56 protein-coding genes and 2 other RNA genes (1 of these 58 cut by a window edge) are annotated in these 56,572 nt (G+C 54.1%); 30 read left to right on the forward strand and 28 right to left on the reverse strand.

From position 1 onward, the window contains the following. Positions 1-97: 97 nt before the first annotated feature. The 5 genes from NR114_RS09735 to NR114_RS09755 all read left to right on the forward strand — a co-directional run bounded on the left by NR114_RS09735 (position 98) and on the right by NR114_RS09755 (position 2,475). A non-coding RNA gene (locus tag NR114_RS09735) (RtT sRNA) lies at positions 98-224 on the forward strand. 44 nt (positions 225-268) lie between these two features. Next, a non-coding RNA gene (locus NR114_RS09740) (RtT sRNA) lies at positions 269-395 on the forward strand. 151 nt (positions 396-546) lie between these two features. Beyond that, the gene (locus NR114_RS09745) at positions 547-1,119 is read left to right on the forward strand and encodes a TIGR00730 family Rossman fold protein (RefSeq protein ID WP_020827198.1); all 573 of its coding nucleotides are present in this window, start codon (positions 547-549) and stop codon (positions 1,117-1,119) included. A gap of 102 nt (positions 1,120-1,221) precedes the next feature. Continuing rightward, positions 1,222-2,028, forward strand: a complete 807-nt coding sequence (gene xthA / locus NR114_RS09750; RefSeq protein ID WP_020827199.1) for an exodeoxyribonuclease III — start codon at positions 1,222-1,224, stop codon at positions 2,026-2,028. Between the two features lie 45 nt (positions 2,029-2,073). Next, positions 2,074-2,475, forward strand: coding sequence for a pyrimidine (deoxy)nucleoside triphosphate diphosphatase (locus NR114_RS09755; protein WP_234529721.1), 402 nt, complete (start codon positions 2,074-2,076; stop codon positions 2,473-2,475). 18 nt (positions 2,476-2,493) lie between these two features. Here the strand turns inward: NR114_RS09755 and NR114_RS09760 are convergent, their stop codons facing one another. From NR114_RS09760 to NR114_RS09780, 5 genes are all read right to left on the reverse strand, one after another. Then, a complete protein-coding gene (locus NR114_RS09760) occupies positions 2,494-2,787 on the reverse strand; it encodes a DUF1496 domain-containing protein (RefSeq protein ID WP_020827201.1) in 294 nt (97 codons plus the stop codon). Further along, a complete protein-coding gene (locus NR114_RS09765) occupies positions 2,784-4,709 on the reverse strand; it encodes a DNA topoisomerase III (RefSeq protein WP_020827202.1) in 1,926 nt (641 codons plus the stop codon). Before NR114_RS09765 ends, NR114_RS09760 begins: the two co-directional genes overlap by 4 nt. Further along, the gene (mnmH, locus tag NR114_RS09770) at positions 4,709-5,827 is read right to left on the reverse strand and encodes a tRNA 2-selenouridine(34) synthase MnmH (protein ID WP_129982749.1); all 1,119 of its coding nucleotides are present in this window, start codon (positions 5,825-5,827) and stop codon (positions 4,709-4,711) included. The genes NR114_RS09765 and mnmH overlap by 1 nt, the downstream gene beginning before the upstream one ends. Then, the gene (gene selD / locus NR114_RS09775) at positions 5,827-6,870 is read right to left on the reverse strand and encodes a selenide, water dikinase SelD (protein ID WP_234530936.1); all 1,044 of its coding nucleotides are present in this window, start codon (positions 6,868-6,870) and stop codon (positions 5,827-5,829) included. Before selD ends, mnmH begins: the two co-directional genes overlap by 1 nt. Before the next feature lie 160 nt (positions 6,871-7,030). Then, positions 7,031-7,582: an NAD(P)H nitroreductase gene (locus tag NR114_RS09780; RefSeq protein WP_020827205.1), complete on the reverse strand. Its 552-nt coding sequence runs from the start codon at positions 7,580-7,582 to the stop codon at positions 7,031-7,033. A gap of 160 nt (positions 7,583-7,742) precedes the next feature. Here NR114_RS09780 and sppA point away from each other — a divergent pair, with 160 nt between their 5' ends. The 4 genes from sppA (at position 7,743) to NR114_RS09800 (ending at position 12,878) form a co-directional block, all read left to right on the forward strand. Beyond that, positions 7,743-9,599 (forward strand): signal peptide peptidase SppA, encoded by a 1,857-nt coding sequence (gene sppA / locus NR114_RS09785; RefSeq protein WP_046373369.1) that lies wholly within the window; start codon positions 7,743-7,745, stop codon positions 9,597-9,599. Between the two features lie 93 nt (positions 9,600-9,692). Continuing rightward, complete coding sequence (gene ansA / locus NR114_RS09790; protein WP_041415430.1) at positions 9,693-10,709, forward strand: asparaginase; 1,017 nt, start codon at positions 9,693-9,695, stop codon at positions 10,707-10,709. 24 nt (positions 10,710-10,733) lie between these two features. Next, positions 10,734-11,366: a bifunctional nicotinamidase/pyrazinamidase gene (pncA, locus tag NR114_RS09795; RefSeq protein WP_020827208.1), complete on the forward strand. Its 633-nt coding sequence runs from the start codon at positions 10,734-10,736 to the stop codon at positions 11,364-11,366. 231 nt (positions 11,367-11,597) lie between these two features. Further along, entirely contained in the window at positions 11,598-12,878 is a 1,281-nt protein-coding gene (locus NR114_RS09800; protein WP_234530935.1) for a glycoside hydrolase family 18 protein, read from the forward strand. A gap of 38 nt (positions 12,879-12,916) precedes the next feature. Here NR114_RS09800 and NR114_RS09805 read toward each other — a convergent pair whose 3' ends face one another. Next, positions 12,917-13,189, reverse strand: a complete 273-nt coding sequence (locus tag NR114_RS09805; RefSeq protein ID WP_020827210.1) for a YeaC family protein — start codon at positions 13,187-13,189, stop codon at positions 12,917-12,919. A 65-nt stretch (positions 13,190-13,254) separates the two neighbouring features. Next, positions 13,255-13,668, reverse strand: a complete 414-nt coding sequence (gene msrB, locus NR114_RS09810) for a peptide-methionine (R)-S-oxide reductase MsrB (protein ID WP_020827211.1) — start codon at positions 13,666-13,668, stop codon at positions 13,255-13,257. 348 nt (positions 13,669-14,016) lie between these two features. Here msrB and gapA point away from each other — a divergent pair, with 348 nt between their 5' ends. After that, complete coding sequence (gene gapA / locus NR114_RS09815; protein ID WP_012145453.1) at positions 14,017-15,012, forward strand: glyceraldehyde-3-phosphate dehydrogenase; 996 nt, start codon at positions 14,017-14,019, stop codon at positions 15,010-15,012. Positions 15,013-15,092: 80 nt separating this feature from the next. Then, positions 15,093-15,968, forward strand: a complete 876-nt coding sequence (locus tag NR114_RS09820) for a D-hexose-6-phosphate mutarotase (RefSeq protein ID WP_234530934.1) — start codon at positions 15,093-15,095, stop codon at positions 15,966-15,968. A 115-nt stretch (positions 15,969-16,083) separates the two neighbouring features. Here NR114_RS09820 and NR114_RS09825 read toward each other — a convergent pair whose 3' ends face one another. Then, positions 16,084-16,848 carry a MipA/OmpV family protein gene (locus tag NR114_RS09825; RefSeq protein ID WP_020827213.1) on the reverse strand — a complete coding sequence of 255 codons (765 nt, stop codon included), beginning with the start codon at positions 16,846-16,848 and terminating at the stop codon, positions 16,084-16,086. A gap of 430 nt (positions 16,849-17,278) precedes the next feature. On the opposite strand from NR114_RS09825, the gene yeaG reads away from it, so the two are divergent. Both yeaG and NR114_RS09835 read left to right on the forward strand, forming a co-directional pair. Then, complete coding sequence (gene yeaG, locus NR114_RS09830) at positions 17,279-19,213, forward strand: protein kinase YeaG (RefSeq protein WP_020827214.1); 1,935 nt, start codon at positions 17,279-17,281, stop codon at positions 19,211-19,213. A gap of 189 nt (positions 19,214-19,402) precedes the next feature. Further along, positions 19,403-20,671 (forward strand): YeaH/YhbH family protein, encoded by a 1,269-nt coding sequence (locus tag NR114_RS09835; RefSeq protein ID WP_020827215.1) that lies wholly within the window; start codon positions 19,403-19,405, stop codon positions 20,669-20,671. 30 nt (positions 20,672-20,701) lie between these two features. On the opposite strand, the gene NR114_RS09840 is transcribed toward NR114_RS09835, so the two are convergent. Then, the gene (locus NR114_RS09840; RefSeq protein ID WP_256813624.1) at positions 20,702-21,181 is read right to left on the reverse strand and encodes a GNAT family N-acetyltransferase; all 480 of its coding nucleotides are present in this window, start codon (positions 21,179-21,181) and stop codon (positions 20,702-20,704) included. Positions 21,182-21,813: 632 nt separating this feature from the next. On the opposite strand from NR114_RS09840, the gene NR114_RS09845 reads away from it, so the two are divergent. Further along, a complete protein-coding gene (locus tag NR114_RS09845) occupies positions 21,814-22,386 on the forward strand; it encodes a type 1 glutamine amidotransferase family protein (protein ID WP_048760082.1) in 573 nt (190 codons plus the stop codon). Between the two features lie 98 nt (positions 22,387-22,484). Here NR114_RS09845 and NR114_RS09850 read toward each other — a convergent pair whose 3' ends face one another. From NR114_RS09850 to NR114_RS09860, 3 genes are all read right to left on the reverse strand, one after another. Then, entirely contained in the window at positions 22,485-23,174 is a 690-nt protein-coding gene (locus tag NR114_RS09850; RefSeq protein ID WP_020827219.1) for an alpha/beta hydrolase, read from the reverse strand. A 152-nt stretch (positions 23,175-23,326) separates the two neighbouring features. Beyond that, the gene (locus NR114_RS09855; protein ID WP_048760084.1) at positions 23,327-23,884 is read right to left on the reverse strand and encodes a GNAT family N-acetyltransferase; all 558 of its coding nucleotides are present in this window, start codon (positions 23,882-23,884) and stop codon (positions 23,327-23,329) included. 328 nt (positions 23,885-24,212) lie between these two features. After that, positions 24,213-24,371, reverse strand: a complete 159-nt coding sequence (locus tag NR114_RS09860; RefSeq protein ID WP_020827220.1) for a YqaE/Pmp3 family membrane protein — start codon at positions 24,369-24,371, stop codon at positions 24,213-24,215. 223 nt (positions 24,372-24,594) lie between these two features. Here NR114_RS09860 and NR114_RS09865 point away from each other — a divergent pair, with 223 nt between their 5' ends. Beyond that, positions 24,595-24,771 carry a GhoT/OrtT family toxin gene (locus NR114_RS09865; RefSeq protein ID WP_020827221.1) on the forward strand — a complete coding sequence of 59 codons (177 nt, stop codon included), beginning with the start codon at positions 24,595-24,597 and terminating at the stop codon, positions 24,769-24,771. A gap of 55 nt (positions 24,772-24,826) precedes the next feature. Here the strand turns inward: NR114_RS09865 and NR114_RS09870 are convergent, their stop codons facing one another. Together NR114_RS09870 and NR114_RS09875 are read right to left on the reverse strand one after the other, a co-directional pair. Then, positions 24,827-26,944 carry a TonB-dependent siderophore receptor gene (locus NR114_RS09870; RefSeq protein ID WP_234530092.1) on the reverse strand — a complete coding sequence of 706 codons (2,118 nt, stop codon included), beginning with the start codon at positions 26,942-26,944 and terminating at the stop codon, positions 24,827-24,829. 436 nt (positions 26,945-27,380) lie between these two features. Next, positions 27,381-27,674: a hypothetical protein gene (locus NR114_RS09875; protein ID WP_046373362.1), complete on the reverse strand. Its 294-nt coding sequence runs from the start codon at positions 27,672-27,674 to the stop codon at positions 27,381-27,383. A 171-nt stretch (positions 27,675-27,845) separates the two neighbouring features. Here NR114_RS09875 and NR114_RS09880 point away from each other — a divergent pair, with 171 nt between their 5' ends. The 7 genes from NR114_RS09880 (at position 27,846) to NR114_RS09910 (ending at position 35,423) form a co-directional block, all read left to right on the forward strand. Next, the gene (locus tag NR114_RS09880) at positions 27,846-28,328 is read left to right on the forward strand and encodes a hypothetical protein (RefSeq protein ID WP_020827224.1); all 483 of its coding nucleotides are present in this window, start codon (positions 27,846-27,848) and stop codon (positions 28,326-28,328) included. Between the two features lie 318 nt (positions 28,329-28,646). Beyond that, positions 28,647-29,456, forward strand: a complete 810-nt coding sequence (locus tag NR114_RS09885) for an ABC transporter ATP-binding protein (protein ID WP_256824831.1) — start codon at positions 28,647-28,649, stop codon at positions 29,454-29,456. Between the two features lie 4 nt (positions 29,457-29,460). Then, a complete protein-coding gene (locus NR114_RS09890; RefSeq protein ID WP_234530088.1) occupies positions 29,461-30,252 on the forward strand; it encodes an ABC transporter ATP-binding protein in 792 nt (263 codons plus the stop codon). An 18-nt stretch (positions 30,253-30,270) separates the two neighbouring features. Further along, complete coding sequence (locus NR114_RS09895; RefSeq protein ID WP_234530087.1) at positions 30,271-31,779, forward strand: ABC transporter substrate-binding protein; 1,509 nt, start codon at positions 30,271-30,273, stop codon at positions 31,777-31,779. Further along, on the forward strand, positions 31,779-33,497 hold the full coding sequence (locus NR114_RS09900; protein WP_234530085.1) for an ABC transporter permease subunit: 1,719 nt from the start codon (positions 31,779-31,781) through the stop codon (positions 33,495-33,497). Before NR114_RS09895 ends, NR114_RS09900 begins: the two co-directional genes overlap by 1 nt. Before the next feature lie 62 nt (positions 33,498-33,559). Then, the gene (locus tag NR114_RS09905) at positions 33,560-34,120 is read left to right on the forward strand and encodes a 3'-5' exonuclease (RefSeq protein WP_046373357.1); all 561 of its coding nucleotides are present in this window, start codon (positions 33,560-33,562) and stop codon (positions 34,118-34,120) included. 109 nt (positions 34,121-34,229) lie between these two features. Beyond that, positions 34,230-35,423 carry a multidrug effflux MFS transporter gene (locus NR114_RS09910; RefSeq protein WP_234530083.1) on the forward strand — a complete coding sequence of 398 codons (1,194 nt, stop codon included), beginning with the start codon at positions 34,230-34,232 and terminating at the stop codon, positions 35,421-35,423. 3 nt (positions 35,424-35,426) lie between these two features. Here the strand turns inward: NR114_RS09910 and dadX are convergent, their stop codons facing one another. Next, positions 35,427-36,500 carry a catabolic alanine racemase DadX gene (dadX, locus tag NR114_RS09915; RefSeq protein WP_234530081.1) on the reverse strand — a complete coding sequence of 358 codons (1,074 nt, stop codon included), beginning with the start codon at positions 36,498-36,500 and terminating at the stop codon, positions 35,427-35,429. Positions 36,501-36,573: 73 nt separating this feature from the next. Further along, a complete protein-coding gene (locus tag NR114_RS09920; RefSeq protein WP_234530080.1) occupies positions 36,574-37,878 on the reverse strand; it encodes a D-amino acid dehydrogenase in 1,305 nt (434 codons plus the stop codon). A gap of 538 nt (positions 37,879-38,416) precedes the next feature. On the opposite strand from NR114_RS09920, the gene NR114_RS09925 reads away from it, so the two are divergent. After that, on the forward strand, positions 38,417-39,952 hold the full coding sequence (locus NR114_RS09925; RefSeq protein ID WP_020827233.1) for a SpoVR family protein: 1,536 nt from the start codon (positions 38,417-38,419) through the stop codon (positions 39,950-39,952). A 62-nt stretch (positions 39,953-40,014) separates the two neighbouring features. Here NR114_RS09925 and fadR read toward each other — a convergent pair whose 3' ends face one another. Further along, positions 40,015-40,734 carry a fatty acid metabolism transcriptional regulator FadR gene (gene fadR / locus NR114_RS09930; RefSeq protein WP_020827234.1) on the reverse strand — a complete coding sequence of 240 codons (720 nt, stop codon included), beginning with the start codon at positions 40,732-40,734 and terminating at the stop codon, positions 40,015-40,017. Between the two features lie 243 nt (positions 40,735-40,977). Between fadR and nhaB the strand changes: the two genes are divergently transcribed. Both nhaB and dsbB read left to right on the forward strand, forming a co-directional pair. Continuing rightward, complete coding sequence (nhaB, locus tag NR114_RS09935; RefSeq protein ID WP_234530078.1) at positions 40,978-42,549, forward strand: sodium/proton antiporter NhaB; 1,572 nt, start codon at positions 40,978-40,980, stop codon at positions 42,547-42,549. 124 nt (positions 42,550-42,673) lie between these two features. After that, the gene (dsbB, locus tag NR114_RS09940) at positions 42,674-43,204 is read left to right on the forward strand and encodes a disulfide bond formation protein DsbB (RefSeq protein ID WP_234530076.1); all 531 of its coding nucleotides are present in this window, start codon (positions 42,674-42,676) and stop codon (positions 43,202-43,204) included. Positions 43,205-43,712: 508 nt separating this feature from the next. On the opposite strand, the gene NR114_RS09945 is transcribed toward dsbB, so the two are convergent. Beyond that, positions 43,713-44,159, reverse strand: coding sequence for a YcgN family cysteine cluster protein (locus tag NR114_RS09945; protein WP_020827237.1), 447 nt, complete (start codon positions 44,157-44,159; stop codon positions 43,713-43,715). A 410-nt stretch (positions 44,160-44,569) separates the two neighbouring features. On the opposite strand from NR114_RS09945, the gene NR114_RS09950 reads away from it, so the two are divergent. After that, a complete protein-coding gene (locus NR114_RS09950; RefSeq protein WP_012145476.1) occupies positions 44,570-44,818 on the forward strand; it encodes a CsbD family protein in 249 nt (82 codons plus the stop codon). Positions 44,819-44,887: 69 nt separating this feature from the next. Here NR114_RS09950 and NR114_RS09955 read toward each other — a convergent pair whose 3' ends face one another. From NR114_RS09955 to NR114_RS09965, 3 genes are all read right to left on the reverse strand, one after another. After that, positions 44,888-45,544: a fumarylacetoacetate hydrolase family protein gene (locus tag NR114_RS09955; protein WP_044551811.1), complete on the reverse strand. Its 657-nt coding sequence runs from the start codon at positions 45,542-45,544 to the stop codon at positions 44,888-44,890. A gap of 83 nt (positions 45,545-45,627) precedes the next feature. Further along, positions 45,628-46,692 (reverse strand): lytic transglycosylase domain-containing protein, encoded by a 1,065-nt coding sequence (locus NR114_RS09960; RefSeq protein WP_234530074.1) that lies wholly within the window; start codon positions 46,690-46,692, stop codon positions 45,628-45,630. A 56-nt stretch (positions 46,693-46,748) separates the two neighbouring features. Further along, complete coding sequence (locus NR114_RS09965) at positions 46,749-47,021, reverse strand: YcgL domain-containing protein (protein ID WP_020827240.1); 273 nt, start codon at positions 47,019-47,021, stop codon at positions 46,749-46,751. Between the two features lie 136 nt (positions 47,022-47,157). Here NR114_RS09965 and minC point away from each other — a divergent pair, with 136 nt between their 5' ends. Genes minC through minE form a run of 3 tightly spaced genes read left to right on the forward strand, consistent with a single transcriptional unit; the run spans position 47,158 to position 48,970 of the window. Beyond that, the gene (minC, locus tag NR114_RS09970; protein WP_020827241.1) at positions 47,158-47,859 is read left to right on the forward strand and encodes a septum site-determining protein MinC; all 702 of its coding nucleotides are present in this window, start codon (positions 47,158-47,160) and stop codon (positions 47,857-47,859) included. Positions 47,860-47,884: 25 nt separating this feature from the next. Next, positions 47,885-48,697, forward strand: coding sequence for a septum site-determining protein MinD (gene minD / locus NR114_RS09975; protein WP_020827242.1), 813 nt, complete (start codon positions 47,885-47,887; stop codon positions 48,695-48,697). Between the two features lie 3 nt (positions 48,698-48,700). Next, positions 48,701-48,970: a cell division topological specificity factor MinE gene (gene minE, locus NR114_RS09980; protein WP_012145482.1), complete on the forward strand. Its 270-nt coding sequence runs from the start codon at positions 48,701-48,703 to the stop codon at positions 48,968-48,970. Between the two features lie 233 nt (positions 48,971-49,203). Here the strand turns inward: minE and rnd are convergent, their stop codons facing one another. The 5 genes from rnd to NR114_RS10005 form a co-directional block, all read right to left on the reverse strand. Beyond that, positions 49,204-50,325 carry a ribonuclease D gene (rnd, locus tag NR114_RS09985; RefSeq protein WP_041415435.1) on the reverse strand — a complete coding sequence of 374 codons (1,122 nt, stop codon included), beginning with the start codon at positions 50,323-50,325 and terminating at the stop codon, positions 49,204-49,206. A gap of 89 nt (positions 50,326-50,414) precedes the next feature. After that, on the reverse strand, positions 50,415-52,103 hold the full coding sequence (gene fadD / locus NR114_RS09990) for a long-chain-fatty-acid--CoA ligase FadD (protein WP_046373352.1): 1,689 nt from the start codon (positions 52,101-52,103) through the stop codon (positions 50,415-50,417). 208 nt (positions 52,104-52,311) lie between these two features. Beyond that, a complete protein-coding gene (locus NR114_RS09995; RefSeq protein ID WP_041415437.1) occupies positions 52,312-52,902 on the reverse strand; it encodes a Slp family lipoprotein in 591 nt (196 codons plus the stop codon). A gap of 101 nt (positions 52,903-53,003) precedes the next feature. Continuing rightward, positions 53,004-53,705, reverse strand: coding sequence for a tRNA (adenosine(37)-N6)-threonylcarbamoyltransferase complex dimerization subunit type 1 TsaB (tsaB, locus tag NR114_RS10000; protein WP_234530072.1), 702 nt, complete (start codon positions 53,703-53,705; stop codon positions 53,004-53,006). Between the two features lie 80 nt (positions 53,706-53,785). After that, a complete protein-coding gene (locus tag NR114_RS10005; protein ID WP_234530070.1) occupies positions 53,786-55,690 on the reverse strand; it encodes an ATP-dependent DNA helicase in 1,905 nt (634 codons plus the stop codon). Positions 55,691-55,823: 133 nt separating this feature from the next. Here NR114_RS10005 and NR114_RS10010 point away from each other — a divergent pair, with 133 nt between their 5' ends. Further along, complete coding sequence (locus NR114_RS10010) at positions 55,824-56,168, forward strand: RidA family protein (protein WP_020827248.1); 345 nt, start codon at positions 55,824-55,826, stop codon at positions 56,166-56,168. A 50-nt stretch (positions 56,169-56,218) separates the two neighbouring features. Here the strand turns inward: NR114_RS10010 and mdtI are convergent, their stop codons facing one another. Continuing rightward, positions 56,219-56,548: a multidrug/spermidine efflux SMR transporter subunit MdtI gene (mdtI, locus tag NR114_RS10015; RefSeq protein ID WP_020827249.1), complete on the reverse strand. Its 330-nt coding sequence runs from the start codon at positions 56,546-56,548 to the stop codon at positions 56,219-56,221. Next, on the reverse strand, positions 56,535-56,572 hold the 3' portion of the coding sequence (gene mdtJ / locus NR114_RS10020) for a multidrug/spermidine efflux SMR transporter subunit MdtJ (RefSeq protein WP_020827250.1). 331 nt of this gene lie beyond the right edge of the window; only the last 38 of its 369 coding nucleotides appear in the window; the start codon falls outside the window, past its right edge — the gene reads right to left on this strand; it ends in the stop codon at positions 56,535-56,537. Before mdtJ ends, mdtI begins: the two co-directional genes overlap by 14 nt.

A 56,572-nucleotide genomic window follows, 5' to 3' on the forward strand; every position in this document is an offset into this window, starting at 1 on the left:
CTGTAAATCTGCCGTCACAGACTTCGAAGGTTCGAATCCTTCCCCCACCACCATCCTTGTATATTCCCCACAATAAAATCAAACCTGTAAATCCCAATATCACTCCTTTACGGGAAGGATGAGAAGCTTCGACAAGGTTCGAGTCTCACGCAGTGAGACAACGCGCTTTAGCGCGGCCCGCAGGGTGAGTCGCTCAGCGACGAATAATCCTTCCCCCACCACCATCCTTATATGCTCCCCTGAATCAAATCAAACCTGTAAATCCCAATATCACTCCTTTGCGGGAAGGATAAGAAGCTTCGACAAGGTTCGAGTCTCACGCAGTGAGACAACGCGCTTTAGCGCGGCCCGCAGGGTGAGTCGCTCAGCGACGAATAATCCTTCCCCCACCACCATCCTTATATGCTCCCCTGAATCAAATCAATCCTTGGCACTCCGATATCTCATTTATCAATTCCCTTAACCCTTCAGCACATCCTCAACTTGAGCTCCGGCCAACAATTCGCTATACCACTGGCTTCTTTAATGCAGTAAGGAAAAAAGTGCATGCGTAACAATATCTGCGTTTTTTGCGGAGCAAGCGAAGGTGTTAACCCTGCATATGCCGAAAATGCACGGCAACTGGGCCAAACTCTCGCGGCCCAGGGTCGACGTTTAATCTACGGTGGCGGTAAAAAAGGGCTAATGGGCATTGTCGCGGATGCCGTGTTAGCCGCCGGTGGCGAAGCCGTTGGCATCATTCCTGAGCGATTGGTCGAAGCAGAAACCGCGCATCGTGGCCTGACCGAGCTGGAAGTGGTCCCTGACATGCATACCCGCAAGGCGCGTATGGCGGCGCTGGCAGACGGTTTTATCGCCCTGCCCGGCGGCATAGGAACGCTGGAGGAACTGTTTGAAATCTGGACCTGGGGCCAGATTGGCTATCACAGCAAACCGGTGGGCCTGCTCGACGTGAACGGTTTCTACCGCCCGCTAAACAATTTCCTGCAGCACGTGGCCGATCAGGGCTTTATGCGCCATGACTACCTCGGCACCATGCACATCAGCGAATCCGCACAAACCTTGCTGCAACAATTCGACGACTATCAGCCCAAAAATTACGACCGCTGGGCGAAATAATCCGGCTTGCCAGCGGCGGCCATTGCCGCTGGCCCGCGTTACATTTCCGGCCAAACTCTGCTACTATCTCAACACATTTTTCTCGCATAAACGGCACCGCTCATGAAGTTTGTCTCTTTTAATATCAATGGACTGCGCGCGCGTCCGCACCAACTGGCCGCAATTATCGAGCAGCACCAACCCGACGTGATCGGTCTGCAAGAAACCAAAGTTCACGATGATATGTTTCCATTGGAAGACGTCAGCCAGTACGGCTATCACGTGTTCTATCACGGGCAAAAAGGCCATTACGGCGTAGCGCTGCTGACCAAAGAAAAGCCGCTGGCCGTGCGTCGCGGTTTCCCTACCGATGAGGAAGACGCACAACGCCGCATCATCATGGCCGACCTGGCTACGCCGCAGGGCACTTTGACGGTGATCAACGGCTACTTCCCACAGGGTGAAAGCCGTGACCACCCGATCAAATTCCCTGCCAAAACACGCTTCTATCAGGATCTGCAAAACTACCTGGAGCAGCAGATGTCGGTAGATTCACCGGTACTGGTGATGGGTGACGTCAATATCAGCCCAAGCGATTACGATATCGGTATCGGTGAAGAGAACCGCAAGCGCTGGTTGCGCACCGGTAAATGCTCTTTCCTGCCGGAAGAACGTGAATGGATGGATCGCCTGCTGAACTGGGGCCTGGTGGATACCTATCGCCACGCCAACCCAGAACGCAACGATCAGTTCTCATGGTTCGATTACCGTTCGCGTGGCTTTGATGAAAACCGCGGCCTGCGCATTGATCTGCTGTTAGCCAGCACGCCACTGGCCGCGCGTTGTATCGCCACCGGCATCGATTATGATATCCGCGGGATGGAAAAACCTTCGGATCACGCGCCGGTTTGGGCGGAGTTCTCGCTGTAATTAACCCAACCCTGGCCCCGGCCGGGGTTTCTCTCTGTGGTAAAGATGAAAATTATCGATGTCGTCGCCGCCATTATCGAAAAGAATGGCAAAATTTTACTGGCGCAACGCGATGCCGACAGCGATCAAGCCGGCCTGTGGGAGTTCCCCGGCGGAAAAGTTGAAGCGGGCGAAAGTCAGCCTCAAGCCCTGGCGCGTGAACTGGACGAAGAGTTGGGGATTGTGGCCAGCGTCGGCAATTACGTCGCCAGTAATACGTGGCAGCAAACTGAGCGGGTGATTAGGTTGCATGCGTGGCGTGTCGAGGCATTCAGTGGCGAATTACAGAACCGCTGCCATGCCGACTTTGTTTGGATCACGCCGGAGCAGGCGTTTGACTATCCGCTGGCTCCGGCCGACGTACCGCTGCTGACGGCGTATATTGCCAGTTTAACCTCAGAAGCCTGAGTCGCTGACGTTACCGCGTCACTTCTTCAGACGGATCCAGATCAGCGGATTGGTTCCCACCACGTTGGGATCGCGCACGCACTGCAGCACTTCCCCTTCCACCTTCAGTACCGCCCCTTCAGAATAGTTTTGGTCCTGATAAATACAGCAGCGGCTGCAAGGTTGCACGACAGGTTGAGCTGCCGCGCTTTTCGCCGCACCCCAAATTTCCGGTGACACCGGCACCACCACGTCTACATCGCCACGGTTGGCCATGACTGCCGACGAAAATAGCAGTGCGCCAGTGGTCAGCATCAGTAAGGCGTAATTCATTCGCTCTTCTCCCGCGCCTTGCCGGCGCTTTTCTTGCGTTTTTTTGCCCCGGAGGAAGGTGGCGGCGGCAACCCGCGAAACGCCATACTCGCCCGGCTCTGCTTGGCCTGATAAATCAGCTCCTGCAAAGTCCCCACCAGAGGTTGCATAAAGTCCTGATAGCGACAGGATTTCTCACTGATTTGCGTCAGCGTAGCCTCCCAGTTCGCCGTCATATCCGGACGGGCTGCAATATCCGGCAGCGAATGGATCAACGCCCGACCGGTTTCGCTGGAATGAATATAACGCCCTTTCTTATACAAAAACGCCCGCTTGAACAGCAACTCAATAATGCCTGCGCGCGTGGCCTCGGTCCCTAAACCATCGGTCGCTCGCAGGATTTTCTTTAGCGCTTTATCCTGAACAAAACGTGCAATACCGGTCATGGCGGAAAGCAGACTGGCATCGGTGAACGGACGCGGCGGCTGCGTCTGACGCTCAACCACTTCACCGCGTTCGCACAGCAGTTCGTCATCCTTCGCCACAACCGGTAACGGTGCGCCTTCGTTTTCTTCATCGCGCTCTTTGCTGCCCAAGAGTGTGCGCCACCCTGCTTCAGCCAGGAAGCGTGCCTTGGCGATAAACTTGCCTCCGGCGATATCCAGCTCAATGACGCATTTGCGGAACATCGCATCCGGGCAAAACTGCATCAGGTACTGTCGGGCAACCAGCCCATAAACGTTCAGTTCGTCCTGACTCAGGCTGACTTTGCTGGCACGGGCAGTCGGAATAATAGCGTGGTGGGCATCCACCTTCTTGTCATCCCAGCAACGGTTACGACGATCGCTGTCGATCACCGGCTGCGGATAAAGATCCGGTTGATGAACACTGATGGCGTTCAACACTGAATGACGCCCGGCGAAATGCTCTTCCGGAAGGTAGCGGCAATCAGAACGCGGGTAAGTGATTAACTTATGGGTTTCGTACAGGCGCTGACAGACATCCAGCACCTGCTGGGCACTCAGGTTAAAACGTTTGGAAGCTTCGATTTGCAAGGTCGACAATGAAAACGGCAGCGGAGCGGTATCTGATTCCCGTTTATCATTATAGGAGGTGACCAGCGCCGGTTGGCCCTCGATGCGCTTAAGCACATGCTCCGCCAAAGGCCGATGCAGCAGACGCCCTTCCTCATCCTGATAGGGTTCGCAGGAGTCGCTGGGTTGCCACAGGGCGACGAATCGCTCCTCTTTCGGCGTCACGATGTGCGCTTTCACTTCGAAAAAGTCTTTCGACACGAAGTTTTCGATATCTTCGTCCCGCCGTACCACCAGCCCCAATACTGGCGTTTGCACCCGTCCAACGGACAACACGCCGTCATAACCGGCATTGCGCCCCAAAATGGTGTAGGCACGGGTCATGTTGATGCCATACAACCAATCAGCGCGGGAACGCGCCAGAGCAGATACGCACAAAGGGATAAAATCGCGGTTATCACGCAGCCGCTCTATGGCACGTTCCACCGCCTGCGGGTTGAGATCGTTGATCAGGCAACGGCGTACGCTGTGCCGTTTTTCCGGCGTCAGCGCCAGATAGTCGAGCACTTCGTCCACCAGCAGTTGGCCTTCGCGATCCGGGTCACCTGCGTGCACCACCTCATCGGCTTCATGCAGCAGTTTTTTGATCGCATTAAGCTGCTTGCTCACCGACGGGCGCGGCTGCAACTGCCACTTCTCTGGGATGATTGGCAAGTCCGCCAGCGACCAGCGCGCATAGCGGCTGTCGTAGGCATCAGGCTGCGCCTGCTCTAATAAGTGGCCCACACACCAGGTCACCACATCATTGTTACCGCAGGCGATAAATCCGTCGCCGCGGCGATGCGGTTTGGGAAGTACGTCGGCAATGGCGCGCGCCAAACTCGGTTTCTCGGCAATAAACAGTCGCATTATTCACCGTTATTCTGGCTGTACGTCATCAGGAATTCTCTTACTTCAGCATAATTCCCGCGGAATACGATCCGCTGGGATTTCTTTTCCAATTGATAGTGATACATCGGATCATAGTAGTGCTGCAACAACGGCACCAGCCACTCCTGATGCGCGTCACTATTACCGCTGACATATTGGCGCTGTAACGCCGATTCCAGGCTCTTCGTCAGCTGCTGAAAACGCTCCAGACCCAAACGACGGCGAATGGCGAACAGCCCATGGTGCAGATACTCATCGTATTTTTGCCACCCCGGCTCCGCCCCCAGAGCCTGTTCAAACTCCAGGCGCATGCGATCGATATATTCATGCTGCAGCCGTGCCAGACGCACCTCGAACGGATCGTCGATAACGGCCACCGGCGCTTGCTGCATGCGGTTGAAGATGGGTAACGGCAGATTGTTGCTGCCGATAATGCGCCCTTCATCCTCCAACACCCAGCGGCGGCAGCCACCATGCTGTTTTTTCAGCAATAACACAGCCAGACGATTCTCAAAATCAACCTGGCCGCTTTGTGCCACCAGCGTTCGGCCAAAAGATGAACCGCGATGCCGGGCCGCGCCCTCCAGATCGATACCTTCGGCCAGCTCATTGACCAACACCGTTTTGCCGCTGCCGGTATTGCCGCCGATCAGCACCATCGGCAGTTCGGCACTTTGTTCCAACGTGGTCAGCAAGAACTGACGCAGCGCCTTGTAGCCGCCAATAATGCGCGGATAGGTCACTCCAGCCTCACGTAGCCATTGCTGCACCAGTTGCGAACGCAAACCGCCGCGAAAACAGTAAAGGTAACCCTCTGGCCATTGCGCGCATTGCGCCAGCCACGCCGCCGTGCGCTGCTCGCGCAGTCGGCCGTTAACCAGGCTGTGGCCCAGGGCAATCGCCGCCTGCTGACCCTGCTGTTTGTAACAGGTGCCAACCGCCTGCCGTTCATCGTCGTTCATCAACGGCAGGTTTACCGCATTGGCAAAAGCGCCCTGCTGAAACTCAACCGGCGCGCGCACGTCAATCAGCGGGATGTCCTGCAAAAAAATACGTCGATAATCCTGGGTATCTACCCGCTCCAGCGTAGTAGACACTACACAACCTCGATCAGCGGCTTGCCCGCAATGGCCGTATGCAGTTCACCGATGGCCTGTAGCTGAATGCCGTGACGTTCGGCAACCGCCTGAACCTGCTGTTCCGCTTCCGGCAACACAGCCAGCAGCAAGCCACCGGAGGTTTGCGGATCGCATAACAATTGCCGCTGCAGGCTGGTCATTTCACCCACCAGATGGCCGTAACTTTCAAAGTTACGCCCGGTGCCGCCCGGCACGCAGCCTTCGGCAATATAACGCTCGATGTCCGGCAATTTTGGCACTTGCTCAAACCAGACCGTCGCCTGCAATCCTGACCCCTGGCAAACCTCACTCAGGTGGCCCAGCAGACCGAAACCGGTCACGTCAGTCATCGCCGTTACGCCTTCGACATCGGCAAAATCCGTGCCCGGTTTGTTCAGTTGGCACATGACCTCGGTCGCCAGACCTTCATGTTCAGGCCGCAGCTTACTTTTCTTCTCGGCGGTGGTCAGCACGCCAATGCCCAGAGGTTTGGTCAGGAATAACCGCGATCCGGCCTGGGCCGCGCTGTTTTTCTTCACCCGCTCGGTGCTGACGATGCCGGTAACCGCCAGGCCAAAAATAGGCTCAGGCGCATCGATAGAATGGCCGCCTGCCAACGCGATCCCCGCCTGTTGGCAGGCATAGCGCCCACCGTCGATCACCTGTTGCGCGACTTCCGGCGGCAGCTTGGCTATCGGCCAACCCAGAATGGCAATCGCCATGATCGGTTTACCGCCCATGGCATAAACGTCGCTGATGGCATTGGTTGCCGCGATGCGGCCGAAGTCGAACGGGTTATCAACGATAGGCATAAAGAAATCGGTAGTGCTGATAATGCCAACGCCGTTGCCGATGTCATACACCGCAGCATCGTCACGGGTTTCATTGCCCACCAGCAAACGCGGATCGACAAACTTCTCCCGCTCGCTGTGCAGAATAGTTTCGAGAACTTTCGGTGAGATTTTACAACCGCAGCCTGCGCCATGGCTGTACTGGGTTAAACGGATCGCTGGCGATGTCATATACCACTCCCTTCGGTTAACGGCATTCAAGATATCATAGGGTAGCGCTTGCCGAGGGGAATGGTAAGAGCGGGCTGTCGATAACCGAACAGCCTGCTCAGAAACAACACAGAATGGCGGGATTTAACGCATTTTTGCGGCAACCCTGCGCCGGAGTTTATTAGAAGTAGCTGACGAACGGCGTGCTGTCCGGTGCGACAACTTTGGTTGCGGCTTTCAACTGAGGAGTCCCCAAATACAGGAAGCCAACAATTTCGTCCTGCTCACGGCAGCCAAAGGCTTCGCGAACCAGAGGATGTTCGGTCCAGGCCCCGGTACGCCAGATGCCGTTGAAGCCTTGCGCCAGTGCGGCCATCTGCATCGCCTGCACCGCACAACCGGCAGAAACTACCTGCTCCCAGCGCGGCACCTTGGTTTCTTCGGTGCAATGCGCCACTACGGTGATGATCAGCGGTGCGCGGAACGGCGCTTTTGTCGCCTTCTCAATAGCCGCTTCGTCCATTTCATCCTGCTTTGCAGCAGCTTGTAACAATTGGCTGAAGCGCTCCAGGCCCTGGTTTTCAATCATCACGAAACGCCATGGCTGCAATGCGCCATGGTCAGGTGCCCGCAGGCCCGCGTTGATGATATTTTGACGAGCCTCATTGGTGGGCGCAGGCTCGGCGAGGCGTGAGGCCGAACGGCGGTTCAGTAAAAGATCCAGTGCATCCATCGTAAACTCCTGATAACAATTTTCATTACGATCACGTTAACATAGCTAAACGGCGAGTGACAGCGTCGGTAATACCCTCTGTGACACACGATTTAAAGCTGACATTTCCTCGGCCGCTCATTAGGATAGCGGAACATTCTCGACTCTTGCTGGAGAGCACATGCGCACATTGTGGCAAATCATTGCCGGCGTTTTCAGGTGGACATGGCGTCTGCTGAACTTTATCAGGGAACTGATCCTTAATCTGTTCCTGGTGTTGCTGATCCTGGTTGGGGTTGGCATCTATCTTTCATTCCAGAGCGCAACCACCCCTGCCGTGCCTACTCGCGGTGCGTTACTGGTGGACTTGAGCGGCGTGGTCGTTGACCAACCCTCGATGAACAACAAAGTGCGCCAATGGGGCCGTGAACTGCTGGGTGCGTCCAGTAACCGTCTGCAGGAAAACTCCCTGTTTGACGTGGTTGACAGCATCCGCAAAGCCAAAGACGACAAAAACATTACCGGCATGGTATTGCAGTTAAATGATTTTGCCGGCGCCGATCAACCTTCGCTGCAATACATGGGCAAGGCGCTGCGGGAATTCCGCGACAGCGGGAAACCGATTTTCGCCATTGGCGACAGCTATAACCAGACGCAATACTATCTGGCCAGCTACGCCAACAAGGTTTATCTGTCGCCACAGGGCGCCGTCGATCTGCACGGTTTCGCCACCAACAATCTTTACTACAAATCCCTGTTGGAGAAACTCAAGGTCACCACCAATATCTTCCGCGTGGGCACCTATAAATCTGCGGTAGAACCGCTGATCCGTGACGATATGTCACCGGCCGCCCGTGAGGCCGATAGCCGCTGGATTGGCGGGCTGTGGCAGAACTACCTGGATACCGTAGCCGCCAACCGTCAAATCACCGCGCAGCAACTGTTCCCCGGTGCGGCGGGCGTATTGACCGGCTTGCAGGCCGCCGGTGGCGATACCGCCAAGTACGCGCTGGACAATAAACTGGTGGATGAGCTGGCTTCCCGCACCGTCATTGAGAACCAACTGATCAAGACTTTCGGTTGGGACAAGCAGGCGAACGATTTCAACGCCACCAGCATCTATGACTATCAGCCAAAAGCGGCGCCAGATCAGGGAGGCAAAATTGCCGTGATCTTCGCCAACGGCGCGATCATGGACGGCCCGCAGACGCCAGGCACCGTTGGGGGTGACACCACCGCCGCGGAACTGCGTCAGGCACGACTGGATCCGGCGATCAAAGCGGTTATCTTCCGGGTTAACAGCCCAGGGGGCAGCGTCAGCGCCTCTGAAGTGATCCGCTCCGAACTGGCCGCAGTACGCGCCGCCGGAAAACCAGTGGTGGTTTCCATGGGTGGTATGGCGGCATCGGGCGGTTATTGGGTCTCTACGCCGGCGGACTACATCATCGCCAGCCCGAGCACCCTTACCGGCTCTATCGGCATCTTCGGGGTGATCAACACCTATGAGCAGACGCTGGACAGTATTGGCGTGCATACCGACGGTGTGGCCACCTCGCCGCTGGCGGATCTGGCGGTGACCAAGGCGCTGCCACCAGAGTTCTCGCAGATGATGCAGTTGAACATCGAGAAAGGTTATCAAAACTTTATCGATCTGGTCGCCAAGGCCCGCAAAATGACGCCGCAGCAGGTTGACCAAATTGCTCAGGGGCACGTGTGGTTGGGCAGCGATGCCAAAACCAACGGTCTGGTCGATCAGTTGGGCGATTTTGACGACGCGGTGAAAAAAGCGGCCGAACTGGCGCAGTTGAAACAATGGCAGCTTAACTGGTTTGTCGATACGCCAAGCCTGACCGACATGGTACTCAGCCAGTTTGGCGTGTCTATTCACGCCATGCTGCCGGCAGCCATTCAGTCAATGCTGCCTGCGCCGCTGGCGTCGGTAGCCATGGCGGTAAAAGAACAGCCGGGTTTGTTCAACAACCTGAACGATCCGCAAAACCGCTATGCCATCTGTTTGACCTGCGGAGAAGTCCGCTAACAAATTAATCCTCAGCCCGGCACCCGCCGGGCTTTTTTTCTGCGCTTATCCCCCTATAATTCAGCCCATCATATTTCTGTTAAAACAATGACCATGCAAAAGAAATCGATTTACGTCGCTTATACCGGCGGTACCATCGGCATGCAACGCTCCGATCACGGCTACATCCCGGTGTCCGGTCACCTGCAGCGCCAACTGGCCTTGATGCCTGAGTTTCACCGGCCGGAGATGCCGGACTTCACTATTCATGAATATGCGCCGCTGATCGATTCCTCCGATATGACGCCGGAAGACTGGCAGCATATCGCCGACGACATCAAAAAGAATTACCACCTCTATGATGGCTTCGTGATCCTGCACGGTACCGACACCATGGCCTTCACCGCTTCGGCCCTGTCGTTCATGCTGGAAAACCTGGCCAAGCCGGTGATCGTCACCGGTTCGCAAATCCCTCTGGCTGAACTGCGTTCCGACGGTCAAACCAACCTGCTGAACGCGCTGTACCTGGCCGCCAACCATCCGGTGAATGAAGTCAGTCTGTTCTTCAACAACAAACTGTTCCGCGGCAACCGTACCACCAAGGCGCACGCTGACGGTTTCGACGCCTTTGCCTCGCCTAACCTGCCGCCGCTGCTGGAAGCAGGGATCCATATCCGTCGCCAGAACGGTATCGACAGCCCTGTCTGCAACGGTGAGCTGAAAGTGCATGACATTACCCCGCAGCCGATCGGTGTGGTGACGATTTATCCAGGGATCTCCGGCGCGGTAGTCCGCAACTTTTTGCTGCAACCGGTGAAAGCCTTGATCCTGCGCTCTTACGGCGTGGGCAACGCACCGCAAAAAGCGGAGCTGGTTGATGAATTGCGCGACGCTTCCGAACGCGGCATTGTGGTCGTGAACCTGACCCAGTGCATATCCGGTCGGGTGAATATGGAAGGCTACGCCACCGGTAACGCGCTGGCCCATGCCGGGGTCATCAGCGGTTTCGACATGACGGTGGAAGCCGCCTTGACCAAGCTGCATTATTTGCTGAGCCAACCGCTGACGCCGGAGCAAATCCGCAGCCAGATGCAGCAAGACTTGCGCGGTGAACTAAGCATCAGTGGTTAACCCTAACCCCAAGACGGAGTCGCGATGAAAACAGCCCTGCTGCTAATCGATTTGCAAAACGATTTTTGCCCCGGCGGCGCACTGGCGGTGACAGACGGCGATGCCGTGATCGCCGTAGCCAATCGGGCAATAGAGGCCTGCAACGCGCGGGGCGAGCCTGTGGTCGCCAGCCAGGACTGGCATCCTGCCAATCACCGTAGCTTTGCGGTCAACGCCAACGCGCAGGTGGGTACGCTGGGCGAACTGGAGGGGTTGCCGCAGGTGTGGTGGCCGGTGCACTGCGTACAGGAAAGCCCAGGTGCCGAGCTTCATCCGCAATTAAACCACCGGGATATCGTCGCCGTATTCCGTAAAGGTCAAAATACGGATATCGACAGCTACAGCGCCTTCTTCGACAACGGGCATCGCTCACGCACCGAGTTGGACCGCTGGTTGAAAGCTCATGACGTGAGCCATTTGGCCGTGATGGGGCTGGCAACCGACTACTGCGTCAAATTCAGCGTCCTGGATGCTCTCGCGCTGGGATACCAGACCTCGATAATTACCGACGGCTGTCGCGGCGTTAATTTGCAACCTGGTGACAGTCAGGAAGCCCTTCAGGCCATGCAGCAGGCTGGTGCAAAACTCGTTACCCTGTCACAATTCATCGAACGATAATGCGTCGGGTGCTGATGGCACCCGCCCATTCCCCCACCGACAAATCTCGACATCGCTCACATTCCGACCATTCTCCTGTGATGACATCTTGTTCGCGTGCAGCACATTTGCTGTTATGACCGCTGATGCCTTGGCATCAATCAGTTATACGCATCCGGGGCCCATTGAGCCCGGCTTTATGTTACCGCCTGAGGCGGTTTCGGGTCGGCCTTGCCGACCAAAGGAGATAACATGGTTTTCACCCGTAAACTGCTGCCTTTGCTGGTGGCGGTTCAGTTTGGTATGGCTGGTGCCGGCATGGCGCATGCCGCCTCTTACCTCTCCGTCGGTTATTTCAACGGCGGGGGTGACGTTACCGCCGGTCCAGGCGGTGACATCAACAAGCTGGACGTCACGCAAATCACCCACCTCAATTACTCCTTCGGCCTGATCTACAACGATGAGAAAGACGAATCCAATCCTGCGCTGAAAGACCCGGCTCGCCTGCACCAGATTTATCTGTCACCTAAAGTGATGGCCGATCTGAAGCTGCTGCCGGTATTGCGTAAACAGAATCCGGAGTTGAAAGTGCTGCTGTCCGTCGGCGGTTGGGGTGCTCGCGGTTTTTCTGGTGCGGCGGCAACGCCAGAGAGCCGGACTGTATTTATCCGTTCGGTGCTGGACGTCATCCAGCAGTACCAACTGGACGGCATCGATCTCGACTGGGAGTACCCGGTTAACGGCGCCTGGGGGCTGGTCGAAAGCCAACCGGCGGACCGGGCCAACTTCACCGTGCTGCTGAAAGAACTGCATAGCGCCCTGAATAAAAATAAATTGCTGACCATCGCCGTGGGTGCCAACGTCAAAAGTCCGCAGGAATGGGTGGACGTCAAAGGTATTGCACCCTATCTCGATTACATCAACCTGATGACCTACGATATGGCGTACGGCACTCAGTATTTCAACTCCAATCTGTATGATTCCAAACAGTGGCCGACCGTCGCGGCAGCCGATCGCTACAGCGCCAATTTTGTCGTGGATAACTATTTGGCCGCTGGACTTAAACCGGCGCAGTTAAATCTGGGCATCGGTTTTTATGGTCGGGTACCCAAACGCGCCACTGAGCCCGGCGTCGACTGGGACAAAGCCGACGCAGAGAAAAACCCTGTCACCCAACCCTATTTCACCGCGCGCGAAACCGCCGTCTTCAAATCACTGGGGTTGGATCTGACCAAGGACAGCTACTTCAAATATAACGATATCGTCAGCAAGCTGTTAAACGATCCACAGCGGCGCTTCAGCGCCCATTGGGACAGCGATGCCCAGGTTCCCTATCTGACGATGAAATCCGCCGAGGGCAAACCTTTATTCGCCATTTCGTACGAGAACCCGCGCTCGGTTGAGCTGAAGGCTGATTACATCAAAAGCAAGGGATTGGGGGGCGCGATGTTCTGGGAATATGGCGCAGACGACAATAACCGGCTCGCGCATCAACTGGCGGAATCGCTGGGGATCAACGGCGGGAAAGGCTAAACCCACGGGGCGATGTCACTATCGCCCCGTTATTCGATTTACTGCGGTTTCAGCTTGGCAAGGGGTTCAGCGATAAACTGCTGTTTCAGCTCTTGCTTGCTCTTCATCACAATCTGACCGTCGGTGCCGATACTCATGTGTTGCGGATCGGCATTGTGCAACGACTGCCACAGCATGACCGCCTGCAGGCTGTTTTCTTTCTGTTCCGGAGTCAGGGCTACGCCATCCGGCCACTTGCCCAGCTCAACGGCCAATACCAGCCGTTGATAGATTTCCGGCGTCATGGCGGCAATCAGGTCTTTCACATCCATCAGGGCCTTTCCTTACTCATGCAAGAATAATTAGCTGAATCGATTTTTCTAACAACGTACTAGCTCTAGCCAGCCGTTTTCTCACCGTTCTCACCGTCGGTAAAACTGAGCGACGCCGAGTTAACGCAAAAACGCTCGCCGGTCGGCTGCGGGCCGTCGGGGAATACGTGGCCCAAATGCGCGTCACAGTGACCACAGCGGATCTCAACGCGATGCATATTATGTGAATTATCATCAAGATAACGAATCGCATCGTCGGATACCGGCTGATAGAAGCTCGGCCAACCGCAGCCGGAGTCGTACTTGCTGTCTGAGTAAAACAGCGGGTGGTTGCAGCACAGGCAATGGTACACGCCCTCGCGTTTGTTGTGCAGCAATTTGCCGGAATACGGCGCCTCGGTACCACGTTCCTGAGTCACATAACGTTGGATTTCATTCAGTTCCGTGGCCGGATGGTCAGGGGTTGTCTCTTTAGCCATTTGTGCGTTTCTCTGAATGTGGATAATGTCAACGAAAACAATGAGTAATAATAACAAAAAATTAACAACACTGCAGCGCTTTTTGGCCTAAACTGTAGCCCATAAAGGTCACGTCGCGGCAATATGTGATACCGATCACATATCTTATATGGACTGACTTTATACTTGGCGGTTTGACCCCATATTACGGATGAGGCCGAACGCAAACGGAACGTGCAATAAGCGCTCAAACCAGGCTGCGAGGTTTGATTTGCAGCAAGTATTGACACGATTCCGCTTGACGCTTGGTAAGGTTTTTGTAATTTTACAGGCAACCTTTTATTCACTAACAAATAGCTGGTGGAATATATGACTATCAAAGTAGGTATCAACGGTTTTGGCCGTATCGGTCGCATTGTTTTTCGTGCTGCTCAAGAACGTTCTGACATCGAAATCGTTGCAATCAACGACCTGTTAGACGCAGAGTACATGGCTTACATGCTGAAATATGACTCTACTCACGGCCGCTTCAACGGCACTGTAGAAGTTAAAGACGGCCACCTGGTTGTTAACGGCAAAACCATCCGTTGTACCTCAGAAAGAGATCCGGCTAACCTGAAGTGGAACGAAGTCAACGTTGACGTCGTTGCAGAAGCAACTGGCCTGTTCCTGACTGACGAAACTGCACGTAAACACATCGCTGCAGGCGCTAAGAAAGTTGTTCTGACTGGCCCATCCAAAGACGACACCCCAATGTTCGTTATGGGTGTGAACCACAAATCTTACGCTGGTCAGGAAATCGTTTCTAACGCTTCTTGTACCACCAACTGCCTGGCACCACTGGCTAAAGTTATCAACGACAAGTTCGGCATCGTTGAAGCGCTGATGACCACCGTGCATGCAACTACCGCAACTCAGAAAACCGTTGATGGCCCGTCTCACAAAGACTGGCGCGGCGGCCGCGGCGCATCTCAGAACATCATCCCTTCTTCTACCGGTGCTGCTAAAGCAGTAGGTAAAGTTATCCCAGAACTGAACGGCAAACTGACCGGTATGGCGTTCCGCGTTCCTACCCCGAACGTTTCTGTGGTTGACCTGACTGCTCGTCTGGCAAAACCAGCTTCTTACAAAGAAATCTGTGCTGCTATCAAAGCTGCATCTGAAGGCGAGCTGAAAGGCGTGCTGGGCTACACCGAAGACGAAGTGGTTTCTACCGATTTCAACGGCGAAACTCTGACTTCCGTATTCGATGCCAAAGCCGGTATCGCTCTGAGCGACACCTTCGTGAAACTGGTTTCTTGGTACGATAACGAAACTGGTTACTCCAACAAGGTTCTGGATCTGATCGCTCACATCTCCAAATAATGGATTGATGCCAAGCTGATGATGAGGGCGACATTTTTGTCGCCCTTTTTTTGTTTCTACGGCGAACAAAAGGCCAACCGATGAACGAAAAAATTTTCACCCTACCCGTTACTCAGCAAATTTCTCCTTATATCAGCCAACGGCAACTCGACGAACTGCCTGTGGTGGTGGTTTCCCACCCGAAAGTGCGTGCGGCTATCACGCTGCAAGGCGCGCATCTGTTGGCCTGGCAACCCAGCGGTGAAAAGCCGGTCATTTGGCTGAGCCACAACACGCCATTTAAAAAAGGCAATGCTATCCGCGGCGGCGTCCCCATTTGCTGGCCCTGGTTTGGTCCGGTGGCAAAACCTTCGCACGGTTTCGCCCGCAATCAGCCCTGGAGTCTGACGGCGCATGATGAAGATGATAACGGCGTCATTCTGACCTTCACGCTGAAAGACAATGAGCAAACCCGTAGCCTGTGGCCACACGCCTTTACGCTGATTGCCCGCTTCAAGCTAGGGGAAGAATGTGAGATAGAGCTGGAGTCTCACGGTGATTATCAGGCCACTGCGGCGCTGCATAGCTACTTCCAGATCGGGGATATTGAACAGGTTAAGGTAGCCGGCCTCGGCGTGCCTTATATCGATAAAGTCGCTGGGGGCGCCGAAACCAAACAGACCGGTGACGTGACCTTCGTCGGCCAGACCGATCGGGTTTATACCCAGCCGGAGGCCTTTAGCCTGATCAAAGATGCGGCGCTCCAACGCACCATTGAGGTTCATCACCATCACATGAGCGATGTGATTGCCTGGAACCCTGGCGTAGAGCTTTCTTGCAGCATGGCGGACATGCCTAACGACGGGTATAAAACCATGGTTTGCGTGGAAACCGGCCGCGTCAGCAAACCGCTGATTGCCGCAGGGGAACAACCGGCACGGCTGGCAGTGACCTTCCGCACCCGCAAGAACGCGTGATCGCAGCAGGGGCGGTGAAAACGCCTGCCCTGCATCATTGCACTACAGATGTGCAAAAGGGGCGCCAGCGCCCCTTTATGATGCCTACATTGCACTTTTTTTGTGCATTCGCTTTTTAGAAGCTGTAGCTCACACCCGTCATTAACACCCCGGTGTAAGATTTATCCACCATCGGGCTGTCTTTCACTTCATCAGACAGTTTGATGTAACGCCCCATAAAGAAGGCATTCCAGTCTTTGTTGATCTTGTAGTTGGCGCTCAGCTCAACGTAAGGTGCCCAGCTGTCGCTTGGCGTATAGCTGTCCAGACCGCTGCGGCGAGATTCGTTATCGCTAACGCCGTAGTAGTATTTGTTCTGGTTTTTGCTGCTCCACGTCACACCCACACCCGGCACCAAGGTGAAGGCGTCCAGCTCAAACTTGTACAGATAGGCGAAGTCACCAATCATGCCGTTGCTGTAATCCAGGGTATCACCGGTAAAGGTGGTACGCAGGATGCCCCAATCAGCATTATGCGTATAAGCCAGACCGGCCATCAACGTGCCGCGACGCTTGTCCAACTTCTTCATGCGATCGTCGTCACTGTCACCCGGACGGTAGCCCAACGGAGAGTAGTAACCCATCAGACTCAGTTGGTTTTCCTGATCTTTCCACAGGTAATAACCGGCGGTCAGGGTACGGAAGTAGAAGTCATCCCCTTCATAGTTGATGACGGGTACCGGATACACGCGGTCCTGATAGCCACGATACGGATCCGGGCTAACCAGCGCGGAAGCACCGAGTGACCAGGTCCCAGCCTGAGCACTTTGCGCACAAACCATTGCGGAAGCGATAATTGCTAGCGTTTTGAGTTGAAAAATCTTCACTGGTTCTTTTTCCATAAATAACAGAGTTAATAGCTGGCTTAGTTTATGTGAAATTGTCGTTACGCGCCTAATCTTTACAATAGAAAACAACCAAGATCGAATAACTTAGAATAGAAATATGAATTAATCATGTCGGAACAGTGACGTTTTTTGCCGCAGGCCGCGCCAGACAAGGCATTTGGCTATCCCTGTCATAACTGAGTCATTGATATGACTTAAAAAAAGCTTTTTACCACGCAGGAAATTTTCTGGTATGCAAACTAAGCTTAAATCAGAAGGTGAATGAATCCTGAGCCCAGTGGCAATACAGCGCAACTCGCGATAATAAGCGCACCAAGTTGGCATACGGGTTGCTGTACTCAAGGATAACTTCTTCTTTCGGGGGCCAAAACACAATCATCAGCTCCCTTTAACCTGTGCTAATAACGAAAGGACGGGCATCGCCATGAACATATTTGACCACTATCGCCAGCGCTACGAAGCTGCCAAGGACGAAGAGTTCACACTGCAGGAATTTCTTACCATCTGCCGGCAAGATCGCAGTGCATATGCCAATGCGGCAGAACGTCTACTCATGGCTATCGGTGAACCAGTTATGGTGGATACCGCGCTTGAGTCGCGTATGTCTCGCCTGTTCTCCAACCGCGTGATCGCACGCTATCCGGCATTCGAAGAGTTCTACGGTATGGAAGAAGCTATCGAACAGATAGTCTCTTACCTGAAACATGCCGCTCAGGGCCTCGAAGAGAAGAAACAAATTCTTTATCTGTTGGGCCCCGTCGGCGGCGGTAAATCATCGCTGGCAGAACGCCTGAAAGCGCTGATGCAACGCGTGCCCATTTATACCCTGAGCGCCAACGGCGAACGCAGCCCGGTAAACGACCACCCGCTGTGCCTGTTCAATCCGCAGGAAGATGCCACTATTCTGGAAAAAGAATATAACATCCCGAATCGTTACCTCGGCACCATCATGTCCCCTTGGGCGGCAAAACGCCTGCATGAATTTGGCGGCGACATCACCAAATTCAAAGTGGTCAAGGTGCGTCCGTCCATCCTGGAACAGATCGCCATCGCCAAAACGGAACCGGGTGACGAGAACAACCAGGATATCTCCGCGCTGGTCGGCAAGGTCGATATTCGCAAGCTGGAAAACCACGCACAAAACGATCCGGATGCCTATGGTTATTCCGGCGCCCTGTGCCGTGCCAACCAGGGGATTATGGAGTTCGTGGAGATGTTCAAAGCGCCGATCAAGGTGCTGCATCCTCTGCTGACCGCCACCCAGGAAGGTAACTACAACGGTACCGAAGGGATCTCTGCCCTGCCGTTCAGCGGCATTATTCTGGCGCACTCCAACGAATCCGAATGGGTGACCTTCCGTAACAACAAAAACAACGAGGCCTTCCTCGACCGCGTTTACATCGTCAAGGTACCTTACTGCCTGCGAGTTTCGGAAGAGATCAAAATCTACGACAAACTGCTGGATCACAGCGAACTGACCCATGCGCCGTGCGCCCCTGGCACGCTGGAAACCTTGGCGCGCTTTACCGTGCTCTCACGCATGAAAGAGCCGGAAAACTCCAGCATCTACTCGAAGATGCGCGTCTATGACGGCGAAAGCCTGAAGGATACCGATCCGAAAGCCAAGTCGTACCAGGAATACCGCGACTACGCCGGGGTCGATGAAGGCATGAACGGCCTGTCCACCCGCTTCGCATTTAAAATTCTGTCGCGGGTGTTCAACTTTGATCACGCAGAGGTCGCCGCGAACCCGGTTCACCTGTTCTATGTGTTGGAACAGCAGATCGAACGTGAGCAATTCCCGCAAGATCTGGCAGAGAAATACCTGGAGCACCTGAAAGGCTATCTGATCCCGAAATACGCCGAATTTATCGGCAAAGAGATCCAGACGGCTTATCTGGAATCTTACTCGGAATACGGTCAGAACATTTTTGACCGCTACGTGACCTATGCAGACTTCTGGATCCAGGATCAAGAGTACCGTGATCCGGACACCGGCCAGCTGTTCGATCGCGAGTCCCTGAACGCTGAACTGGAGAAAATCGAGAAACCGGCCGGCATCAGCAACCCGAAAGATTTCCGCAACGAAATAGTCAACTTCGTGCTGCGCGCCCGTGCTAACAATAGTGGCCGTAACCCTAACTGGACCAGCTATGAGAAGCTGCGTACCGTGATCGAGAAGAAAATGTTCTCGAACACCGAAGAGTTACTGCCGGTGATTTCCTTTAACGCAAAAACCTCAACGGATGAGCAGAAAAAACACGACGACTTCGTCGACCGTATGATGGAGAAAGGCTACACCCGCAAACAGGTTCGTCTGCTGTGTGAATGGTATCTGCGGGTCAGAAAGTCTTCGTAACGTCTAATGAGAATTAGCGTCATGGAGATGGCGTATACCCAAAATAATTGGCGTTGCATCAAGGCGGCAAGAGCGCTTATCCCGATGAGCTTACTCTGGTAAGTGATTCGGGTAAGTGAACGCAACCAACACAGAGGCAACGGCAAGTATAACGAGTATAGAAAGTTGGCAACGTCGTTTGGGGGAAGTATGGCCTATTTCATTGACCGACGGCTTAACGGCAAAAACAAGAGCATGGTTAACCGCCAACGCTTCTTGCGCCGCTACAAGTCGCAAATCAAACAGTCGATTGCCGAAGCCATCAACAAGCGTTCGGTCACCGACGTAGACAGTGGGGAGTCCGTCTCGATCCCCGCTGGCGACATCAACGAACCTATGTTTCATCAGGGTCGCGGTGGCACACGCCACCGCGTTCATCCGGGCAATGACCACTTTGTGCAGAATGACCGCGTCGAACGCCCTCAGGGTGGCGGTGGTGGCGGCGGCGGTCAGGGCAATGCCAGCCAGGATGGTGAAGGCGAAGACGAGTTTGTTTTCCAGATATCCAAGGACGAGTATCTCGACCTGCTGTTTGAAGATCTGGCGCTGCCGAACCTGAAAAAGAATCAGTATAAGCAGCTCACCGAGTACAAAACCCATCGGGCCGGTTACACCGCCAACGGCGTACCGGCCAATATCAGCGTGGTGCGTTCGTTGCAAAACTCGCTGGCGCGCCGCACTGCCATGACCGCAGGAAAACGCCGCGCGTTGCATGAGTTGGAAGACGAACTCACCCAGATGGAAAACACCGAGCCGGTGCAACTGCTGGAAGAGGAACGGCTGCGCAAGGAAATTGCCGAGCTGAGAAAAAAAATCGAAAGCGTGCCATTTATCGACACCTTTGATTTACGCTATAAGAACTATGAGCGCCGACCGGAACCTTCTAGCCAGGCGGTAATGTTCTGCCTGATGGACGTGTCCGGCTCCATGGACCAGGCCACCAAGGACATGGCCAAGCGTTTCTATATTCTGCTCTATCTGTTCCTGAGCCGAACCTATAAAAACGTCGAGGTGGTGTATATACGCCACCATACCCAAGCGAAGGAAGTGGATGAGCAGGAGTTCTTCTACTCGCAGGAGACTGGGGGCACCATTGTATCTAGCGCGCTGAAACTGATGAATGAAGTGGTTGAGGAACGTTACGATCCGGCGCAATGGAACATCTACGCCGCGCAGGCGTCGGATGGCGACAACTGGGCCGATGACTCGCCGCTGTGCCACGAACTGCTGGCGAAAAAGCTGCTGCCGATGGTTCGCTACTACAGCTACATTGAAATCACCCGCCGCGCCCACCAGACGCTGTGGCGCGAATACGAGGACCTGCAGGCAAAATTCGAAAACTTTGCCATGCAGCATATCCGCGAACCGGACGATATTTACCCGGTATTCCGCGAACTTTTCCACAAGCAGACCGTATAATTACAAATAAATTCATTTTAAATCAGCCGGTTAACCCTGTTTTCCGGCTGTTTTTTTTACCGGTAAAAAGAAAACCACTTCAGGATCCTGCTCATCAAGGTTATCAATACGGCCACTCTCAATAAATCCGGCCTTCGACAGTAGCTTTATCATCGGTAAATTCGAGCTATTGGTTGAGGTAAAAAGTTTTGGACGCATGCAGATCGATTTAAAATATTCGATAAATTTTAACCCCACCTTTTTACGCCTCATCAGGTTACCAACCATAAGAATTTCTATAAATCCACTGTCGTAAAAGTGATAGTGCAATACGCCATAGGCCACGATCATGCCCTCAATTTCACCTACGTGGCAGACACCAGCCTCGCACCACTCGCCGATCTGAGCATAGCGACGTGGGTCCTGTGATGCCAAGGTATCAATGTCAATCAATAGGTTAGCATCCGTTACTGTTGCCAGGCGAAAAATCAATTTCGGCTCCCCGTTATTTTTGTGGTTAGTGAGCATCATCCGCTGAGGTAATTCCTAATTACGTTTTTACCCATTGCGCTAATTAGGAATATTCCTATTTAATGAATAGCCAAATTGCCATCTCAGGTGAATGCTATGGAATTACTTCCCTTCGCAATCATCGTCGTTTTGATCGCAGTTGTCGTATTTTCCTTTGTCATGTATTTGCGACAAAGACGAATAAGTACTTTCAACGCCAAGCGGAAACGACGTTAGGACGCCCTCACACAAGGAAGTGGTTCAACAATCCCCTATTAGCCAAAGCCTCACTCACGCCCTATCCTCACCACCCGGCAGGCTTTATCATCGAACCGATACCCAGCGTTTTTTCTGAGGATATTCTGATACCTGTATCATTACAGATTTTCTGCTTGTCGCTGAAATTCAGGTGCGCTACTGTCGCCATCTGGAGACACACACCATCACATAACCAGAACAACATCCAGTTTGTCGCTATCATCCCTTAATCCCGCCGCTGCGCGGGATTTTTTTATGCCGTAAAGAACCGCTCAACGATATGAGGCACCGATATCCCTGCTGCCAGAAACTGACAGTGGCTGCCATTACACTCGCCATACCTGCAGGACGAAACCTTCCTGCCCTTTATCTGCCACACAAGGAAATCGCCGCCAATGACGCGCATTGTGACCATTCTTACCGATAATTTCTCTGATTGGGAAACTGCCCTGATCAACTCTACTTGCCGCGGCTATTACGGTTTCGATACTCGTTTTGCCTCCCCCAATGGCGCCCCTGTCATTTCCTCCGGTGGCATGCACGTGACCCCCAATATGGCGCTCGAGGCTATCCAACTGAGCGAGACAGATCTGTTGATCCTATGCGGAGGCACGGTATGGCGAACCGAACAGGCCCCAGATATCGCTGGGATGGTAGCGGAGGCATTCAGTAGAAGCGTCATCGTCGCCGGCATTTGCGATGGAACCCGCGTTTTGGCGCAGGCGGGTATACTTGATCATCTTCGCCACACCTCCAATTCCGCTGAGAATTTATCGCAGCTTAACTACGGCGGAGCTGAATATTATCAGGATGTGCCCTATGCCGTAGGCGACCAGCGCGTGGTAACCGCCCCCGGTAGCGCACCGGTCAGTTTTATGGCGGAGATCCTGGATATGTTAGGGGTTAGCGATAACAACCTTAAAGCCTACCTGGCCATGCACGCCGCTGAACACAGCAAACCAATTTAGTCCCGTTGGTTTCAGCCGAGTCAAACACGGCCCCCGCCCCCACTTTTCAGCATAAAAAAGCCCCGCAAGTTGGACGGGGCACCATCTCAAAAAATGCCTTATAAGCCGTTGGCAGCTTCATCTATCAAAGCGGCGATTTCTTTCGGATGCGAAGCAAGAGAAGCGTGGCTGGCGTCCAGCGTAATCACCTTTTTGGCCTTCAAACGCGCAGACATTCGCTGCTGGTTTTCGGGGGCTATCATCCGGTCATTGCTGGAGATTTGGTACCAGGACGGTTTGTGTTTCCACGCTGGCTCAGCGATCGTATTGCCGAAGGTGCTGGCCAACGGCGCCTTTTGCGTTACCGCCATCACCAATGCCTCATCAGCAGGCAGATCCTGACAGAAGCTTTCGTGGAACTTGTCTGTCTTAATCCATAAATAGCCGTCGCTGTCCGGCGCCAGGTTCGCCGCCGCAATTGGCGGATGTTGCTGGGTAATGCCTCCGGGGCTTTCGCCGGCGTCCGGTGCGAAGGCGGCGATATACACCAATCCCACCACGTTGGGTTGATTGCCCATTTCACTGAGCACCGCGCCACCATAAGAATGGCCGACCAACAGCACCGGCCCCTGCTGCTGCGCCACCATCTTGCGGGTGCGTTCAGCATCGTCTGCCAGCGATGTCAGCGGCATTTCAACCGCGTGAATCGAGTGATATCCCTTGTGCGATAATTCGGTAATGACTTTGCTCCAGTGCGCTGCACCGCCCCAAAATCCATGGACCAGGACTACGGTAGGTTTTGCCTTCATTACAAGATTCCTTCTTTCGCGTGGAGACGCTACACCAAACTTGAGCGTCCGCACTGTTCACTTCCAGCACCCTCTGGCTCAAGCCCAAACGTCTTTATATACCCCCTTGTATATAGTTCACATCAAGAGTTTCCAGCAATAGCTACGAATAGTTAATCTGTTGCAACATCCTTCCTGGCGAACCATTCTGCCCGGGTTATCTCCCAAATTTCCGTAGTTATGCGGCCTGCTACATAAGCGCTTTCTTGGGTCGCAACCACTCGCATGCCGTTATGCTCGGAAATACGTCGAGACGCCAGGTTGTCTTTTGCCTTGGAAACCCGTAGCACCGGCTGCCCCAGTTGATTGAACCAGTAATCAGTCACTGTTTCGCTGGCTTCACTCATCAATCCCTGACGTTGCCATGCCAGTGATAGCCAAAATCCACGATTACTGTTGCCAATCAAATTCAGGTTAATTACACCAATCAAATGCTGCTCATCCTCTCGTCGCCGGATAGACCAAAACCAACCTGTGCCCGCCTCCATCGCGGGTAGCGCGATATTATTGATAAACTCCAACGCAGCGCCTTCAGGGTATGGCCAAGGAATTTGATCTGTCATATGACGCACAATTTCCCACTGTGGAAACAACAGCTGAATATCTTCGGCATCGCCAAGCGTCAGTGGGCGCAATACCAGCCTCCGACTGACTAAAACAGGAATTTCCAAGGAATAAACCTCCTATGCACGCCCAAAGCCTTGATGGTTTACACGCCTCTGACAAGATTAAAATTAGGATTTATACCTATAACGATCTAAAATCCCATGAAAAAACAAAGAGAAGTATTTTCAACAATATCAATAGGGAATTTTTACGTGAAGGAAATGATCTCCATTCTTTTTATCGTAAGCCTGCTGGCGACGCTTTTTTCGTGGTTATTCGTTTATAGCCTCAATATTCATTAACGCCGTGCGAGAATAAAAAAACCCCGGCATGCGCTGATGCCAGGGTTATCAAAGCCACACTATAGCCGTCCAGGTTTTGCAACCACGGTGACTACTGTTTCGTCTGGATCCAGAATGCGTGGATCAGCCCCGGGAAGTAGCCAAACAAGGTGAGGATAATATTGAGGATAAACGCGCCGCCTATACCTTTATCCAGCAGTACGCCCAGCGGTGGCAGGATGATGGTAAATACGATTCTCCAAAAACTCATAATAGCGCCTCATTTTGTTCCATAAGCCACCAACATATTATATCTGCTTAACATTTTCAAATCTCACCCAGCAAATCGGCCTTCAACGTGGCATGAAAAATGCGTATAGCCACAGTAATTGTGTTGATACCTGCCTAAATTGAAGAAACAATTAATAAGCATTGATTATGTGGGGTTAAGCCCTTAAAATTTGTAACTTAACAATACAACTGGGTAAGGTTTCATGTCGTCGCTGTGGGTTGCAACACAATACTTTTATTTGATTGGCTTGGTAGTTTCTATGATTTTCACCTACCTGGTCAGCCGGGATACCATAAAAATTCGTTTTCTCAGTGCCTTAACGATTGGTTTAACCTGGCCCCTGAGCCTACCGGTAGTGTTGATGTTCTCCTTGTTCTGACGCTGCAGAAACCACCCCGTCAAACGCTGACGGGGCGATAGCACCGCCTACTACATCAAAAATCGTACCCAACCGTCGCCACCACGGAACGTTCTGCGCCCCAGTAGCAATAGCCGGTCCCATAGCAGGCCGCGACATATTTCCGGTCGGTCAAGTTATTCACATTCAGTTGCACATAGGCACCTTTCAACGACGGATTCACCCTGTCCAAATTCATCCGCACCGAGGCATCCAACAGCGTAACGGAAGGGATCCTCAACGTATTTTCGTTATCGGCCCACTGCTTGCCGATGTAACGCGCCCCAGCACCAAGATCCACACCGTATGCGGTGGCATATTTGCCCCACAGTGAAGCCATTTGGTTCGGTGCGAGATACGGTGTGTTGCCGTCGTTGCCATCAATGGCATCTTTGAATTTCACTTTATTGTAGGTATAGCCTGCGATCAGATCGAAGCGTTCGGTGATCTTGCTTCGGGCCTCCAGCTCAAGCCCCTGAGAATGCACCTTGCCGGCCGGCAGGTAATAGCTTTGCTGCACCACGCGGTTAGCCACGTCTTTCTGCGTCAGGTCATACAGCGCCACGCTGTATATCGAGGAACTGCCTGGTGGCTGGTACTTCAGACCCACCTCATACTGCTCGCTGGTGCTGGGTTTCAGCATATGGCCGTTTTGATCGGGCAATGCCTCCGGGGTGACTGCGGTGCTATAACTGACGTAAGGCGAGAAACCGTTATCAAAGCGGTACAACAGTGAGCCACGGCCGCTAAAATTGTCGTCGGTGCGGGCATCGCTGGTGCCGGTGTTGAGCACCGTATTTTTAGATTCGATACGGTCGAAGCGCCCTGACAGATTCAGATACCAATTCTGTAAGCTGATTTCATCCTGCAGATAAACGCCGGTCTGCTCATAACGACGTCGGGAATCGGTATGCGTCAGGTTGGTTAATGCGTCACCGCCGGACACGCCGGTGTAAGGATTAAGCTGCGAAGCTCTCGCCGACTCATCCCACAAATTATTACGCAGGCGCTGGTAATCCAAACCCAGCATCACCTTATGATCCAGCAGCCCGGTCGCAAAATCGGCTTCCAACTGGTTATCAACGGCGAAGGCATCCAGCGAAGTGGCTGAACCGCTGTAATAGCGATTCAATAGGCTGTGATCGTCATTCCAGCCAATCTGGTACACCTGCTGTAATTCAACATTGGAGTGGGTGTAGCTGGCGTTCTGGCGGAATGACCAAACGTCGTTAAAACTGTGCGAGAAAGCATAGCTGTAAATCTGTTCCCAACGTTTGAACACATTGCGGCTGCTCTCGCCATCAAAGAAGCCACGCCCCAGCTTGTCACCGGAACTGGAATAGAGGCTGCCATCTGCCGGTACTGCACTGTGATAACCGCCTGAGGGATCTTTTTGCAGATAAGCTTTCAGCAGCAGCGAAGTATTTTCATCCGGCTGCCACAGTAATGACGGTGAAATGGCATAGCGTTCCTCACGTTGATGGTCATACATGGTTTCGCTGCTGCGCGTCATGCCGGTCAACCGATAAGCCCACTGCTCCGACAGCGCGCCGGTCACATCGAAAGCGCCACCCTGGGTGTTGTTATTGCCTGCCATCAGGTTAACGTGCCCTTCCGTGGCAAACTGGGGGCGCTTGGAGGTCAAAGCGACCAACCCGCCCGGAATGCTTTGCCCGTACATGACCGATGAAGGCCCTTTGATAACGTCGATGCGTTCCAGGAACCAGGGGTCAACCTGCAAGGCATTATAGGTGCCGCCGTCACTCAATAACCGCAGACCATCAAGGAAGGTGTTATTAACGTCGCCACCGTGAAAACCACGTAACGCAATGGTGTCATAGCGCGTTGCACCACCGGCGAAGTTAGTGAAAACACCAGGCGTATATTTCAGGGCATCATTAACCGTTTGAGTATTCTGGTCGGTCATTTGTTGGCGCGTCACCACCGAAACGGACTGTGCAGTCAGAATCAAGGGTTTATCGGTTTTGGTCGCCCCTTGGCTGGTCGTCGCTTGATAGCCGTGGGTCGCTGCTTCCGCCGTATCAGCGGGTTTAGCAGTAACAACCAGAGTATCCTCAGCGAAAGACACCAGCGGCAGGAACATCGCAAACGCACACAAAACCCGTGACCGTTTGACAGGAAAAATCGTCGGCATACCTGTAATCCCCAGTAAAAAACATTAAATGACACCCAAAGGCCCTGTCATCAACGCGGATTAACAACGCTGTGCAGAGGTTATATCGGTGTGTTGTATGTAAATTAAGTGAAATATTAATGATAATTATTATCTTTATTGATAAAAATTTTCAAGCCTCCATGCCTTTTTATAAGCAAGCAAATCAATCTGCACGGCAAATAAACCATGGGCTGAATAGGGAATTAGTCGATTGAAAGATAACAATAAAAAAAGCCAGCACTAGGCTGGCAAGTAAACAGGAATAGATGTAAGCAATGTCGTGCCAGTTCGGAAGAGCGCATAAGGAGACAAACCTTTTCCTCTCGACTGGCACCCATAGATGATAACGACTATCATTATCCTTTAGTGCAGAGTTTCAATCCACCTCTTTTTGCTCATCCAGCGGCAACAACGCTCAGCGTGGTCGTTTAATAAACCATTTATGCAAACGGCTCACCACCAGCAGGATAGCGCCAAGCAAAATATTCGCTGCCCCCCATAAAATGAGTATGTATATAAAGGTTTGATAAAGGGGTATTCCTCGTTCGGCAGAAAAGGGATTAATATGCCAAAACCGAATGACATTAAAGGGATTGAGATTGAACCACTGACAAAATAAAGCGACCACCATAGGTGGCAGAAAGAAATAAAACCCCAGCGTGGCAAACAGCAGATACATGGTGAAACGTTCGTTTTTATACTCTTTCATATCAATAAGTTGCCATTATTTTTCGATGGGAAAACACCCTGAATCTTATGGTTTCAACAGACCTGACAGGCCCTGATTAGTTCCCGACAGAGGGTAAAATAAAGCCTGTTTAGCGTTTAAATTCCATTTAGTTTTTGAATGTTATAACGCTAGTCAGCTCAGGAGGCTCCAATGATACCGGAATATTGCCCAATCTCGCCAACCCCCAAAAAACTGAAGGTTATCTATGGCTGGTATATATATACCGTGTATGCCCTACTGATCTTTAATATCTACCTGGCGGTATACAACGTCTGCGTCAGACACCCTTTCGAAGCTCCACTGATCTCCGCATGCCACAGCCTGTTCATCGGGTTCATGCTTTACCACCTGCTCAAAAAACGCGCTAACTTTGCCTGGATGATGCTGGCCTATTATATTCTGATGCGGATTTATTACGCCAACGTGATGCATAGCGAGTTCAATATCTGGAGCCGAGGGTTGGTTTTTATTCTTCTGACTGTATTGCTCACCGGCCCCATCGTACTGGGTCAACTTGCAACGCCACCTCTTCGTCAAGATTGGTTTGCGCGCTTAGGGTGGCGACAATGGGCTACGTTAGCCGTTCTGTCGGGGGTGCTGACACCGTTAATTACCGCAGATTATTTAGGCTGACGGCCGAGATTTAGCGTGGGATATGGGGTTCCGAGATATCGACAAGACGGCAGACCTTGGTATAGTTTTCTGATTTTTCACATATTTTATCAGTGACAAACACGCCAAGGTAACTCAACACCAGCAGATAACCGGCCATGCACAAAATGAAAATAAGCGTTCTCACCGATAGGACCAACCTGCCAACAAAACCCTGAGTATTATACCTTGGTTAACCCACTTTAGCCTATTTCAAAGTATTTCATTAATCCGCTGGTCATTTCAGAGGTTTAAATGTTATGTTATTACATATCATAATAAACCAGCGCAGATGCATTAATGGAAAGCCAACCCCCGCCGTTACTTACCGTAGAACACCTGACGCTCTCACTGAACGCAGAGGTCAAGATCCACGATCTGAGCTTCACTTTGCATGCAGGTGAACGTTTATGCCTGCTGGGCGCATCGGGTTCCGGCAAATCACTGACCGCCGCCGCCATTCTGGGCACGCTGCCGGTCGGAGCAACGGTTAGCGGTTCGATTCGACTGCAAGGGCGAGAAGTTAATGGTCTGCGTTTGCAACGGCGTAAAAACACTGAATTGGCAGCCATTTTTCAGGATCCTTTTACCAGCCTCAATCCTCTGGCCACCGTGGGCCAGCAATTGACCCTGGCGCTATGCAGCCAAAATCCCCTGACGAAATGCCAGGCCCAGCACTGCGCAGCGGAATTACTAACAGCGTTGGGAATGTCGCCGGACAACGTTATGACGCGTTACCCCAATCAATTATCCGGGGGCCAATGTCAGCGAATATGTGCAGCACTGGCCTTGCTCGGTGAGAAAAGCCTGCTGATCGCAGATGAACCTACCACCGCTCTGGACATGGTCAGCCAGCATCAGCTGATTGATATCCTGAAAAGCTACACCGAACGCCCCAGCGCGCCGGCGTTACTGTTTATTACTCACGATCTCGCCGTTGCCGCCGGTCTTTGTCAACGTGCCATCGTGCTGGTGAACGGGGAAATAGCCGAACAGGGTTCCTTCGCCCGATTGTTACAGCACCCCCAGCATCCCTACACCCAACAGCTGGTCGCCAGTGCTCAACGCCCGGCATTTAACCGGCCCCCATCACTGAGACTGGCAGGGTAACGGCATGAACAATCTGCCCATAAGCGGGGAAATACCCTTTATCAGCCTGCAGCAGGTCTGCCGACAATATTCATCAGGGGCCGGTGGGTTACAACCTACCGATCTGAACCTGTACTCTGCACAACGCGTTGGATTAGTGGGCTGCTCCGGGGCCGGGAAATCAACGCTGCTTAAGCTGTTGCTGGCGCTAGAAGCGGCGGACGCCGGCCATATTCTGTGCCAGGGCGAGGAAATTCGCCCCGCCCCGGTTCATAGATTGCGCTGGTACCGGCGGTTAGTGCAGTACGTACCTCAGGACGCCCATGCTTCGCTCAATCCTCGCCACAGAGTAGTCGAACTAATTACCGCTCCCTTGCGCCAACTTGGTCCACGTCAGGATTGGGGTATCGCTGCCGAACGGGCTTTGCGACAGGTCGAATTGGATGAAAGCCTGCTGTATGTGCGAGCCGGACAACTTTCCGGCGGGCAGGCGCAACGGGTAGCCCTGGCGCGTGCTATTGCGCTGAAACCCCGTTTTTTACTGGCCGATGAACCGGTCAGCGGCCTGGATTTGCCGCTGCGTCAGCAGATCATCGCCCTGCTCGACCAGATTGCTCGTCAGCAAAATATGGGCATGTTGCTTGTTTCCCACGATATTTCGCTGGTTGCCGCCTTATGTCAGCGCACGCTGGTGATGGCATCTGGCGTCATTGTGGAAGACCGCCCCACCCATGAACTGCTTCACGCCCCGAGGCATTCCGCTACCCGCCGTTTGATCGACGCCATTCCGCTGTCGCCGTCCTTTTTCCAGCACTAAAATTTTGAGGAGTTTTGCATGTTCAACCCGCGCTTTATTGGCCCAACCGGCTGCCTGCTCGCCGGCAGTTTGCTGCTCGTCGGCTGCTTTGACCCTGTTGACCCCAAAGAAAGCACCGGCGACGAACGGCGCATTCGACTGGCGATGCTTCAGCCCCCACGCTCTGGGCTCACGCCGTTGAGCGATGACGCGTTTAAACTTTCGCGCTGGAGCACCGCCGAAACGCTGGTGGTGCTGAACGCCGACGGCGACGCTGAACCGGCGCTGGCAACCGAATGGCAACAGCTGGATCAACACCGCTGGCGCTTCATACTACGATCGGGAGTCAATTTCCATGATGGTAGCGCGATGACCCCGGACAGCGTGGTGCGTTCGCTTTCAGCGGCGATGAACGCCGCCCCCAAACCGCGCATTCTTGACGGCGTCGAATTGGCTATCGTCCCAGAAGGTGATCATGCTGTCGTGATCACAACCGCCGTGCCCGATCCGCTCCTCCCGCAGCGGTTGTCCAGCCCACAATTGGCGATCCTCGCCGAACGGGCCTATGGCGCCAACGGGGTGGTTAATCCTTTGCAGGCCGGAACCGGCGCCTTTGTGCTAACAGAGATCAACGGCACCAGTAGCGCACGTTTAAAACGCTTCGACGGCTATTGGGGCGAGAAAGCGGCCGCCCCAGGAATCGACGTCAACTTTGTCCCGGATAGCGCCGCCCGTGCTGCCGCCCTGCGCACCGGCAGCGCCGATTTGGTAGAGGCGCTGCCAGTCTCGCAGTTACCGTTAATTGCGGCAGAATTGATCCACGAAGTACCCATGCCACGCACCAATACGCTGTATCTGAACACCCGGGTCGGTGTTTTCCGCGATCCGGCCATTCGCGCCGCCGCCGCTGCGGCGATCAAACGTCGCCCGTTGGTGGACAACGTTTACGAAGGCCGCGCCGATATTGCCTCCGGGCTGTTGGGGCCCGCGCTGCCTTGGGCCGCGCCGTTGCGCCAGCCGCAACCGACTCTGCCGCCAACCACGGTTGAAGGCAAAACCATCACCCTGGCCACTTTCAGCGATCGCGCCGAGCTACCCGAAGTGGCGGTGTATCTGGCGCAGCAACTCAGCGCCGCCGGTTTTGTGGTAAAGCAGGAAGTGCGGGAATATGCGCACATTGAAGCCGACGCGCTGGCGGGTAAATTCGACGCCTTTATCTTGTCGCGAGCCACGGTGCTGGACTCTGGCGATCCATTGGCCTACATGTACAGTGACTTCGCCTGCCGGGGTTCCTTCAATATTGCTCAACTGTGTGACCCGCAGGTGGACGAAGCATTGACTCAGGCCGCAGCCATTCCTGCCGGGCCACAACGACGTCAGGCCATCATCGCGGCAGAAAGCCGCATTCTGGCAACCCATGCGGCGATACCCTTGCTGCATGAACGCGTGATCCAAGGGGAAGCTGCCGTAATGAGGAGCGCAGAGCGCGATCCGCGTGAACGCCTGCTGGTGACGCCTCGCAGCTTCATCGGCCCAGAGCAACCTTGATGGAAAAAGCGCAACGACTATTGCCACTCGCCTCACGCCTGTTCTCGCTGCTGGGGATGATCGTATTGATTGGCCTGATGCCTTGGCTGTCCGGGCGCGATCCTGCGCTCAGCTTGCTGCGGGCGCGTTCGGGTGAACAAGAGGCTACCCCGGAAGCCCTGAATGCCATTCGTCAGCAATATGGCCTGGACGACGGGCCCTTGCTGCTGCTTGGCCGCTGGTTTCACAGCGTGCTGCGGGGTGATGCCGGCAACTCGTGGATTTCCGGTCGCCCGGTGCTGGAAGGCATGTTGCAGGCCACAGGGGTTTCTCTGACCCTGATGGGTTACGCGCTTGCCGTCGCAGTAGTGGTGGCGATACTGCTGGCGTTGCCAACCCTGTGGCGCGGCCTGCATGGCGAGAACCGCCGTCCCGCAGGCGTGTTGGCGGTGTCCCTGACTGCACTGCCCGAATTTTTGCTGGCGGCGCTGCTGTTGATCGTTGGCGCTGTCTGGCTGCAGTGGTTTCCTCCCTACGGCTGGCAAAGCCTGCAACATGCCATTCTGCCGGCACTGGCTCTGGGCTTACCGGCCGGCGGCCTGCTGGCGCTGTTGCTCAATGACGGCCTGGCCGCAACCTTCTCCGAACGCTGGTTGCTGACCTGGAGCCTTGCCGGTATCGCCCGGCGGCATTGCCTGTTGGCCGTTCTGCGCCGCACGCTGCCTGCACTGCTGCCGCAGGTCGGTTTAGTGCTGATTGGACTGACCGGCGGCGCGATCGCCGTCGAGAAAGTGTTCGCCATTCCGGGACTGGGCCGGGCAACATTGGGGGCCGCCATCGCTCAGGATCTGCCCGCCTTGCAATGCGGGATCCTGATCCTGTTGCTGCTGGCCTTCGGCACCGGTTTCCTGATGCAGGGAGCCCATTACCTGTTGCTGGGCCGAATAGCCGCCGTATTACCCAATTCAACGCCACCACAGCACAGCAGCCGGGCGAGTTATATTTTCGCCGCCGTCGCGGCGCTGTTGCTGTGCCTGTTAGTGCTGAGCGGGATCATCCGCGATCCCTTTTCGTCACTGCATATCCGTCTGCAGCCACCCAGCCTGGATCTGCCCTTTGGTGCAGACGCCACCGGCCGGGACATTCTGGCACGTGTCGCCTACGGGGCACTGAATACCAGCCTGTTGGCGCTGGCAGTCAGCTTCGCTTCGCTGTTCCTGGGGATAGTGTTCGGATTGATGCCTCGCCTGATGTGCGGGGTTATTGAGTTGGCCAACGCCACACCGCCGATAGTCGCAGGGCTGTTGGTCACCGCTGTCACCGGGCCTTCCCCCTTCGGTGCTGCCTGCGCGGTAATGCTGGTCAGTTGGGCGCCGCTGTCCGCTCATTGCGCTTCGCTGTTGGCTGAAGCCCGCACTCAGCCCTATATCCGCATGTTGCCAGTGTTGGGGATCGGCCGCTGGCGTACCCTGACGCACTACCTTTTGCCGGCGCTGTGGGTTCCCCTGCTGCGCCACGCCATGCTGCGCCTGCCGGGTATTGCGCTGGCGCTGGCGGCGCTGGGTTTTCTTGGCCTGGGGCCACAGCCACCCAGCGCAGAATGGGGGCTGGTACTGGCCGAGGGCATGCCCTATATCGAACGGGCACCGTGGGGCGTTTTGGCGCCAGCGGTAGCGCTGGTGCTGTTGGCCGTGCTGGCTGTCACGCTGGCAAATACCGCCGGCAATCGCCGACGCTGACGGCGCATCCTGATCCGGTTTGTAGTAACATTATTTGTATTTCTACCAGCCGGGAGTCCCCCATGCACCATCTGATGTTAGACATAGAAACGCTGGACATAAAACCGAGCGCGGTGATCCTGGTGGTGGCCGCCGTGTTTTTCGATCCCCAAACCGGCCAGCTCGGTGCCGAATTTGAAAATGCCGTCAGCAGCCAAAAAGATCAGCCAGGCAGAACCATCAGCCTGGATACCGTCGCCTGGTGGGCCAAACAGTCGGATGAAGCACGCAAGCTGGCGTTTGGCGGCACGGAGAGCCTCAAGCGCACGCTGACCAATCTGAGTCGCTTTATCCATATGAACAGCACTGACCAGGTTAAAGTCTGGGGCAATGGCAAGGAGTTCGACTGCACTATCCTCGAGCATGCCTTTCAGCAACTGGACATGCCCTGCCCGTGGAAGTTTTGGGACACACAGGACGTGCGTACGGTGATCACTCTGGCCGAATTGCTGGGCTTTAATCCGAAAAAAGAACGGGCATTCGAAGGCACACCGCATCGTGCGCTGGACGACGCCAAACATCAGGCCCGCTACGTGGCGGATACCATCTCCGCACTTTACTATCGCAAAGCCGCGTCGCTATGATTCCAGCAAGTTAGGCATGCCGAAGGTCGGCCGACGTTTTGCCCCTTTCCATTTATCGCCAGAGTCTCTACTCTAGCCCTCTTTGTCACTCGGATGTGCTGTTTTTGTTATGCAAAAATTTCTGTTTCTGCTCCTTAGCCTGGTGCTGCTCGGCCCGCTGGGTATCGATCTTTATCTGCCGACTATCCCGGCCATCGCTCTTGGCCTTAACAGCAGTGAAGCGCTGATCCAGTCCACCATTTCACTGTTCATTTTGGTGCTGGGTCTTGGGCAGATTATCGCCGGGCCGCTGGTGGACAACTACGGCCGCAAACCCGTAGCGCTGGCCGGTATCGTCATCTACATGATTGGTGCCGCCATGGCCGCGCTGGCCACCACACCGACGGTGTTCGTCGCTTCACGTTTGCTGCAGGGCGTAGCGGTCTGCTGTACCGCCGTTGTGGCATTTAGCGGCGTGCGCGATCGGATGAACGGCGACGACGCGGCTCGCGCCTTCGGCTTCCTCAACGGCACGCTTAACATTATTCCCGCACTGGCCCCGCTGCTGGGTGGGTTACTGGCGGAAGCCTTTGGCTGGCGCGCACCTTTCTGGTTCCTGGTGTGTTATGCCCTGGCCGTGCTGGTGTTGATCGCTCTGCGCCTGCCGGAAACCCGCCCGGCAGACACGGTGCGTGTTAAAGGTTTACCGGTACGCCAATATGCTCGCATCCTCAAAGATCGCCGTTTTCTGTCCTTCGCCGTGGTCAACTCCGGCGCGATGGGTATGGCATTGACCTACGTCTCGCTGGCACCCAACGTGCTGATGGGCACCGCCGGCCTCACGCCATTGCAATTCTCTCTGGTGTTTGGTGCCAACGGTTTTTGGATCATGCTGGTGAGTTTCTTCGCCAACCGCATCATTCACAAGGTGGGACGCCCGGTGTGCCTGGCAACCGGGGGAATTCTGATGGGTATCGGGGGCGTAGGCCTGCTGATCGGGGTTACCTGGCTTTCCGGCTCGGCGCAAACTCATTGGCTGGCCTATATGCTGCCCGTCGCCAGCGCCTGCGCGGGCTTAGCCTTCGTGATGGGCCCGGCGACCAGTTATGCGCTCGAGCCCTACTCCAACGAGGCCGGTGTCGCTTCTGCACTGGTAGGTTTTGTGCAGATGGCCGGCGGCGCAGGCCTGGGTCTGTTGGCGATGGCGCTGCCGTTGCAGCCCAAGCTGTCGCTGGCGCTGGTGATGCTGGTAGGTTGCCTGCTGGCGCTGCACGCACGGCAGCGCAGCAAGCAAATCAAGGGGCAACTGAAGAAAATTGCCTGAGGCTTAGGCCTCGGTAACGATAGGCACTCTGGCGGCCAACGCCGTCAGCAATTCATAGCCCAGCGTGCCTGCCGCGGCAGCGACATCGTCAACAGGCAGGCGCCGCCCCCACAATTCCACTTCCGCACCGATATCGGCGTGCGGGCAAGGCGTCAGATCGACCGCCAGCATGTCCATCGACACCGTACCCAGCGTTCGCGTCAGCACGCCATCCACCCAGACCGGCGTGCCCGTTTGCGCATGGCGCGGGTAGCCGTCTGCATAGCCGCAGGCTACCACCCCGATGCGTTGTGCATCTTCGGCGCGATAACGCCAGCCATAGCCAACCTGATCGTTCTGTTTTAGCGTTTGAACACCAATAATTTCGCTGCTCAAGGTCATCGTAGGCTGCAGCCCGCTGTCGGCAATATCCTGCGATTGGCCGCTCGGCGAAGCGCCATAGAGAACTATGCCCGGCCGCACCCAACTGCAGTGGGTTTCCGGGTGCCACAAGGTGGCGGCAGAGTTGGCCAGACAGCGCGGCGCAGTAATGCCCGCCGCCGCTGTCTTAATGGTCGCCATCTGCGCTTCGACGCCCTGTGGACCGTCGGCGGTGGCGAAATGGCTCATTAGCGTCAGGCTGGCAATATTGCTTATCTGCTGAGCTTTCAGCCAAACGGCGTGCAACCGCTCAGGGGCAAAGCCCAGACGGTTCATGCCGCTGTTCACTTTCAGGTAAACATCCAGCGGTGCCGATAGTTTGGCTTCGGCTATCGCCGCCAGTTGCCAATCGCTGTGCACCGACGTCGTTAAACGGTAGCGATCCAGCAGGGCTAAATCCTGCGCTTTGAAAAAACCTTCCAACAGCAAGATCGGTCCTTGCCAACCTGACTCGCGCAGCATAATCGCTTCGGCGAGATCCAACAGGGCAAAACCATCCGTTTGCGCCATGCTACGCCAAACATGTTTAATGCCATGACCATAAGCATTGGCCTTGACCACTGACCAGACTTTGGCACTTGGAGCACAGCGACGGACCACTTGCAGGTTATTTTCAAAGGCGCCAAGGTGCAGCGTGGCGGTAATCGGGCGAGGCATGGGAACTCCTACGGACCTGCGAATGCGGTCACGGACCTACATCCGCGACCGCAACATTGTCTAATTAAGGTTTTTAACGCGCGTGATGCACATCATTCAAGGGCTCAGTGTAAGCGCTGCGAAATCCGGCGCTGTAGCGCGCTACCGCCAGGTCATCTGACGGAATAGCCGGCGTGATGCCGGAAATCAGATCGGAAAGCAGCTGGCCAGAACCACAGGCCATTGTCCACCCCAGCGTGCCATGCCCGGTATTCAGGAACAGGTTTTTCAGCGAAGTCTTACCGACAATCGGCGTACCGTCCGGCGTCATCGGACGCAAACCGGTCCAGAAAGTAGCTTCCTCCACCCGCCCACCGTTAGGGTAAAGATCGCGTACCACCATCTCTAGCGTCTCGCGGCGTTTTTGTTCGAGCTGGGTATTAAAACCGACAATTTCCGCCATGCCACCGACGCGAATACGCTGGTCGAAACGGGTGATGGCGATTTTGTAAGTTTCATCCAAAACGGTCGAGAATGGTGCCGCGGCCTCATCCGTAATGGGAATGGTCAGTGAGTAGCCTTTCAACGGATACACAGGGATCGAGACCAGATCGCGCAGCAGCGCGGTGGAATACGAACCAAAGGCCACCACGTAGCTGTCGGCCTTGAAGATCTCCCCGCCACATTGCACGCCGCTGATTTTATCCCCTTCCACCAGCAGGCGATCGACGCTGCGGTTATACAGGAAAGTCACGCCCGCTTGCTGGGCCAGCTTGGCCAACTGCTGGGTGAAGAGTTGGCAATCGCCGGTTTCATCGTTTGGCAGTTGCAGACCGCCGGTCAGCTTATGCGCCACCTGCGCCAGCGCAGGTTCGACGGTGGCCAGTTGACTGGCTTCCAACAGTTTGTAAGGCACGCCGGCGTCTTCCAGCACCGCGATGTCCTTGGAGGCGCTTTCAAACTGTTGCTGGGTGCGAAACAGCTGCAGCGTGCCGCCCTGACGGCCTTCGTACTGAATGCCGGTTTCCTGGCGCAACGCTTTGATGCAATCGCGGCTGTATTCCGCCAACCGCACCATGCGACCTTTGTTGGTCATATAGTGTTCGGTGTTGCAGTTTTTCAGCATCTGCCACATCCAGCTCAGCTGGAAACGGCTGCCGTCCAAACGAACCGCCAGCGGCGCATGGCGCTGGAACATCCATTTGATTGCCTTCAACGGTACGCCAGGCGCAGCCCACGGCGCCGCATAGCCCGGTGAGATTTGCCCGGCGTTTGCCGCGCTGGTTTCCATGGCCGGACCAGGCTGACGATCGATTACCGTCACCTCATGCCCCGCCTTCGCCAAATACCAGGCACTGGCAACGCCCACCACCCCACTACCTAAAATTACCACTCGCATCGCTGACTCCAGCTCAAGGCTTCACAAAGCATAATCTTCTGCTCACAGGAAATTAACTCAGTGGAAAAATCCGTCCAACATCTTCATCATCAAACGTGACAACATTCACAATTAATTTATCGTTCATGGCCGGTTCTTTTGCAATAGCTACCTATAAATAGCGATAAGATGTTGTCAAAGGCAGATTTAAGAGCGAAACGGCCCCTATTATGCTGTCATTGACAGCATTGAGAGCACTAAGAAAAGCTACGACGCGCAACAAGGTTTTAACAGAACATAAAAATGAAACAGGCCCACTGAAACAGAATAATAAACCACTAAAAAGCCATTTCATCGAGATAACATTTCATACGCATCCGCAGCCGCTTCAGCAGAAAAAACTCGCCCTAAAATGCCCCAGTCGCTTCCTGAGGCGGGAAGGCGACGTCAGAACGTTGAATTTTTAAGCTTTATATCATTATTACCTCTGCCCAGATTGAGCTACGATTGATCTAGGGTCTGCCGTTCGAGCAAGGTCCGTAATAACGAGGGTGCGCTGATGACTACTTCAACACATGAAAAGGTCAAGGAAGATAAACGTCTGAGCGATGGACCGGACTGGACGTTCGAGCTGCTGCAGGTGTATCTGGAGCACATCGATCGCGTAGCCAAACATTACAAGCTCGATACCTACCCGCATCAGATCGAGGTGATTACCTCAGAACAGATGATGGACGCCTATTCGAGCGTCGGCATGCCGATTAACTATACCCATTGGTCATTCGGTAAAAAATTCATTGAGACCGAGCAGCGCTACAAACATGGGCAGCAGGGGCTGGCCTATGAAATCGTCATCAACTCCAACCCTTGCATCGCCTACCTGATGGAAGAAAATACCATCACCATGCAAGCGCTGGTCATGGCGCACGCCTGCTACGGGCACAACTCGTTTTTCAAAAATAATTACCTGTTCCGCAGTTGGACCGACGCCAGTTCGATCGTCGATTATCTGTTGTTCGCCCGCCACTACATCAGTCAGTGCGAAGAACGCTACGGCGTTGAAGAAGTGGAGAAGCTGCTCGATTCCTGCCACGCGCTGATGAACTACGGCGTGGACCGCTATAAACGCCCGCAGAAGATCTCCCTGGTCGAAGAAAAAGCCCGCCAGAAGAGCCGCGAAGAGTACCTGCAGAGTCAGGTCAATACGCTGTGGAAGACCCTGCCGCGGGTAGAACGCGAAGAGGCGCCTGAACAAGCGCGTCGCTACCCAAGCGAGCCGCAGGAGAACATCCTCTACTTTATGGAGAAAAATGCGCCGCTGCTGGAACCCTGGCAGCGTGAGGTGCTGCGCATCGTGCGCAAAGTGAGCCAGTATTTTTATCCGCAAAAACAAACGCAGGTGATGAACGAAGGCTGGGCGACATTCTGGCACTACACCATCCTCAACCATCTTTACGATGAAGGTCGGGTGACCGAACGCTTTATGCTGGAGTTTTTGCACAGCCACACCAACGTGGTGTACCAGCCGCCTTACAATAGTCCTTATTACAACGGGATTAACCCTTACGCGCTGGGCTTTGCCATGTTCCAGGACATCAAGCGCATCTGTCAGTCGCCGACCGAAGAAGATCGCTACTGGTTCCCGGACATTGCCGGTAAAGACTGGCTGGAAACGCTGCACTTCGCCATGCGTGATTTTAAGGACGAAAGTTTTATCAGCCAGTTCCTGTCCCCGAAAATCATGCGTGACTTCCGGCTGTTCACCGTGCTCGATGACGATCGCAATAACTACCTGGAGATTGCGGCGATCCATAATGAGGCGGGCTATCGGGCGATCCGTCAGGAGCTGTCGGCGCAATATAACCTGAGCGACCACGAGCCGAACATTCAGATCTGGAATGTGGATTTGCGCGGCGATCGCTCATTGACGTTGCGTTATATTCCACAAGACCGGGCGCCGCTGGACAAAAGTCGGCGTGAGGTGATGAAACACCTGCACCGCCTGTGGGGCTTCGACATTATTCTGGAACAGCTCAACGAGGATGGCAGCGTCGAGCTGCTGGAACGTTGTCCGCCGCGGCCGACTCCGCTGTAGGATTAGAGACCATGACAAAGGGGCGCCACTGGCGCCCCTTTTGCGTAATGCGAGAGGTGAAACTAACGGCGGGCTTCGGTCAGATCGCTCGGCATGGTGCCTTGCATGCTCTGCCAGATGGCCCCGCTGTCTTTACCGTAGTTACGCACGCAATCCATCACCTGATCGTACGACTTTTCATGGCACAGCGTCGACAGCTTGCTGTAGAAAGTCAGCGCTAGCTTGCGGGACTCCGGATTTGAGAAGTAGTAACGACCGACACGGGTGTACAGGCCTTTGAGGCCGTTGAAGATCAGACCGTAAATCGGGTTGCCGGAAGCGAATGCGAGACCGCGGAAAATTTCGTAGTCCAACAGGTTGAAAGCGTCCGCCTGATCTTCCACTTGAGTCGCTTTCGCCAAGACTTCCTGAGCAGCCTCAGGATGATTACGCACCGCTGCGCGAATAAAGATCGCGGCAATATTGGTACGAACCGACAGCAAGTTGTCGATCAACTGTGGAACACTTTTGTGATCGAGGCGTGCCACCGTCTCAAGAATATTGAGGCCGGATGTTTCCCAGAAATTATTTACTTTGGTCGGTTTGCCATGCTGAATGGTCAGCCAGCCATCACGGGCCAGGCGTTGTAAAACTTCGCGTAACGTGGTGCGCGTAACACCAATCAATTCTGAAAGCTCACGCTCCGCGGGCAAAATAGAGCCAGGAGGGAAGCGATTATTCCAGATACTCTCGATAATGTATTCTTCCGCGAAACCGGCAGGACTCTGCGCCTTTATGACCATGTGTTTGACGTTCCGTAGCGACGATAATCAGTAATAGTAGTCGGCTGATCATACCAGATCGCCTTGGCATGACATAGCGTGAGCGAAAAACATTAAACGAAAGTGTGCATAAAGTGGCAAAAAACGTGCAAAAACACCGCGTCAGAGAAATTTCACGTCGTAAAGCAAGCCCGTATTGCTTCTGCCCCTGCGGCATTGTTAGGGTAATATGTGACAACTTATTTTCAGGACGTGTAACGCATAATGGAAACGACTTTACGCAGTGCCCTGGTGAAAAACTTCCTCGGGCAATCACCTGACTGGTACAAACTGGCCATCCTCATCTTCTTGTTGGTCAATCCGCTGGTTTTCTTCCTGGTCGATCCGTTCATCGCGGGTTGGCTGCTGGTCATCGAATTTATCTTCACGCTGGCGATGGCGCTGAAGTGCTATCCCCTGCTGCCAGGCGGCCTGCTGGCCATTGAGGCGGTATTGATCGGCATGACCAGCCCCGATCGGGTGGGCGAAGAGATTGCCCATAATCTGGAAGTCCTGCTGTTGCTGATCTTTATGGTGGCCGGCATCTACTTTATGAAGCAGCTACTGCTGTTCGTCTTCACCAAGCTGCTGCTCAATATTCGCTCTAAAATACTGCTGTCTTTAGCCTTCTGTTTTGCGGCAGCATTTTTGTCCGCCTTCCTCGATGCGCTGACGGTGGTTGCGGTAGTCATCAGTGTCGCAACCGGTTTTTATTCGATTTACCACAACGTGGTGTCGAACCCTTCCGGCGGCGCTGCCGACGTCAACGACGACAGCAACCTGGTAAGCGACGATAACAAACAGACGCTGGAGCAGTTCCGCGCCTTTTTGCGCAGTCTTCTGATGCACGCGGGCGTCGGTACCGCGCTGGGCGGCGTGATGACCATGGTGGGCGAACCGCAGAACCTGATTATCGCCAAAAGCGCCGACTGGGGCTTTGTCAACTTCTTCCTGCGCATGGCGCCCGTCACTTTACCGGTATTGATCTGTGGTCTGCTGGTCTGCCTGCTGCTTGAGCGCTTTGGCGTCTTCGGCTACGGAGCAAAACTCCCGGAGCGCGTGCGCGAAGTGCTGACAGAGTTTGACCGCCAGGCGACTGCCGGGCGTAGTAAGCAAGAGCAGGTCAAATTAGTGGTTCAGGCACTTATCGGCGTTTGGCTGATTGTCGCCCTGGCCTTCCATCTGGCGGAGGTTGGCCTGATTGGCCTGTCGGTGATTATCCTCGCCACTTCCCTGTGTGGCGTAACCGATGAGCACGCCATCGGCAAAGCCTTCCAGGAGGCCTTGCCCTTCACCGCCCTGCTGACGGTATTTTTCACCGTGGTGGCGGTGATCATTGAGCAACACCTGTTTACCCCGGTGATTCAATTCGTTTTGCAGGCGGAACCCTCTTCCCAACTTTCGCTGTTTTATCTGTTCAATGGCTTGCTGTCTTCAGTATCTGACAATGTGTTCGTCGGTACGGTTTACATTAATGAAGCGCGCGCCGCATTTGAAAATGGCGCCATTTCCCTGAAGCAGTTTGAAATGTTAGCGGTCGCCATTAATACCGGGACCAATTTGCCGTCGGTCGCCACGCCGAATGGCCAGGCCGCCTTCCTGTTCTTGCTGACCTCCGCACTGGCCCCCCTGGTACGTTTATCCTATGGGCGAATGGTATGGATGGCATTGCCTTACACTGTGGTATTAACCCTGGTTGGTCTGTTGTGCGTACAATTTACCCTGGCGCCCGTGACCGACCTGCTGACCCAGTGGCATTGGCTGACGCTGCCGTCGCTCGAAGCCGCTGCACACTAACCCTGTAAACCCACTCCGCTGTCAGCGACTATTTTTGTGCTGAATCCGGCTCAGGTGGCTGGCAGCGGGGTTGAATTGGTTTACACTGCCAGTTCAATTGCTTACTGCATGGAAGAATAAATATATGTTGCAATTCTTTAACCGCTGCTCACAGGGGCGCGGTGCTTGGCTGTTGATGGCCCTGACTGCGCTGGCGCTGGAATTAGTCGCACTCTACTTTCAGCACGTAATGCTGCTGCAACCCTGTGTCATGTGCATTTACGAACGTTGCGCGCTGTTTGGCATTCTCGGTGCCTCGCTGCTGGGTGCCATCGCGCCGAAAACGCCGCTGCGTTATGCCGCTATTCTGCTGTGGATTTACAGTGCCTGGGATGGCCTGCAGCTGGCATGGAAACACACCATGATCCAACTGCACCCTTCGCCGTTTAATACCTGCGATTTCTTCGTCAGCTTCCCGTCCTGGCTGCCGCTGGACAAATGGCTGCCTGCGGTGTTCCACGCATCAGGCGACTGTTCGGTACGCCAATGGGAATTTTTGACGCTGGAAATGCCGCAGTGGCTGGTTGGCATCTTTGCAGCTTATTTGTTGATTGCTATCGTTGTGCTGCTGGCACAATTTGTCCGCCCACGCCGCCGCGATCTGTTTGGCCGCTGAGCATGACAGCATGAAAAACGGCGCCTCAGGGCGCCGTTTTTCATCGAGTGACTGATGATCTTCAGAGGTAATGCGAGATTAGGTATGTGTAAGGTAATAAACGAGCACTATTAGTGCTCCAGCTATGGCAAACAGGCGTATCATTTTCATTATTTTACTCTCGAAACTTAGCGTGAGAGCGCTCAAACTACCTAACATCAGGTTTAAAAAGAAGCATCTGGGCAGGATTTGACGCGTAATTTACATAACATTAAGTTAGAAGAGTAAAATGTCTTATCTACGAAAGCCTCGCTTCACTTTTTCGGTCTTACCTCACAAAAATACTGGCGCAACGATTTTCCTCGCCACTCACTTCATACAAAAAAATTCATCATAGCGATGCATTATTGCATCGATATTTTGATGAAGTTTTATCAGAGAATCCCTATAATATCCGCAAGTTAATATTTAACGATTTCCCTGGTGTTGTTGTGTGTCTTGCCCCTCATCTTTGCAGGGGCTTTTTTCCTTATCTCGCCCAGCTCGGTTTGTTCAAGATGTGATCCTGCCAGTCCACCACTTCACTTTCCCGCACCGCAATATGTCGTACCGTAATACGCTCACCGTGCATCGCAGCTTTAGAACCGCTGACCAGCGGGTGCCACGCAAACAGCGGCTTGCCTTCACCAATCAAACGGTATGCGCAGGTCGGTGGTAGCCAATCGAAGGTGGTAAGGTTTTCACGCGTCAGTTTGATGCAGTCCTCTTCCAGCTCAAAGCGGCGCTCATAGTTGCGGCACTGGCACGACTTAATATTCAGCTGGTTACAGGCTACGTTGGTGAAATAAATCTCGTCGGTATCTTCGTCGATCAGCTTATTCAGACAGCATTGCCCACAACCGTCGCACAGCGATTCCCACTCTTGTTCTGACATTTCCGCCAGCGTTTTTTGTTGCCAAAAAGGGGTTTGTGACATGTTCGCGTCCGGTATAGGTAAATGAATAGATAACCTGCAAGCAGGTTTTGAGGGTGCACTATATAGATATCCCAGCCAAATGGAAAGGCTGAAAACACAATATAATCATAGCGATAACAATATGTTCGCTTAAAAAAAAACGCTATTTAAAACAACGGTATTCAACATTTTCGGCCAGTATTATCAGGCCGTTACCCTTGATACTTAAAGGGATAAAACACACCAGGCATATCGTCTAATTATACGTACAAAACTCAGGTCTATCATCCTTTCGTTTCCCCCTCATCCATATCCCTGTTCATCATTATTCACGGGTAAGATTCATCTCATAAAGCACATTTTGCCGCCAAGAAGCGCATATCCCTGCTATGTTTAATGTTCGCCTTTTGAATGAAGATAAGGAACCAAGTATGTTTGGGAAAGCAGAAGACAAAGTAAATGAAGCTGCCGGCGCCGTTGAAGAAGCTTTTGGTAAAGCAACGGACTCACCGGATCATCAAGTCAAAGGCGCAGCCCGCAAATATGCCTCTCAGGCCAGTTACGCGGCTCGAGATGCTGCCGATACGGTGCGGACTCAGGTTGAATCTAACCCACTGGCCGGCGTAGCTATCGCCGCCGCCGTCGGGATTGTTTTCGGTTTCTTGCTGGGCCGTAAATAAGCGTTTTGACCTATCGTCACCGAAAAAAAAGGCCCTGCGGGGCCTTTTTTATTGCGTTTTACCCAGGTTTCAAATCACGCGTGTGGTCAGTGATTTACCGTTGAGGGTGACTTTCAGCATGTCGCCAGAGCTCATCGGGCCGACGCCCTGCGGCGTGCCGGTAAGGATAATGTCGCCTGCGCGCAACGTGAAAAAGCGGCTCATATAGCTGATCAGCGGCAGGATCGGCGTGATCATGTCGCGAGTATTGCCTTGTTGTCGCACCTGGTCATTGACCGTCAGGGACAGCTCCGCATTTTGCGGATCGCCAAACTCCGCTACCGGTATAAACCCGGATATTGGGCAAGAACCGTCGAAACCCTTGGCTTTTTCCCAAGGCTGTCCCGCCTTCTTGAAGCCCGCCTGCAGTTCCCGCAGCGTCAGATCAAGCGCAACACCGTATCCGGCGATGGCACGCGCCACGCGATCTTCATTAGCCTGCTTTAGCGGCGTACCGATCAGCACAGCCAGCTCCACTTCATGATGTACCGAACCAAACTCTTTGGGGATCGCCACCGGCTGGCGAATATCGCACAGCGCCGTTTCAGGCTTGATAAACACTACCGGCTCTGCCGAGGTTGCACTGCCCATTTCCTTGATGTGATCGGCGTAATTACTGCCGACGCAAACCACTTTATTTACCGGAAAATCAAGTAATGAACCCTGCCAGTCTCTATGTTGATACATACCGCCTCTCCCTACAATCATGTAGGGGCTTAGCATGCTAAGCCCGTTATTCCACGCGCTGGTGGAGGCACCGCAGCCTTTTTCTATTGCCCGATACCGTCAGCCATCATACCCACACCGATCGCAAAATAGTAAGAGCGATTCCAGTGCATAATCGTGCGGAAATTATCATAAACCAGGAATGCCCGGCCCTGCATGTCATCCGGTGTGATCAGCCAACTGCGCAGGCTGGAATGCGGCAGCGCTGAACCATCCGGACGCCGCACCCCGCGTTTTTGCCATTCATTGACGCTGCGCGCCTGGCTATCCTTTAGCCCCACAGCCTCGGTGCTGAATCCGGCAGGCAACCTGACCTCTCTGCCCCAACCCACACCACGCTGCCAGCCTTCGCTCGACAGATAGCGGGCCGTAGAGGCAAAGACATCGTCAACGTTGTTCCAGATATCAATGCGGCCATCACCGTCGCCGTCCGCAGCATAGTTAAGGAACGACGTCGGCATAAATTGGCATTGCCCCATGGCACCGGCCCAGGAGCCTTTCAACTGCTCGCGGCTGACATGACCCTGCTCGAGGATTTGCAGCGCCGCCATCAGCTGTTGACTGAAGAACGCCTCGCGTCGCCCTTCAAAAGCCAAGGTGGCGAGCGCAGATATCACATCTTCACGCCCCTGGATTTTGCCGAAGGCGCTTTCCATGCCCCACAGTGCCACGACATAACGTCCCGGCACGCCGTAGTGCGCGGTGAGCCGCGAAAGCTTAGGATGATACTGCTGATATAGCGCACGGCCTTGTGCGATCTTGGCGGGTGGCAATACGCGTTTGAGGTAGTCGTCCAGCGTGATTTTCTTTTCCGGCTGATTACGGTCAGCCTTGATCACCCGATCGACAAAATGCACGTCGGTGAAAGCACTGTCGACAATCGCCGGGCTGATGCCCTGCGCCAGCGCCTGGCGCTTTAACTGTTCAACGTAGGCCGGGAACTGCGCAGGATCGCGACCCGTTTCAGAGAGTCGGCTCTGAGCCGCAGGAGTAGCTGTGCCCGACGAAGCTTCCGACGCCGATGTGGCCCCTTGCGCCATCGCCTGTTGGCCGACTGTGCATCCTAACGTCAACAGCGTCGATAGCAGGGTTATTGCCGACAATCTCATCACGCGGCTCCTTTATCAGTTTTGAGCGCTTCCAGCCTCTCCTACATCTTCGCAGGTTATTTTTTGTCGCCAGACAAATGCTGGTTTAATAAATTTTCCAACGGCGGGGGGACCTGAAGATAAAACCCTTCTTCTTTCAGGGCTTCTTTCACTTTCTCAATATCCGCCGAGGCTAACTTTTCCCGCCCTTCAAGGGAAAGCACCATTGCCAATTGCGGCGTACCGAAACTTTTCATCAGATCTTCCGGCACACGGGAGAAATCGTCTTTTTTTTCGACATAAAGATAAGTTTGATCGCGTTTAGAACTTCTATAGATCACACAAAGCATGTTTTTAACTCTATTTAATTGGGGCAGCGTCTTGCCTGGATATAACTCTGACTATAACATGCTTATAGTACTTCGGAATATCGCACCCCGATTGGTATTCCGGGGATTTAAAGTTGCTGAGACTGAGTCAGGATAGATGTCACAATCGCCAATTGAGCTAAAAGGCAGCAGTTTTACCCTATCGGTTGTTCATTTGCATAATTCGGAACCCGAGGTAATACGTCAGGCGTTACTGGAAAAAGTAGAGCAAGCGCCCGCTTTTTTGAAAAACGCCCCTGTTGTTATCAACGTTGCAACGCTGAACGGCGACGCAAACTGGAAAGAACTTCAACAGGCTGTCACGGCAGCAGGTCTGCGCGTTGTGGGTATCAGCGGTTGCAGAGATGAGCGGCAGAAACGCGCAATAACCCGTGCCGGGCTGCCGTTGCTGAACGAAGGCAAAGGCCAAAAGATGGCCACTCCGGAACCGGCGCCTGCGCCAGCCCCGGTAGTGGATCCCAACGCCCCCGCCAAGACGCGCATCATCAGTACCCCTGTCCGTTCCGGCCAACAAATTTATGCCCGCAACAGCGATCTGATAGTGACCAGCAGCGTTAGCGCCGGCGCTGAATTAATTGCCGATGGCAACATTCACGTCTACGGCATGATGCGCGGTCGTGCGCTGGCCGGTGCATCAGGTGATACACAGTGCCAGATTTTTTGCACGCACCTGGGTGCTGAGCTAGTCTCTATCGCAGGGCAGTACTGGTTGAGCGACCAAATCCCGTCCGACTATGTCGGGCAGGCAGTACGACTCAGCCTGTTGGATAACGCTTTAACCATACAACCTTTAAATTAAGCCCTTTTGACAAGGAATCCATTTCATGGCACGCATTATTGTTGTTACATCGGGTAAAGGGGGCGTTGGCAAGACCACTTCAAGCGCGGCCATCGCTACCGGTTTAGCCCAAAAAGGAAAGAAAACCGTAGTGATCGATTTCGATATCGGCCTGCGTAATCTTGACCTGATCATGGGCTGCGAACGCCGGGTTGTTTACGATTTCGTTAACGTGATTCAGGGTGATGCCACACTGAATCAGGCGTTGATCAAAGACAAGCGCACCGAAAATCTGTTTATCCTGCCAGCTTCGCAAACGCGTGACAAAGACGCGTTAACCCGCGAAGGCGTTGAGAAGATCCTCAACGACCTGGGCGAAATGGATTTTGATTTTGTGGTTTGTGACTCTCCGGCGGGCATCGAAACCGGCGCACTGATGGCGCTGTATTTTGCTGATGAAGCCATCATCACCACCAACCCGGAAGTCTCCTCAGTACGTGACTCTGACCGTATTCTGGGCATTTTGTCTTCCAAATCTCGCCGTGCCGAGAGAGGCGAATCGCCAATCAAGGAACACCTGCTGCTGACCCGCTACAACCCAGGTCGCGTCAGCCGTGGCGACATGCTGAGCATGGAAGACGTGCTGGAAATTCTGCGCATTCCATTGGTCGGCGTTATCCCGGAAGACCAATCCGTACTGCGCGCATCCAACCAGGGTGAACCGGTGATCCTCGACGCCGAGTCGGATGCCGGCAAAGCCTATGACGATACCGTTAGCCGCCTGTTAGGGGAAGAACGCCCCTTCCGCTTCATTGAAGAAGAGAAGAAGGGTTTCCTGAAACGCCTTTTTGGGGGATAAACCATGGCATTACTAGACTTCTTTCTGTCCCGCAAAAAGCAGACAGCCAATATAGCCAAGGAACGGCTGCAGATTATCGTCGCAGAGCGTCGTCGCGGGGACAGTGAGCCCCCGTATCTGCCTGATTTGAAACGCGATATTCTGGCGGTAATTTGCAAATATATTCAAATCGACCCTGAAATGCTGCACGTGCAGTTTGAGCAGAAAGGGGATGATATTTCGGTACTCGAACTCAACGTGACATTACCGGAATCGGAAGAAGTAACTAAATGAGTGTGACGCACTAATTACCCCCTGTATATTTTCTTGCAGGGGGTAACTGTATGCATAACCAGTTATTGAGATAAAAAACGCCTAATAATCGTTTTTAGCCTTTGGGATTAATCTCAATTAATCTTGCGTCACTGTTGTTTAAAGTAAATGCTGTCGGTAAGTGTTGTTATGGTTATTTCTAATAAATAATCGGAGCAGCGTTTCCTTACCCTGCCCCAAGTTTTACCACTCGATTAATAATCCTTCAAAATAGCCTGCAGTGGCGCCGCCAATAAATCACCGCGCCAACCGCTGATTAATTCTGGCAGGCTGTCAGCACCCTTCAATTTCCAATGCCAATTCAGCAGTTGGTTAATCTGTCGGCGCGATGCCAGTAATTCACTGCTCAACCCGCTTTGCTCACTGACAATGACGATCGCCGCCTTGATATCCTTGAACACTTTCTTGTAGCCCGGCTGATCGATCAGGTTCGACAGCGGTGCTGGCAGTGCAGCCTCATCCAGCTCATTAGCCTCTGCCACCAGCGCCAACAGCGTTTTACCGTGATAACGAATTTCCGGACCGCTCAGGCCCAGAGAGTCCAATTCCCCCAGCGATGTCGGCATATGTCGCGCCACCTGCCAAAGGTTTTCCTCACGTACCACGAAGTTTACCGCCAGATCGCGCTCACGCGCCTGACGCAGGCGCCATTCAGCCAGCTTCTGCAAGCAGCCCAACTGACGCGGACGCAGTTGCCAGGCATTGGTGATTTCACGGTAGGCCAATTCTGGCGCCAGCGTCTCGCTACGGCGTTGGCATAGCAACAGGCATTCATTATTAGCGGCAGCCGTCCAACCGGCCTCTTCAGTTTCCTGAACCAGGCGTTTGGCCATCGGCAGCAGATAGAACACGTCAGCCGCCGCATAGACGCACTGTTTTTCCGTCAGCGGACGCGCCAGCCAGTCGGTGCGGGCTTCGCTTTTATCCAACTCCACCTGCATATACTCCGCCACCAGGGTCGCAAAACCGCAAGACAGCGGTCGACCGGTGAAGGCCGCCAGAATTTGGGTGTCCACCATCGGAGTCGGCAGCGTTTTGAACGCGTTGAGGAACACTTCCAGATCCTCACTGCCGGCGTGCAGGAACTTCACAATCTGAGTATTACTCAGCAGCTCGATAAACGGCTGCCATTGCTTGATTGGCAGGGGGTCAATCAGGGAGAGTTGTTCACCGTCGTATAACTGAATCAGGCCTAACTGCGGATAATAGGTGCGCGTTCTGACAAATTCGGTGTCCAGCGCTATCTGGGCATGCTTTTTCGCCTGCTCGCAGACCTGCTGCAATCCGGCATCGGTAGTGATCAACTGATAGTTCAAAACGTCATTCTCTTGGTCGCTTTTATGATTCAAACACAACAACGCCGGCATTCACCGGCGTTGTTGATCTGTAAGGCGTGGATGATAACCTAGGCGGCATCGGCCGCTGCAGGTTTTTTCTGCTCATCACGCAGTTCTCGCCGCAAAATTTTACCGACGTTAGACTTCGGCAACTCGTCACGGAACTCAACAATTTTAGGCACTTTATACCCGGTAAGCTGCCGACGACAATGGGTCAACAGTTCTTCTTTGGTCAGCGAAGCGTCTTTCTTCACCACGCAAATTTTAACCGTCTCACCGGTTACCTCATTCGGCACGCCAATCGCCGCGCATTCCAATACTTTCGGATGCTGACTGACCACGTCTTCAATCTCGTTCGGGTATACGTTAAACCCGGAAACCAGGATCATGTCCTTCTTCCGGTCGACGACGCGGACAAAGCCCATATCGTCCACTGTAACGATATCGCCGGTCGCGAGCCAGCCATCTTTCAATACTTCATCGGTGGCATCCGGCCGCTGCCAGTAGCCTAACATAACTTGCGGTCCTTTGACCCACAGTTCACCCGGCTCACCAACCGGCACGTCCTGACCGTTATCGTCCACCAGTCGAATATCCGTCGAGGGTACAGGCAAACCGATACTGCCGCTGTAGTGTTTCAGATCGTAAGGGTTACCGGAGACCAGCGGCGCGCATTCCGTCAGGCCGTATCCTTCCAGCAAGTGCTTACCGGTGGTTTTCTCCCACTTGTCCGCCACCGATTTCTGTACTGACATGCCGCCGCCGACGGAAAAACGCAGCGTGGAGAAATCCAGCTTGTGGAAGTCCTCGTTGTTCAATAGCGCATTGAACAGGGTGTTCACCCCACTCATGGCGGTGAACGGATATTTACCCAGCTCTTTCACCAGCCCCGGAATGTCGCGTGGGTTGGTGATCAGCAAATTGCGCCCACCCAAATCGATAAACAGCAGGCAGTTCACCGTCAGCGCGAAAATGTGATACAGCGGCAGCGCCGTTACCACCAACTCCTGCCCTTCACGAAACAGCGGCAAATAGGCAGCTTTAGCCTGCTCCAGGTTAGCCTGCATGTTACGGTGCGTCAGCATAGCGCCTTTGGCCACGCCGGTAGTCCCACCGGTATATTGCAGGAACGCCAGATCGGTGTTGATAATATCGGGTTTAACATACTGTTGGCGACGCCCGCGCTGGAGCGCACTGCGAAAAGAAACGGCCGCCGGCAAATGGTATTTCGGCACCAGCCGCTTGATGTATTTGACGACGAAGTTAACCAGCGTGCCTTTGGCCGCGGAGAGCTGATCGCCCATACGCGTCAGGATCACATGCTTGACCTGGGTGTTAAACACCACTTTTTCCAGCGTGTGAGCAAAGTTGGAGACGATCACAATGGCACTTGCGCCACTGTCGTTCAGTTGATGTTCCAATTCACGTGGCGTATACAGCGGGTTAACGTTCACCACCACCATACCCGCACGTAAGATACCAAACAGCGCGATGGGATACTGCAACAGGTTCGGCATCATCAGAGCAACGCGGTCGCCTTTCTGCAGTCCCAGCTCATTTTGCAGGTAAGCCGCGAAAGCCCGACTACGTTCTTCCAGCTTGCGGTAGGTCATCACCTCACCCATGTTAATGAAAGCCGGTTGATCTGCGTAGCGCTGAACCGCATTTTCAAACATTTCGACCAAAGATGAATAACGATCGGCGTCGATCTCTGCCGGAACATCCGCCGGGTAACGTTTTAACCAGACCTTATCCAAGGTATTACTCCTGAAATTATTATTCATTATCATCATCGCAGCCCCCAAATATGCAGCCAAACCATAACAATATTTTAACTCAGCAGACCAGTTTGAGTTTTAAACAATATTCAGGTTGCGATGTACGTCACTAATTGGCGGTCATTCCCTACGCCAAAAGAATAAGGCGGCCGGAGCCGCCCTATTAAAATTTAACAACAAGCAAGCATTACTCGGTAACGATGGTTTGCACCTGCACTGGGCCAGGGTTGTACCAGCCATACCCCACGCCCCAACCGGGGCCCCAGGTACCGCTACGCCAGCCCCAGGGGCCCATCGGCGCCGGTGGCATCATCACCTGCTGAGACAGATGCCAGCGTTTGTAGCCAGTGGCATTCATGGTAACAAATTTGTACGGTGTCATGCCGATCTTGCCGTCTTTCACGCCGGTGATTGGCCCAACTACCGTCACTAACTGGCCCTTAAAATCAACCGGTTCCAGGAAGCCATTAACCGAGGCTATCAGACGACCCCGTGACGGCTCACCCAATATCGGCCGGGCGCCGGAATCGAGCGGCACGGCCGCAATTTCCAGTAGCGTGCGCCCCTGCTCATTGGCAACGTTCACAACGGTACCGCCAAAGCGAGCTTCAGCCCCGACAAACAGGTTCGGCGCATTCTGTACCGAAGACAGCTGCTGCACCGGCGTTGCCGTGCTGCCTTTAATCGCATCAGGCACGGTTACGCAACCTGACAGCGCCAGCACGCTGCCGGCAATAGCCAGCAGCGACATTTTTTTACAAACAGTGCGGGTTAACATCGTCGCAATCTCCTGAAATGGCTGTAACTTTGACATCAATTCACGGAGCAAGTTGCAGATCATTCCTATCCCTATTGCCGCCAAAGCACAATAGGTTGCGGCTATTCGCGGCCCGGCAATTTTTTCCAGGTGACTTCATTACGCAAATAGGTCGGCTCGGCGTGTTCTACCGCCACCGCCAAACCCTGTTGCCAGGCATGCAGCGCCAACGGCAGCATATCTTCCGCCTGCGGTAACAGCATTTGCCCATCGCTCAGGGTTAACGTGGAACCGGCAACCAAATCCGGGTAGGTTTGCCAGCCGGTGCCGACATGCGCCCAGTGGCCTTGCAGACCTTGCGCGCGCACCAGCGCCTGCGCCGGGGTAAGTACCGCTTCACCTTCACTTTCAAGCCAGTTACCGTCTTGCTGACGTTCAAACTGACCCCAGTAGACTTCGCCCATACGCGCATCTATCGCCGACAGCACACGCTCAGCCCCGGTGAGTCGCCAGGCGCCCTGCGCCATGGTTTGCAGCGTGGAAACGCCCAGCAAGGGCAAGTCGGCGCCCAGCGCCAAGCCCTGAGCAATGCCAATGCCGATACGCACGCCGGTAAAGCTGCCCGGCCCGCGGCCAAAAGCCAGCGCATCGAGCTGGCCAAGGGTGACCCCGGATTCCGCCAGTACCTGCTGCACCATAGGTAAAATACGTTGCGTATGCTCACGTGGGCACAGCTCAAACAGGGCGTGGATTTCGCCTTGATTCCAGATAGCAACGGAACAGGCTTCCGTCGCTGTATCGATCGCTAAAATTCGCGTGGACATGCCAACCTCAGGCGGGAAAAAAACAGGGTTTTTCATACAGGGCGCGCATTGTAGCACAGCCCTGGGGTCACGCCTATCCGCTAGCGATCTGCCTGCAGGAAGGCAATCGCCTGGGCGATATCGCGGGTACGCGGCGTCGGCGGCAGGCTATTGAGGAAAACTTCGCCATAGGGGCGCATCACCAACCGATTGTCGCAAATCACCAGCACGCCGCGATCGTCGGTATCGCGGATCAGGCGTCCAACCCCCTGTTTCAGGGTAATGACCGCGTCCGGAAGTTGCACATCGTTAAACGGATCGCCACCACGTAATCGGCAGTCTTCAATCCGTGCTTTCAACAGCGGATCATCGGGTGAGGTAAACGGCAGTTTGTCGATAATCACGCACGACAATGCATCACCGCGTACATCTACCCCCTCCCAGAAGCTGCTGGTCGCCACCAACAGGGCATTGCCGGCCTCGACAAACTGAGCCAGCAACTGGCCCTTGCTGGTTTCCCCTTGCAACAACACCGGCAACGTCATGGTGGCACGGAACTCTTCCGCCAGTTCGCGCATCATCTGGTGCGAAGTACAAAGGAAGAAGCAGCGGCCGTTATTGGCTTCAATCAGCGGCCGTAGCATGCGTGCCAATTGCCGCGCGCCGCCAGGCTGGTTTGGTGAGGGTAAAAAGCGTGGTACGCACAGCAAGGCCTGTTTGGCGTAATCGAATGGGCTGGCCAGCAGCAGCGTTTTGGCCTTATTCAACCCCAGACGCTCGGTAAAGTGGCCCATCTGCTCGTTAACTGACAGCGTTGCCGAGGTGAAAATCCAGCTGCCCGGTTTTTCATCCAGCAACTCACGGAAACGATCGGCCACCGTCAGCGGCGTCAACGCCAGTACAAAGTGACGCGAGTTGCACTCATACCAATAGCTGAACCCCGGTTCATTGACCTCTTTCAAGCGTTTGAGACGGGCACGATATAACGTAGCGCGTTCAAAAGCCGCGTCCAACAAGGCCGAACGGCCAAGGGAAAGTTTGACCACGTCATAACACAGCTCCAGCGCATCATCGAGCAGCAGCAAGGCGCGTTGTACATTGGGCTGGCTCAGCACCTCGCGCAGGTTGCCGCGAAACCCCGGTTCTCCCAGCATCAAACGAAAATCCTGCGTGCTTTGGCTGAGGCGGTCGGCGCTTTTTTGCAGCTGTGCGGCATCGCGCACTTCGGTGCGATAGGCAATGGAAATGTCTTTGGCCAGGTCCAGCAGTTGACGGCTGGTCAGTTGCTTACCGAAATACTGGCTGGCGATATCGGGGATCTGATGCGCTTCATCGAAGATCATCACATCGGCCTCAGGGATCAGTTCGGCAAAGCCGCCCTCCTTCACCACCATATCGGCCAGGAACAGATGGTGGTTCACCACCACCACATCGGCATCCATCGCACGACGACGCGCTTTGACCACAAAGCAATCTTTATACAAAGGGCAATCGCTGCCCAGGCAGTTGTCGTTAGTGCTGGTCACCAGCGGCCAAACGAAGCTGTCTTCCGCCACGTCGCTGCAACTGCTGATGTCGCCCTCTTTGGTCATGGACGACCATTTGCGCAGATGGACCAGATCGATCAGCGTTTGCCCGGCCAACTCGCCGCCAGCCATCGACTGTTGCTCCAGACGTTCCAGACACAGGTAATTGGAGCGCCCTTTCAGCAGCGCCATCTTGCCTTTGTACTTCAGTGCCTTGGCCACGGTGGGCAAATCGCGTACATAAAGCTGATCCTGCAACGCTTTTGAGCCGGTGGAAATAATCACTTTGCGATCGGCCCGCAGTGCCGGCACCAGATAGGCGTAGGTTTTGCCGGTACCGGTGCCCGCTTCGACCACCAGTTCCTGCTTGAAATTAATGGCTTCGGTGACCGCTTCCGCCATCTGCCGCTGTGCTTCACGCGGTTTGAAACCCTTGATTGCCTGCGCCAGGGCGCCGTCTGTTGCGAAATCGTCTGCCACGCTATCTCTCTGCCGATGTAATTCAGCGTTAATTATGCCTATCCTGCCGCACGGCTACCACCGACTTTATCGTCACACATTTCTGCCGATGGCTGTGTTACCCTTAACGCGATGATGATATGGAGATAATTGAATGAATATTGAACGAATTGATCCAGACAAACGTTGGTCCGAAGCCGTCGTTCACAACGACACCGTCTATTACACCAGCGTGCCGGAAAACCTGGATGATGACGCTACTGCCCAGACCGCGAACGCCCTGGCAGCAATTGACGTGATCCTGGCGCGCGTTGGGTCAGATAAAAGCCGGGTGCTGGACGCCACCATTTTTCTGGCCGACGATGCCGATTTTGCTGCCATGAACGCCGCCTGGGATGCCTGGGTAGTTGCGGGTAGCGCGCCGGTGCGCTGCACCGTGCAAGCCAAATTGATGAATCCGAAGTACAAGGTCGAAATCAAAATTATTGCTGCGGTATAAACGAAAAAACCGCAGACGATAACGCCTGCGGTTTTATTTTTATCTGCTGCTTAAGCCAGCTTGATGATCACCATACCTGCCAGCAACAACACCAAACCAATCCAGCCTTTGGCATTCAGGCGCTGACCGAACAGGATCCAGCCGGCGGCGATTGTCGCGGCAATACCGAAACCACCCCACAATGCATAAGCCACCGACAGGTCTATCCCCTTCACCGCCTGTGCCAGAGCACTGAACGCCCCCAGCACCGACAGCAATGACAGCAGGCCTAACCAGATTTTACGGAAACCGTCTGACATCTTCAGGAAGATGTTGGCGACAATTTCCAACACAATCGCCAGTCCCAAGAACCCAATGTGGTACAACTCAAGCTGTTGCATGGTTGTCACCTCGCGGGCTGGCCT

The sequence above is a fragment of the Serratia sp. Ser99 genome (assembly GCF_024519545.1).
Lineage (GTDB): Bacteria > Pseudomonadota > Gammaproteobacteria > Enterobacterales > Enterobacteriaceae > Serratia > Serratia liquefaciens.

Excerpts from the sequence above, each read along its gene's own strand:
- NR114_RS09890 (WP_234530088.1), top strand. The coding sequence starts at position 29,461 with ATGAACAATCTGCCCATAAGCGGGGAAATACCCTTTATCAGCCTGCAG.
- minD (WP_020827242.1), top strand. The coding sequence starts at position 47,885 with ATGGCACGCATTATTGTTGTTACATCGGGTAAAGGGGGCGTTGGCAAG.
- selD (WP_234530936.1), bottom strand. The coding sequence starts at position 6,870 with ATGACATCGCCAGCGATCCGTTTAACCCAGTACAGCCATGGCGCAGGC.
- NR114_RS09745 (WP_020827198.1), top strand. The coding sequence starts at position 547 with ATGCGTAACAATATCTGCGTTTTTTGCGGAGCAAGCGAAGGTGTTAAC.
- NR114_RS09920 (WP_234530080.1), bottom strand. The coding sequence starts at position 37,878 with ATGCGAGTGGTAATTTTAGGTAGTGGGGTGGTGGGCGTTGCCAGTGCC.
- NR114_RS09875 (WP_046373362.1), bottom strand. The coding sequence starts at position 27,674 with ATGAAAGAGTATAAAAACGAACGTTTCACCATGTATCTGCTGTTTGCC.
- dsbB (WP_234530076.1), top strand. The coding sequence starts at position 42,674 with ATGTTGCAATTCTTTAACCGCTGCTCACAGGGGCGCGGTGCTTGGCTG.
- NR114_RS09780 (WP_020827205.1), bottom strand. The coding sequence starts at position 7,582 with ATGGATGCACTGGATCTTTTACTGAACCGCCGTTCGGCCTCACGCCTC.
- msrB (WP_020827211.1), bottom strand. The coding sequence starts at position 13,668 with ATGGCTAAAGAGACAACCCCTGACCATCCGGCCACGGAACTGAATGAA.
- NR114_RS09870 (WP_234530092.1), bottom strand. The coding sequence starts at position 26,944 with ATGCCGACGATTTTTCCTGTCAAACGGTCACGGGTTTTGTGTGCGTTT.
- NR114_RS09865 (WP_020827221.1), top strand. The coding sequence starts at position 24,595 with ATGTCGTCGCTGTGGGTTGCAACACAATACTTTTATTTGATTGGCTTG.
- yeaG (WP_020827214.1), top strand. The coding sequence starts at position 17,279 with ATGAACATATTTGACCACTATCGCCAGCGCTACGAAGCTGCCAAGGAC.
- gapA (WP_012145453.1), top strand. The coding sequence starts at position 14,017 with ATGACTATCAAAGTAGGTATCAACGGTTTTGGCCGTATCGGTCGCATT.
- NR114_RS09910 (WP_234530083.1), top strand. The coding sequence starts at position 34,230 with ATGCAAAAATTTCTGTTTCTGCTCCTTAGCCTGGTGCTGCTCGGCCCG.
- ansA (WP_041415430.1), top strand. The coding sequence starts at position 9,693 with ATGCAAAAGAAATCGATTTACGTCGCTTATACCGGCGGTACCATCGGC.
- NR114_RS09820 (WP_234530934.1), top strand. The coding sequence starts at position 15,093 with ATGAACGAAAAAATTTTCACCCTACCCGTTACTCAGCAAATTTCTCCT.
- NR114_RS09825 (WP_020827213.1), bottom strand. The coding sequence starts at position 16,848 with ATGGAAAAAGAACCAGTGAAGATTTTTCAACTCAAAACGCTAGCAATT.
- nhaB (WP_234530078.1), top strand. The coding sequence starts at position 40,978 with ATGGAAACGACTTTACGCAGTGCCCTGGTGAAAAACTTCCTCGGGCAA.
- NR114_RS09765 (WP_020827202.1), bottom strand. The coding sequence starts at position 4,709 with ATGCGACTGTTTATTGCCGAGAAACCGAGTTTGGCGCGCGCCATTGCC.
- NR114_RS09755 (WP_234529721.1), top strand. The coding sequence starts at position 2,074 with ATGAAAATTATCGATGTCGTCGCCGCCATTATCGAAAAGAATGGCAAA.
- NR114_RS09945 (WP_020827237.1), bottom strand. The coding sequence starts at position 44,159 with ATGTCACAAACCCCTTTTTGGCAACAAAAAACGCTGGCGGAAATGTCA.
- NR114_RS09800 (WP_234530935.1), top strand. The coding sequence starts at position 11,598 with ATGGTTTTCACCCGTAAACTGCTGCCTTTGCTGGTGGCGGTTCAGTTT.
- NR114_RS09905 (WP_046373357.1), top strand. The coding sequence starts at position 33,560 with ATGCACCATCTGATGTTAGACATAGAAACGCTGGACATAAAACCGAGC.
- sppA (WP_046373369.1), top strand. The coding sequence starts at position 7,743 with ATGCGCACATTGTGGCAAATCATTGCCGGCGTTTTCAGGTGGACATGG.
- NR114_RS09880 (WP_020827224.1), top strand. The coding sequence starts at position 27,846 with ATGATACCGGAATATTGCCCAATCTCGCCAACCCCCAAAAAACTGAAG.
- NR114_RS09995 (WP_041415437.1), bottom strand. The coding sequence starts at position 52,902 with ATGTTAACCCGCACTGTTTGTAAAAAAATGTCGCTGCTGGCTATTGCC.
- minC (WP_020827241.1), top strand. The coding sequence starts at position 47,158 with ATGTCACAATCGCCAATTGAGCTAAAAGGCAGCAGTTTTACCCTATCG.
- fadR (WP_020827234.1), bottom strand. The coding sequence starts at position 40,734 with ATGGTCATAAAGGCGCAGAGTCCTGCCGGTTTCGCGGAAGAATACATT.
- NR114_RS09845 (WP_048760082.1), top strand. The coding sequence starts at position 21,814 with ATGACGCGCATTGTGACCATTCTTACCGATAATTTCTCTGATTGGGAA.
- NR114_RS10010 (WP_020827248.1), top strand. The coding sequence starts at position 55,824 with ATGAATATTGAACGAATTGATCCAGACAAACGTTGGTCCGAAGCCGTC.
- NR114_RS09965 (WP_020827240.1), bottom strand. The coding sequence starts at position 47,021 with ATGCTTTGTGTGATCTATAGAAGTTCTAAACGCGATCAAACTTATCTT.
- NR114_RS09835 (WP_020827215.1), top strand. The coding sequence starts at position 19,403 with ATGGCCTATTTCATTGACCGACGGCTTAACGGCAAAAACAAGAGCATG.
- mdtI (WP_020827249.1), bottom strand. The coding sequence starts at position 56,548 with ATGCAACAGCTTGAGTTGTACCACATTGGGTTCTTGGGACTGGCGATT.
- NR114_RS09950 (WP_012145476.1), top strand. The coding sequence starts at position 44,570 with ATGTTTGGGAAAGCAGAAGACAAAGTAAATGAAGCTGCCGGCGCCGTT.
- NR114_RS09960 (WP_234530074.1), bottom strand. The coding sequence starts at position 46,692 with ATGAGATTGTCGGCAATAACCCTGCTATCGACGCTGTTGACGTTAGGA.
- NR114_RS09925 (WP_020827233.1), top strand. The coding sequence starts at position 38,417 with ATGACTACTTCAACACATGAAAAGGTCAAGGAAGATAAACGTCTGAGC.
- dadX (WP_234530081.1), bottom strand. The coding sequence starts at position 36,500 with ATGCCTCGCCCGATTACCGCCACGCTGCACCTTGGCGCCTTTGAAAAT.
- pncA (WP_020827208.1), top strand. The coding sequence starts at position 10,734 with ATGAAAACAGCCCTGCTGCTAATCGATTTGCAAAACGATTTTTGCCCC.
- NR114_RS09900 (WP_234530085.1), top strand. The coding sequence starts at position 31,779 with ATGGAAAAAGCGCAACGACTATTGCCACTCGCCTCACGCCTGTTCTCG.
- NR114_RS09850 (WP_020827219.1), bottom strand. The coding sequence starts at position 23,174 with ATGAAGGCAAAACCTACCGTAGTCCTGGTCCATGGATTTTGGGGCGGT.
- NR114_RS09805 (WP_020827210.1), bottom strand. The coding sequence starts at position 13,189 with ATGGATGTGAAAGACCTGATTGCCGCCATGACGCCGGAAATCTATCAA.
- tsaB (WP_234530072.1), bottom strand. The coding sequence starts at position 53,705 with ATGTCCACGCGAATTTTAGCGATCGATACAGCGACGGAAGCCTGTTCC.
- NR114_RS09840 (WP_256813624.1), bottom strand. The coding sequence starts at position 21,181 with ATGATGCTCACTAACCACAAAAATAACGGGGAGCCGAAATTGATTTTT.
- minE (WP_012145482.1), top strand. The coding sequence starts at position 48,701 with ATGGCATTACTAGACTTCTTTCTGTCCCGCAAAAAGCAGACAGCCAAT.
- NR114_RS09860 (WP_020827220.1), bottom strand. The coding sequence starts at position 24,371 with ATGAGTTTTTGGAGAATCGTATTTACCATCATCCTGCCACCGCTGGGC.
- NR114_RS09895 (WP_234530087.1), top strand. The coding sequence starts at position 30,271 with ATGTTCAACCCGCGCTTTATTGGCCCAACCGGCTGCCTGCTCGCCGGC.
- NR114_RS09955 (WP_044551811.1), bottom strand. The coding sequence starts at position 45,544 with ATGTATCAACATAGAGACTGGCAGGGTTCATTACTTGATTTTCCGGTA.
- NR114_RS09885 (WP_256824831.1), top strand. The coding sequence starts at position 28,647 with ATGGAAAGCCAACCCCCGCCGTTACTTACCGTAGAACACCTGACGCTC.
- xthA (WP_020827199.1), top strand. The coding sequence starts at position 1,222 with ATGAAGTTTGTCTCTTTTAATATCAATGGACTGCGCGCGCGTCCGCAC.
- NR114_RS09760 (WP_020827201.1), bottom strand. The coding sequence starts at position 2,787 with ATGAATTACGCCTTACTGATGCTGACCACTGGCGCACTGCTATTTTCG.